The organism is Providencia rettgeri (genome assembly GCF_041075285.1).
Lineage (GTDB): Bacteria > Pseudomonadota > Gammaproteobacteria > Enterobacterales > Enterobacteriaceae > Providencia > Providencia rettgeri_G.
In genome coordinates, this window is sequence record NZ_CP163512.1 from 4,265,637 (window position 1) to 4,323,307 (window position 57,671).

The following is a 57,671-nucleotide window of genomic DNA, read 5'->3' on the forward strand; positions in this document are numbered from 1 at the left end:
ATGCGTTAGATAAAAAAACACAAAAACCTGATTATGTTACAGATTCAGCGGCATCAGCCACAGCATGGTCCTCTGGTGTGAAAACCTACAATGGGGCGTTAGGGGTTGATGTGTTTGGTAAAGATCACGAAACCTTAATTGAAATCGCCAAACGTAATGGTAAAGCAACCGGTAACGTCACAACTTCTGAAATTCAAGATGCAACGCCAGCGGCGCAATTCGCTCATGTGACCGCACGTAAATGTTACGGTCCGGAAGAAACGTCAGAAAAATGTGCAACCAATGCTCTTGAAAATGGCGGTCGAGGTTCAATTTCAGAGCAGCTATTAGTGACCCGCGCCGATGTGACATTAGGAGGGGGCGCGAAGAGCTTCAAACAAACAGCAAAAGCGGGCGACTATAAAGGTAAAACGCTTGAGCAACAAGCGATTGAGCGTGGTTACACTATCGTGCGTGATGCACAGTCGTTGAACGATGTTAAAGTGGCGAACCAAGACAAACCTGTGCTTGGCTTATTCCATGATGGCAATATGGCGGTAGCTTGGGAAGGTCCGAAGGCAGTGCATTATGGTAATATCAACAATGCACCACTGGAATGTAAACCAAACTCGAAATTAGATCCAAACGCACCAACATTAGCGCAAATGACGCAAAAAGCGATTGATCTGCTAGCGGTCAATCCAAATGGTTTCTTCTTACAAGTTGAAAGTGCATCCATCGATAAACAAGACCATAAAGCTAACCCATGTGGCCAAATTGGTGAAACAGTTGCCCTTGATGAAGCAGTACAAGTAGGCTTAGATTTTGCGAAAAAACATGGTGACACATTAGTCATCGTGACTGCTGACCATTCACATTCAAGCCAAATTATTCCTGAGGGCACGAAATCAACCGGTTTAACTCAAGCGTTGATTACGAAAGATGGTTCTGTGATGGTGGTGAATTACGGTAACTCTGAAGAAGATGACTCACAAGAGCATACTGGTGCTCAGCTGCGTGTTGCAGCCTATGGTCCACACGCTGCGAACGTGATGGGGCTGACTGACCAAACCGATTTGTTCTTTACCATGCGTGACGCAATGGGACTGAAGCAATAAACCAACCCTGTAGTGTAAATTCTCCACAATACGGATATTGTGGGGAATTTTTATTTTATCGCCCCTATCTTTATTCGGTTTTCCTACCTTTATTTCAACCTTGTCTTAGGGGCTGTTTATCTTTACTGCTGATTTTTACCGCTAAAAAAGGTTAAGAAACAACTAAAAAATGGGTAAATGTATCCGTCGTGCTAACTGATAACGATTTGAATCAACTATTGCTCCTAAACGCTGCCCTACGGGGTTGATTAAAGCACGTTTCACTCATTTAATGCTGCGTTGAGAAGCTCTTGTCTTGTTCACCCGGCGGCGAACCTCTTCCCTTGCCTCAAATGGCTTTAATTCGAATAAAAATTGATCATCAAAGATAAACAGCCTCTAACAGCTTACTGAAATGGTTGAACTTGTTTTTTTATCCGTTATCTTGGAAAACAAATTCACTTGATAATAATAAGGCGCGTTTGTATTGGCGCGGGTAATGAGATTAAGGTCATGAGAGAAGTACGCAAGCTACAACGAGATGAAATCCCTTCGGTCTGGTCGATTGATCGTACTGAATTAATTGAGCATCTTTATTTGCATCAAGATGGTAAATTGGTGCTTTCTAAACAGCGTTTTGATATGAAAGGTTGGCCAGAAGGGGAGCCAGAAGCCTATACCCCGCACCTATTAGACAGCTATGATCAAGGCGCTATTTTTTTGGGTGTTTTTGAACAAGGGAAAATTATTGCTGCTGCGAGCGTGGATAATATTTGGCGAGGAGAGCAAAAAAACTTACTGCAACTGTCCTTTTTGCATGTGAGCCATGCATATCGCGGTAAGGGGCTTGCGGGGATGTTATTTCAACAATGTGTGGAAATAGCAACTGAAAAAGGGGCAAAAGGCTTGTATATCTCTGCAACGCCGTCTGAAAACACCGTGCATTTTTATCAGCATATGGGATGTAGCTTAATTGAAACCCCGGACCCAGAACTATTTGCTCTTGAGCCGGAAGATATTCATTTTGTTTATTGGTTCTCTTAAGTTGTCTTTTTTGTAAAAACCATGTTAATTTAAGGTTGTTTGTTCATAAAAACGATTGAAATTTATTAAAAATAAGATAATATTGATAATTATTATCATTTAAGTTGTTGAGGTCACTATGCCAACTAGCATATCAAAAACCGCAGGTTTACGGCGTATAGGCGCTGGCCTATGGGGGGTCTTTGCTGTGATATTGCTGAGCATTGCTTATGTCCTTAGCAATATGGGGTTTGATAGCCTAAAAGTGGTGATGATCACCATGATGATCGCAACGGCGGGGATGTTATTTAATCGTGGTTCTCGCCGTTTATTAATTATTCCAGCGGTTGTTTCTTTAGTGTGTTTTTTGATGGCTTTTGTTTTACAAAGGTAGCTTAGGTTTAATAATACCAAAATACCATTATTGAAAGGATACAAGGGGAAAAGGTTTAAGGATATAAAGGATTAAGCACTAAGCGGGGAAGCGCTGATATTTATTGACCAGTGGTGCGAAAGGGGGGACTTGAACCCCCACGTCCAAAGGACACTAACACCTGAAGCTAGCGCGTCTACCAATTCCGCCACCCTCGCAATACTGTTTGCCAATATCGAATTACCCTGTGTTACCTTAAAGCTAGTGGTGCGAAAGGGGGGACTTGAACCCCCACGTCCGAAGGACACTAACACCTGAAGCTAGCGCGTCTACCAATTCCGCCACCCTCGCAATGCCAAATCTAACTTTATTACAGCAGTGATAATACGCAGCGGATTTTAGGCTAATTTCAGCGGACGTCAATATTTTTTTAAGCGTCACTTTTTGTTTGATTAAAAAACGCCCAGCGTATCAGACTGGCCGTTTTACTGCGTGATAACACGATAAATCCTTAGCGCTTTGTTGCTTGGTACACCTTGAATTTGCCGGTTTTTGCTAGGACTTCATGTCTACCAAATGCTTTATCTAACAAGTCTGGGTAAGGTAAGAATGCATTGGCTACAATACGCAAGCGCCCCCCTTTTTTCAGGAACTTAGGTGCTTGGTAAATCATATTTTCAACGGCATTGTAGCTGGTGTTTAGCCCATCATGAAAAGGTGGGTTAGAGATAATCCAATCGAATTTGTCGTGAATATCTGAGTAAGCGTCGCTTGCAACCACCGTCCCAGTGAGGTTGTTTGCTTCAAGTGTTGAGGCCGCCGAATCGAGTGCTAGGGCACTGACATCGCTTAACGTTAGCTTAACGTCTGGATTTTGTGCCCCAATCACTGTCGCAAGTACGCCGTTACCGCAAGCGAGATCGAGAACATCCCCCTCCATTGGCTCTGTTAGCGTTGAAAGTAATAGATCGCTGCCGATATCCAGCTCATTATGACTAAATACGCCGGGAAGTGCATTGATTCTTACCGTATCAAGATCATAGTGTCGCCACCAGCGCGCAATATCAAAAGTGGTAGGTTGTTCTAATTCACCGTAATACAAGCCACAACGGCGAGCAGAGTCAATTTTTTGTAAGGTTGCAATACCTTCCATAATTGATTCTGCGCTTTTGACGCCGCTGCGGTTTTCACCGACAACAAAAATTTGGCTACCTTTAGCAAGGTGAGTACATAGGTCATCAAGTTGAAAACAAGCTTCTTGCTTATTTTTGGGCCAGAAGTAGATCAATGTGTCGCAGGGTTGGATAAATTCAGCAGGTGTCGTCGTTGAAAATAAAACCATTTCCCCCATGAATGGGTGTAAGTTTTTCCAACGATGGTATTGATTGGTTATCACCCGAACGCTTGCTGCTTCGAGAGTGGCAGCCAATTCATCCTGAATGTCACCAGCCAAAATGACATGACGATCCGTAAAATGCTCAAGATGGCGCTGAATAACTTCACTGGCCGGTGTCAGTAATGACATATTCTGTCAATCTCCTAAAATGATAAAAACTGCAACACCATACCAGAAATACGAGAAATCGCATTGCTCTGTTGGCGCTATTAATCCCCTTTGATAAGATGGGGTTGTAAAATTGCGACGGGAAAATGAAATGACACGACGTGACAGGTTTTTAGAACAAATGGGGATCACTCAATGGATTGTGAGAAATCCGGCTGTGTTACGTGGTGAACGTGGTGTCAGGATCCCAGCGTCGACTAAGCTTATTATTATTACTGATGAGAACCTTGATTTAAATAGCCAGCTGTTAAAAGATATTTTTCTCGCGATGCAAATTATGCAAGATGATGTAGTTTGCATTAATACAGAGCAGCTGAATTTAATCCCAACGCCAATAACAATTCCTTGTTGGGTTCTTGGGGGCGAAATCCACCCAGAGGGTTCTAAAATGACGTTTTTTTCACCTGTTCTGTCTGAGCTTATGACGAGTGTCAGCGCTAAACAGGCACTATGGAAACAAATTTATCAATATGATGAAAATTTCAACACTAAAGCAATCTGATCTTGCGACAGCCTTCTTAATTGAGAAACTAAGCCATGATTTTCCATGGACTGAGCGAGTTTTTTATGGAAATCAAGGGGAAAAGTACCATAACCTTAAAATTTCCATTAATAATCAAATTGTTGGGTATGCGATAACCCAATGTGTTCTTGATGAGGCAACGTTATTTAATATTGCTATCCATCCTGATTACCAAGGTAAGGGATATGGGCGTCTATTGCTAGAGCAGTTGATTAATGAGCTGATTAATAAAGGGATCATCACCCTTTGGTTGGAAGTTAGAGAATCAAATGCATCAGCATTGAAATTGTATGAAAAGCTCGGATTTCATGAAGTCACTGTACGAAAAGATTATTACCCTGCCAAAAATGGTCGGGAAGATGCATTAGTCTTAGCACTCACACTGTTTGGTAATTAACCGTTAGCATTAAAAGAATATAAAACCCCAGCATAGGGCAAATATGTGAATAGCACCCCAAAAGTTGGACTCTTTCAGTCTGAATTGAAGGGTGCTTTTTTATGTTAAACCATACGCTAGAGTTTAAACTTGAAATTATTCAGGCTTACCTAAATGATGAGGGGGGGCCATAAATCCATTTTGCAAATGGGTCGCAAGGTACTGCTCAAGATTTTCAATGAAAACTCTAAGATTAGCACTTGTTCGAATACTTCTCGAATAAACGGCATAAACATCTGCGGTTTGGTGCCATTCTGGGAGAACACGTACTAATTGCCCAGACGTTAATTCCGGTAATACACTCCATAAAGAACGCAACAGAATGCCTTCACCACTTAAACACCACTGCTTAGCAACCTCGCCATTATTCACCGTAAGTTTACTGTTAGGAGTGACAGTCATACTTTCTTGATTATGGGCTAATTTCCACACCGCAGGCGCTTGGTTGCGTTCTTTAATGGCAATACAAGCATATTTTTGTTCAAGTTCTTGTGGGTATTTGGGGTAGCCATTTTTTTCTAAATAGTGAGGGGAAGCACAAAGTATGCGTTGATTGGCGGCAATGCGCCTTGCAATAAATTGGCTGGGGATATTGCCGCCGATGCAAATATCCACATCAATATTTTCGTTGATAATATCAACGGATTTATCCGTTAACGTGAGGTCAATAGCTAATAGAGGGTATTGAGCACGTAACGAGAGGATAAATGGATTGAGATAGGTGCTGCCAAATCCGGTACTGCAACTAATACGCAGTGTACCACGGATCTCTTCGCGACAGGCATTGAGCGCTTCTTGCATCTGTTCAAGCTCTGCTAACATGATTTCGCTGCTACGTAGAATAATTAACCCTTCATGGGTGAGTTTAATCGACCGTGCGCTGCGAAAAAACAGTGTTTGCCCGAGGTTTTCTTCTAACAATTTGATCCGTTTAGAAATATAAGCAGGAGAAACCAATAGTTGCGCTGCCGCTTGAGAGAAACTCATTAAGCGGGCGACGGTGACAAAAACACGAATGTCCTCTAACGCAGGGAGCTTGTTCATAGTTTGTAAACTTAAGGATTACAGTTCATGCCTATACTTTATCATAGCTATCCCTAAACTGGAGAAAAACACACCTAATTCATTTATCAGAGGTTTTCACCATGTCACAATTCAACATAGCCGTTATCCCTGGGGATGGTATTGGTACAGAAGTGATCCCCGAGGGATTAAAAGTTTTAGAAGCGGCGGCAAGTAAGCACAATGTGAAGCTAAACTTTACCCATTTTGATTGGTCATGTGAAACCTATCACCGCACGGGTCGCATGATGCCAGAAGATGGCTTAGAACAACTGAAAAAATTTGATGCGATTTTTCTTGGCGCGGTAGGTTTTCCTGGTGTACCTGATCACATTTCGCTATGGGGGTTATTATTACCCATCCGTCGTGCATTTAACCAATATGTAAACCTGCGCCCTGTCCGTTTATTTGATGGAATTAAATGCCCACTAGCAGATAAAAAGCCTGGGGATATTGATTTTTATGTGGTGCGTGAAAATGTGGAAGGGGAATATTCAGCTATTGGGGGGATCCAATATGAAGGTTCTGATGATGAAATGGTGCTGCAACAAAGTATTTTTACCCGTAAAGGGACTGATCGTATTTTAAAATATGCATTTGAATTAGCTCAATCTCGCGAGAAAAAACACGTAAGTTCTGCGACCAAATCCAATGGGTTATTTCACTCAATGCCGTATTGGGATAGTCGAGTTGCTGAGATGGCAAAGCACTACCCCGAGGTTAAAGTCGATCAATTTCATATTGATATTTTTGCTGCAAACTTAGTGCGTATGCCTGAATTTTACGATGTAATTGTGGGGTCAAATTTATTTGGCGATATTTTGTCTGATTTAGGTCCTGCCTGTACCGGGACGATTGCGATTGCTCCTTCTGCGAATATCAATCCAGAAAAACAATTCCCATCGATGTTTGAGCCTGTGCATGGCTCTGCGCCAGATATTGCCGGACAAAATATTGCTAATCCAATTGGCACGATTTGGGCGGCAGCGATGATGATGCAACACTTAGGTTGCCCTGAAATGCACGACAGTATTATGGTCGCGGTGGAAACGGCAATTAAAGAGCGCCGCCATTTGACCCGTGATATGGGCGGAAATGCGAGTACTCAAGCATTAGGCGATGAAATCACGCAATTAATTTTGGCGTAATTTGTTGGTTATTTAAGCAGTATCGAGGTATTGTTTTTACTGTACCTCGATGCTTTGATTGTTAATACCCCCAAGATCTGCGAAAATATCTGCCAACTATGTTTAACAAGACGGATTTGCACTGCTAAAAGCCACATTGAGCCAAATTGCGTGCCACGATAAATCTGTATTCAGACGAAAAGAACGGTTAAATGACAGATCAGAATTTTCTCCATGAAGTTAGCATGCGTAGAACGTTTGCTATCATCTCTCACCCCGATGCGGGTAAAACTACGATTACAGAAAAAGTATTGCTATTTGGTCACGCGATCCAGCGCGCGGGTACTGTAAAAGGCCGTGGCTCAAATCAGCATGCAAAATCTGACTGGATGGAAATGGAAAAACAACGTGGTATTTCTATCACCACATCTGTGATGCAGTTTCCGTACAATAATTGCTTAGTTAACTTACTTGATACCCCAGGGCACGAAGACTTCTCGGAAGATACTTATCGTACATTAACCGCTGTTGACTGTTGCTTGATGGTCATTGACTCGGGTAAGGGGGTTGAGGATCGTACGCGTAAACTGATGGAAGTTACCCGTCTGCGTGATACGCCAATCCTGACTTTCATGAATAAACTTGACCGTGATATTCGTGACCCAATGGAATTGCTGGATGAAGTAGAAAATGAGCTAAAAATAGCTTGTTGCCCAATTACTTGGCCTATTGGTTGCGGTAAGTTATTCAAAGGCGTTTATCATTTGCTACGTGACGAGACCATTCTTTATCAAACAGGTCAAGGTCATACCATCCAAGAAGTGCGTATTATTAAAGGGTTAAATAATCCTGAGCTGGATGCCGCGGTTGGTGATGAGTTGGCAGCACAATTGCGTGATGAATTGGAGCTGGTTCAAGGTGCTTCCCACGAATTTGACCATGATGCCTTCTTAGAAGGTGAATTAACTCCTGTTTTCTTCGGAACTGCGTTAGGGAACTTTGGCGTAGACCATATGCTAGATGGTTTAGTCGAGTGGGCACCAGCACCACAAGCTCGACAAACTGATGTGCGTGAAGTTGAAGCCACAGAAGAAAAATTCACGGGTTTCGTCTTTAAAATTCAAGCCAATATGGACCCAAAACACCGTGACCGTGTTGCATTTATGCGTATTGTTTCAGGTACTTATGAAAAAGGCATGAAACTACGCCAAGTGCGCACTAAAAAAGATGTGGTGATTTCCGATGCATTAACCTTTATGGCCGGTGACCGTTCGCAGGTCGAAAACGCCTATGCAGGGGATATCATTGGGCTGCATAACCACGGTACTATTCAGATTGGTGATACTTTCACTCAAGGTGAAGAACTGAAATTTACCGGTATCCCGAACTTTGCCCCAGAGCTGTTCCGTCGTATTCGTTTACGTGACCCTCTCAAGCAAAAACAGTTGCTTAAAGGATTGGTTCAATTATCTGAAGAAGGTGCGGTGCAGGTGTTCCGTCCATTAACCAATAACGATTTAATCGTAGGTGCCGTGGGGGTTCTGCAGTTTGACGTAGTGGTTTCGCGTTTGAAGAGCGAATATAACGTTGAAGCGATTTATGAAGCGGTCAATGTCTCTACAGCGCGTTGGGTTGAATGCGATGACGCGAAGAAATTCGAAGAATTTAAGCGAAAAAATGAGCAAAATTTAGCCCTTGATGGAGGCGATAACTTATCTTACATCGCGCCAACCATGGTGAACCTCAACCTGACCAGCGAACGTTACCCAGACGTTCGGTTCCGTAAAACGCGCGAACACTAATTGTGCTTTTAGCCCGCTATTTCATCAGCAAATAGCGGGTTGTCTCTTTCTAATGCTCTTTTTAAGAGCCTTGCCCTATCTTTTAAACTATTTTATCAAGAATATTCTGTCTTTCCCCTTGAAACACTTTATTTTTCCTGTTTTTTTACTTAGGCTAGTTATGTTGACTCGTCCTCCACAGTGAAAGGAAGGTTCTTATGAAAAAGGCAATACTATTAAGTAGTTTAACTGCTATTGGACTGAGCTTTGCACTCACTGCTTGCAGCTCATCGTCAGACAGCGCGCTGAAAAAACAAGCTTCTGAAACGTGGGATAGCGCGGCAAAAACCGTTGAAATGGCGGGTAAAGACACGGGAAATGCCATTGCTAGCGGTGCGAAAAATACGGGTGAATATATTGATGATTCGGCCATTACTGCGGACGTGAAAGGTAAATTACTTGGCACCAAGGGGATCTCCAGTAATAGTGTATCTGTGAAAACCATTAATGGAGTGGTCTACCTTTCAGGTTTTGTTAAGTCCGCCGACCAAATTGATAAAATTACGCAGGTTGCTTCTCGCGTTAATGGCGTGAAATCCGTGCAAAATGGATTGGTGCTTGCAAATTAATCTGTAAATAAATGTCTCAATAGCCCAAATTGTTGAACGTTTATTGTACAATGTCGATAGAATGAGCTTTCAAGGGGAAGCTCATTCTGTTTTTCAGTCAATTAAACGGATTTCAGTTATCAGGGGTCTTATGGGAAAACACGTTTCAGTCACATTAGGCACAATTGAGCCGCTCGCATTTTTAGATAATATCAACTCGGGCAAAACCGCACTGATTTGTGAAGGTGGCGGGCAGCGAGGGATTTTTACTGCGGGTGTACTGGACGAATTTTTGATTGCTGATTTTAATCCGTTTGATTTGATGATTGGTACTTCCGCAGGAGCGCAAAACTTATCTGCATATATTTGCGGGCAGGCGGGGTACGCACGTCGTGTTATCACCCGCTATACCACTAATTCCGCTTTTTTCAATCCATTGCGTTTTATTCGCGGTGGTCACCTTATTGATCTTGATTGGCTGATAGAGATCACGACAAAAGAGTTCCCTTTGCGAATAGAAGCGGGGCTTGATTTATTAAACTCCGGTCGTGAATTTTTTATGGGCGCTAGTCGTAGCGATGATTTTTCTGCTGAATTTTTACAGCCAAATGCAGACACTTGGCTGGATATTATTCGTGCGTCGAGTGCTATCCCTGGCTTCTATCGTGAGGGCGTTGAGTTTGATGGTACCCGATATCATGATGGTGGGATCAGCGCGGCTGTTCCTGTTGAAGAGGCCTATCGACGTGGAGCCGAAACGATTGTGGTGATCCGTACAGTACCGTCTCAAATGTATTTTACCCCTGAATGGGTAAAAAGAATGACGCGCTGGTTAGAAGGGGACAACAATGGGTTACAGCGGATGGCCGCGATGTTAAAGGTGCATCTGAAAAGCTACCGCAAAACGCAAGAATTTATTGAAAATCCCCCTAAAAATGTGCAGGTTTTTGAAATTTACCCTCCTGTACCGTTAAAAAGTAGTGCGCTGGGCAGTAAAGTCTCTTCCTTAAATGAGGATTATCATACAGGGCGGCGTTGTGGGCGTTACTTTATTGCCGCCCTTGGAGCCGGGTTTTATCAGAGGCAAGAGCGTTTTAACCAAACGTTGGAACAGAAAATGGAACTTAGCTCTCTTGAGATTGATATTGCGCCTTCTGCACAAAATGAGCCAGTACCGGAAGCGTTGGTGCCAGAACTTGCGACCGAGTCTTCAATCATAATGCCAGTTAATGAAAGTCGTAATGGGTAAAACACAATTTATAGACACACATTGCCATTTTGATTTCCCGCCGTTCAGTGATTCTTTTACTGATAGCCTACAACGTGCCAAAAAAAGCGGTGTCGAACAGATTGTTATCCCAACCGTGAGCTTGGATAACTTTGCTCGAGTGTGGCAATTGGCACAACAATATCCCCAATTGTATGCCGCTATGGGGTTTCACCCGCTGTATATCAAGCAGTATCAAGATGCACATTTTGATGTGTTAGTGGATTACCTTCGGCAGAAAAATAAAAAGTGTGTGGCGATAGGGGAAATAGGGCTCGATTTATACATGCAAACCCCTCAATTTGAGCGCCAACAGCAACTGTTAATGGCTCAACTTAAACTGGCTAAACAGTTTGATTTACCTGTTATTTTGCATTCTCGTAAAACCCATGATCCGCTTGCGGCGATGCTGCGTCGTATTGATGTGCCTGCTCGTGGGGTAGTGCATGGCTTTGCGGGGAGCTTATCCCAAGCACAAGCCTTTGTTAAGTTGGGATATTATATTGGTGTAGGGGGAACGATAACTTATGAACGCGCCAATAAAACCCGTCATGTGATGTCCCAGTTACCATTAACGTCTCTGTTATTCGAAACTGATGCACCTGATATGCCTGTTTCCGGTTTTCAAGGCGAACCAAATCGCCCGGAACGCCTTGAATGGATTTTCCGTTCGTTTTGTGAGCTTCGCCACGAAACGCCAGAAGAAATCGCTCAACAACTTTACAACAATAGTCTGTCATTATTTAATCTGACAAAGTAAAAACACTCAAAACAATAAATATTATTTATATAAATTCATTTCCTATCTGATCTAACCCATTCTGCTTTTACGATGTTCAATTACTGCTTTAGTGCCTTTCCAGATAAAACTGATCTTATTTTGTGATTGTTATCACATTATTTGAATTTTTAGTGCTTCTTGCACTTCGTATTTGTGATGAATATTGCGAGTTATTCATGATGACTAGGTATAATCATCACACAAAGAGTCAAGGAGACTTACACGTTTCCTTATATATCAACCTAGAATCAAGTGAACAGGGATCCTTCCATGCAACTCATTATGAGTATTATAGGAATGGCGGTACTTATCGCGATAGCTATCCTATTTTCTAGCAATCGCCGCGCGATAAGACTTCGCACCGTGGGTGGTGCATTTATTATCCAGTTGGCAATTGGCGCATTAGTTTTATATGTACCTGCTGGGCGCAGCGTGCTGCAAGGGATGTCTGATGGTGTTTCCAAAGTCATCGGATATGGTCAAGATGGCATGAGCTTTATTTTTGGCGGCTTAGTGTCCGACAAAATGTTCGAATTATTTGGCGGTGGTGGCTTTATTTTTGCCTTCCGCGTACTGCCTATCATCGTCTTCTTTTCATCGTTAATCGCTGTGCTTTATTACTTAGGTATTATGCAGTTAGTCATAAAAGTACTGGGTGGCGGTTTACAAAAAGTATTGGGCACATCAAGAACCGAATCTCTCTCTGCGACAGCCAATATCTTCGTTGGGCAAACAGAAGCGCCGTTGGTTGTGCGTCCTTATATTGCAACAATGACAACCTCTGAACTGTTCGCCATTATGTGTGGCGGATTAGCATCAGTGGCCGGCTCTGTATTAGCGGGTTATGCACAAATGGGCGTACCCATGGAATACCTGATTGCGGCATCATTTATGGCAGCTCCGGGGGGGTTGTTATTCGCAAAACTAATGGTGCCTGAAACGGAAGATGTGCGTGACAGAGTTGATGCGGTCGATTTAGTCGCGGAAGACGAACGTCCTGCTAATATTATTGATGCTGCCGCAGCGGGAGCATCATCAGGGATGCAATTAGCCCTGAACGTGGGGGCAATGTTATTGGCATTTATTGCATTAATTGCCTTAATCAACGGTATTTTAGGTGGTATTGGTGGCTGGTTTGATTATCCACAATTATCTCTTGAATTGTTATTAGGTTGGTTATTTGCGCCTATCGCCTATTTAATTGGTGTGCCATGGAGTGAAGCAACGATTGCGGGCTCTTTCATTGGTCAAAAAATTGTCGTGAATGAGTTTGTTGCCTTTATGAACTTCGGTGAATATATGAAGGCGGATGCGGAAGTTATTGCGGCAGGTAAGCAAGTGTTGTCTGACCATACAAAAGCGATTATCTCATTTGCATTATGTGGTTTCGCCAACTTGTCATCGGTAGCGATCTTATTAGGTGGTTTGGGGGGAATGGCGCCAAATCGCCGTGGAGATGTTGCTCGTCTCGGTATGAAAGCGGTGATGGCGGGGACGCTATCTAACTTAATGAGTGCAACCATTGCTGGCTTCTTCTTGACCTTGGGTGCAATTGCCGTAGCATAAAAAACGCTATTGAGTTTCAGGCAGTTTTATCGAATCTGTTCATTATAAAAGCGAAAGGGAGTCTCTTTCGCTTTTATTTTTATCGATTATATTCTTTTGCGATCTTTTATATTCAACGGCAAAATTTCAACTATTCTTAACTTAGTCAATTAATGATTGTCTGGGGTTAAAAAGCCATTTGAGTGAATAAATTAACCGCCAGATCGGGTATAATGAGATCTGACTCACATTTATATCTTTAATAATGTAACTTTCAGTCGATTAATGTGATTTGTAGCACATAAAATGACGCGGTTCCATGGTCAAATAGACACTAGTAAGCTGCTAATGGAACTGCTAGTTCTCAGAGTCCACTGACTCTAGGGCATCGTGCGGTGAGAAGGAACTCAGCTGCTCAGTTCGGAAGCATCCGGCTGGCATCTTTAAGGAACCAAGCCCGCTCGCCAACAAAGAACGTGTCGTTCTGAAGAATTAATAACGTTGGAGAGTTATATGACTGATTTAAAAGCAGCCGCACAACGCGCGCTGACCCTGATGGATTTAACCACATTAAATGATGATGACACTGATGCAAAAGTAATCGCATTATGCCATCAAGCCAAAAGCCCTGCGGGCAATACCGCGGCAATTTGTATCTACCCTCGTTTTATTCCGATTGCACGCAAAACCCTGCGTGAGCAAGGTACCCCTGATATTCGTATTGCGACAGTAACCAACTTCCCACACGGTAATGATGACATTGAAATCGCATTAGCAGAAACCAAAGCGGCTATCGCTTATGGTGCGGACGAAGTTGACGTTGTATTCCCATACCGCGCGCTCATTGCAGGTAATGAACAAATCGGTTTTGATTTAGTGAAAGCATGTAAAGATGCTTGTGCAACTGCGAATGTCTTACTGAAGGTGATCATTGAAACAGGCGAATTAAAAGATGCGGCGTTAATTCGTAAAGCGTCAGAAATTTCAATTAAAGCAGGTGCTGATTTTATCAAAACCTCGACAGGTAAAGTCCCCGTTAATGCAACCTTAGAAAGCGCAGAAATCATGATGCAAGTTATCAGTGATATGGGTGTTGCAAAAACAGTTGGTTTTAAACCCGCAGGTGGTGTCCGTACTGCTGAAGAAGCGGCTGATTACTTAGCTTTAGCTGGTCGAATTTTAGGTGACAATTGGGTTGATAGCCGCCACTTCCGTTTTGGCGCATCAAGCTTGTTAGCAAATTTATTAAACACGCTGGGTTACGACGTTAAAAAATCAAGCGGTAGTTATTAATTTTCGCATTATTGTTAGCCGATAAATTCGACTTTAAAGGAGTATATCGTGTTTCTGGCACAAGAGATTATTCGTAAAAAGCGCGATGGCAAACCATTAAGTGAAGAGGAAATTCGCTTTTTTATCAATGGTGTTCGTGATAATTCTGTTTCGGAAGGCCAAATTGCTGCGCTGGCAATGACCATCTATTTTAACGATATGACGATGCCTGAGCGTGTGGCTTTGACACTGGCAATGCGTGATTCAGGCACCGTTCTGAATTGGAAATCGCTCAATCTTAATGGCCCATTAGTGGATAAACATTCTACAGGCGGTGTCGGCGATGTTACCTCCCTGATGCTCGGCCCAATGGTCGCGGCATGTGGCGGTTATGTTCCAATGATTTCAGGTCGTGGTTTGGGTCATACCGGTGGTACGCTGGATAAACTAGAAGCCATTCCTAATTTCGACATTTTCCCTGATGATGCTCGTTTTCGTGACATTATTAAAGATGTGGGGGTGGCGATTATTGGGCAAACTAATTCATTAGCACCAGCAGATAAACGTTTTTACGCAACCCGTGATATTACTGCGACGGTTGACTCGATCCCGCTGATCACCGCATCTATCTTAGGAAAAAAACTGGCTGAAGGCCTTGATGCCTTAGTGATGGACGTGAAAGTTGGCTCTGGCGCATTTATGCCAACCTATGAGAAATCAGAAGAGCTGGCGGAGTCTATCGTTAAAGTCGCAAACGGCGCAGGTTGCAAAACCACGGCATTATTAACCGATATGAACGAAGTACTGGCCTCCAGTGCGGGTAATGCGGTTGAAGTACGTGAAGCCGTGCAATTCTTGACGGGTGAATACCGTAATCCGCGCCTATATGAAGTCACGATGGCACTTTGTGTGGAAATGTTGGTTTCTGGCTCACTAGCAGCTACCCGTGAGGAAGCACGACAAAAACTGCAAGCGGTACTGGATAACGGTAAAGCCGCTGACGTGTTTGGTCGTATGGTTGCAGCGCAAAAAGGTCCCGTTGACTTTGTTGAAAATTATGACAAATACCTGCCAACTGCCGTGTTGAGTAAAGCTGTTTATGCACCGCAAGACGGTATTATCACGCAAATGGATACACGGGCATTGGGCATGTCCGTTGTGACTTTAGGTGGTGGTCGTCGCAAAGCTACAGACCCAATTGACTACAGTGTTGGTCTGAGCGATATCGCCGCGTTAGGCTCGAAAGTGGATACAAAAACACCATTGGCAATCATCCATGCAAACAGTGAAAAAGCATGGGAAGAGGCGGCAAAAGAAGTGCGCGCAGCGATGGTGATTGGTGAAAACTCCCCTGAGCAAACGCCGATGGTTTATCGCCAAATCAGCGAGTAATACAAATAGATTTTAGTGGTATATCGTTCTAAAAATACCGCAGGAGAAAAAAAATGAAACGCACATTTATTATGGTTTTGGATTCCTTTGGGATCGGTGCTGCACACGATGCACATAAATTTGGTGATGAAGGCTCAAATACATTGGGTCACATTGCAGATGCTTGCGCACGCGGCGAAGCGGATATTGGTCGTAAAGGGCCTCTGCATTTACCAAATTTAACCAAATTAGGTTTAGGTAAAGCAGGTGAAGAATCAAGCGGTTCATTCCCTGCGGGGCTTGATCCTAATGCTGAAATTATCGGTGCCTACGGTTATGCGAGTGAAATTTCTTCCGGTAAAGATACGCCATCAGGTCACTGGGAAATCGCAGGGGTGCCAGTATTATTTGACTGGGGATATTTCTCTGATGAAGAAAATAGCTTTCCACAAGAATTGTTGGATACCTTAGTTAAAAAAGCGAACTTGCCAGGTTATTTAGGTAACTGTCACTCATCGGGGACGGTTATCCTTGACCAACTGGGTGAAGAGCACATGAAAACGGGTAAACCCATTTTCTATACCTCCGCAGACTCTGTCTTCCAAATTGCTTGCCATGAAGAAACTTACGGTTTAGACAAACTGTATGAGTTATGTGAAATCGCTCGTGAAGAGTTAACCAAAGGTGGTTATAACATTGGCCGTGTTATTGCACGTCCATTTGTTGGTGACAAAGCGGGTAATTTCACCCGTACAGGTAACCGCCACGACTTAGCGGTTGAACCACCTGCACCAACAGTGCTGAAAAAATTAGTGGACGAAAAACAAGGTGAAGTCGTTTCTATCGGTAAAATCGCTGATATTTACGCCCATGTTGGGATCACGAAGAAAGTCAAAGCAACAGGCATTGATGCTCTGTTTGATGCAACAGTGGAAGAAATGAAGCAGGCGGGTGATAACACCATTGTGTTCACTAACTTTGTTGACTTTGACTCAGCATACGGTCACCGCCGGGATGTTGCAGGTTATGCAGCCGCGCTTGAGTTATTTGACCGTCGTTTACCAGAGTTAATGAAACTGGTGAAAGAGGATGACATTCTGATTTTAACCGCTGACCACGGTTGTGACCCAACTTGGCCAGGTACAGACCATACACGTGAGCACATTCCTGTTCTAATCTATGGTCCAAAAGTTAAACCAGGTTCATTAGGTCACCGCGAAACTTTTGCCGATATTGGTCAGACAGTGGCGAAGTACTTTGATTTGTCGCCAATGGATTATGGTAAGCCAATGCTCTAATACCCATTACCCGTCATACTTTGCGCTGTCGCGGTGTTGGCTGCACAAAATCCCCCTAATCACATACTGATGTATGCTCATAGGGATGATTTTCTTTGCCGCCTAGCGACAACGCAAATTATTTAGGTTAATAATCAATTAGTTAGGGTAATGATTAACTATCTAGGGTAATGATCAATTATTTAGGGTAATGATTGACTATCTAATAGGTAAGCTCTGTGGTCATACTTTGCGCTGTCGCGGTGTTGGCTGCACAAAATCCCCCTAATCACATACTGATGTATGCTCATAGGGATCATTTTTTTTGCCGCCTAGCGACAACGCAAATTATTTAGGTTAATAATCAATTGGTTAGAGTGATGATTGACTATCTAGGGTAATGTTCAATTATTTAGGGTAATGATTAACTATCTAGGGTAATGATCAATTATCTAGGGTAATGAGATTCTAATTTTAGTAATAAGGCGGGGAACCACCTTATTTATTTTGAAAAAATTTTATTGTTTAGAGGGAAATAAGAATGGCAACTCCACATATTAATGCAGAAATGGGTGATTTCGCTGATGTTGTTCTGATGCCAGGCGACCCATTACGTGCAAAATATATCGCAGAAACCTTCCTGCAAGATGTCCGCCAAGTGAACAATGTTCGTGGTATGTTAGGTTTTACAGGAACTTATAAAGGCCGTAAAATATCTGTTATGGGCCACGGTATGGGGATCCCTTCCTGCTCAATCTACGCAAAAGAGTTGATCACGGATTTTGGTGTGAAAGTGATTATTCGTGTAGGTTCATGTGGTGCCGTAATGGATGACGTTAAACTGCGTGATGTGGTTATCGGCATGGGCGCTTGTACAGATTCTAAAGTGAATCGCCTTCGCTTCAAAGACCACGATTTTGCTGCGATTGCAGACTATGAACTTGTTCATAATGCAGTTGAAGCGGCAAAAGCAAGAAACGTGAATGTCCGTGTGGGGAACCTGTTCTCTGCTGACCTATTCTATACGCCAGATCCCGACATGTTTAAAGTGATGGAAAAATACGGCATCCTTGGTGTTGAAATGGAAGCGGCAGGTATCTATGGTGTCGCTGCGGAGTACGGTGCGCGCGCACTGGCAATTTGTACCGTCTCTGACCATATCAAAACGGGTGAGCAAACTACCTCGGATGAGCGTCAAACAACCTTTAATGAAATGATTGAAATCGCACTGGATTCTGTTTTGTTAGGCGACAAATAATCGTTTGATTTAATAAAAGTTTTCTCTAAATGCCACGTATTGCGTGGCATTTTTTTTAGTTATTGTATTTTTTTATTCGGCTCATCATTACTGCATCAACATATTGCCCGTCACGAAACGCATAATCTCGCATCCGCCCCTCCTGCACAAAGCCAAATTTCTCATACAGCCGGACTCCGTTACCATTTGCGGCAAATACTTCGAGTTCAATGCGATGGATATTAAGCCAGTTATCACAATAATCTACCATCACTTGCATCAATTTCGAGCCAATACCCTTGCCTTGATGTGCTTCACTGACAGTAATACCAAAAGTGGCGACATGGCGGCGGCGAATTTGGTTAGGCTGACTAATAACAAGTAATCCAACGACTTCTTGCTCAAGTACGGCAACGAACTGCGTCACGAGGGGCTCATTCGCCCCAAGACGCGCTTCCCACGTTTTTTCTGTTGGATAGGGGAGCTGCAATGTATTGGCGTAAGCCGAATAGTTAGCGTGAATTTGGGTAATCGCAGGGATATCAGCCATTGTTGCCCTGCGTATGGTAATCTCACTCATAATTTTCTCTTATTATCCTTTGTTGGGTGAATATTAGTTGCATTAAATATATTTTATGTCAATGAAATTAACGACTAAATTAATGCTGGGGAAAAATATAAATATTATGGTTTTTTTATAATCGCTATTTGATATGAAAGCCAAATAGAAACTTATAGTATTATGAGTAGTTCATTTTAAAATAATTTAGAATAATAACTGAGTGTGTTTTTTCACATTTAATACTCAAGTTTCACATTTTGAATTTATTTAATATGATTGGATGCTGAATAAAAATAATATAATGGCACAATTATCTGATCAGCGATGCATAGTAATGATCGAGATAAGTGGTACATGCTATCTATCTAAAATTATTTTGTTAATTATTAATTAGGAATGTAACATGCGAACTGAAAATAACTGCTCTAGTAAAATTGACTACTCTCACAAGGGAATTGATTTAACTAATAAAATAATTGATTATTGTTCTAGAAATCAATTGATAGGTAATGCCAATGTAATATTAGAAAGTATTCCTCTTAAGAATTTTTCAAAAATGACGATGCAGGTTGCTGGTAAAGAATATTACAAATTAATAGGTAATATAAATAAATCCCTTCATAGTGACACCATTAAGTCTCAAGAGTTTTGTAATAGCATACGAAAGATTATCATTGAGCAGGCAAGAAATTTAAGGTCAGATGACAATAAGGATTATTCAAGCTTAATTAAAAATTCAAAATCTATTGATGCTAAAAATGATTCATTATGTGAAGCTATTTCACTTAAAGTGAAAAATAAGTCTATTGATGAAAAATCAATTAAAAAGATTGATGAAATAATCAAAAATGCAAAAAAGACAATGTCGAATGAGGAGTTTAAATCAACGCTACTTGAAGCTCAGGTTTTGGTATTAAGCTGTAGAAATAAAACGGTTTATGAAAAGATAAACAAAGTGTTAGTTCCATATATCGAAACTAAAGATCAATATCCACAGTCAGTGGACTTTGAAAAAAAGAATATTGACTCAAATAGTCAGTTAGTTCATAAGAATGCAGACGTTTCTCTACTCGATAAAAAAAATCTCTTTGTGGGTAAAGAAACAAAAAATACAATACTAGAAGAAAGCCCATCGATAATACCAGAAGAAAAAGCGATACAGCATAAGGTGAGTGACAAAACTCCTGATGTATCGTTTAGCAATACGTTTTATGCTTCCACACAATATAACGCTCAGCTAGAAAAAAATAATATTAAGTTAAAAAATGATGAATTCATAGAAAGGATGAGTCGTAGTAAAGTTGAGCCGACTAAACAGAAGAATAGAGCATTTTTTGAGAAAATAAATGAGCAACTCAATGGACTTTTAACTAAGAAAAATAAATTAAAACAATTGAATTCAAGTGAACAAGAACCCGAATTTCAAAAAATTCTTGCTAGTCATACGATAGAGGAAGCGATTAAAATTAAACTGGTTTTTAACAAAATCTCTGATCGATCATTAAATTTGATTGAGGGTAAAATTAAGAAAAAGTTTAAAGAATTAACGTTAAGTAAAAATCCCGAACTATTTGAAGAGGAAATGATAAATGCACAAAAAACACTAAAAAAATACGATAATGAATTGGTGTGTAATAAATTAAATGTAATTATTAATAAGTACTTAGATAAATATGATTCATATATTAGAGAAAGTAAATCCCCAATGGCTAGAATTTATTTCGCCATAAATTCAGTTTCTAACTTGCAAGATATTACGTCACGTAAGTTCAATGAGTTTAAAATGGCAATTATAGATGGGTTTAAAAGAGAGCCAATTGAAAATATTGAGAAATATTCATCTGATTTAATGAGGAAAATATCAAATGGTACTCATCAAAATATTGCTAAGAAGATTAATGATTTTATCGAGATTCATTCAATGGATAGAATTAATGAGTTGAAGGGAGATAAAAAAATCAGTGTTGAAAGCACACCAGAATTATTAGAACCCCAAAAAAACATAGATACAGAGGAGTTAATGAAGGAAATAAGCTTAAAGAAAATAATTTCACATGTATTCAATCGAATAATTAATAATATACGAACACTGTTTTCCCGAAATTAATGATGATTTTTATTTACTTAAGAATATGATAAAAAATAGGCAAATTAGCCCGTTGTATTTACGGGCTAATTTTTATTTATCTTAAGGCGTCATCATAAACACTTTGCTATTTTGCCCTAAATATTGGTGAGCTAAACGATTTATATCTTCAACCGTTAATTGGTGAATAATGGCTTGCTCTTGGCTTAAGCGTTGGTATTGCCCATCATCTGCGGCAATTTGTGTCAGAGCTTCAGTCCAATAGCTTGAACTATCGGTGACTTGCGCATTTTCTGTTAGCCAAATATTTTTCGCTTCAGCCAACGCTTTTTCACTCACACCCGATTGGCGGATCTGAGCAATGGTTTTTTGTGCGATATCTGTCATTTCTTGTGCTCGTTCAGGGGAAGTCGTGAAATTCAAACGGGCAAGGTAATAAGATTGCGGTTTTTTCGCGAGCATCTGCGAGAAGCCCAGTGCATAAATTCCGCTCGCTTTTTCACGCAACTCTCCCCGTAAACCTTGGCTCACTATGGTGTCTATCAGTTGTAGGGCGAGCTGGTCTTGTTGTGACCAAACCGCAGGGGCGGCATATTGAATGCTGACCATGCTTTTATCACTGCTACTGATTGGGTAAGTTTTATTGAAACTCGCCATTTTGGGCATAATACCCTGATCGCGAGATAACAACTTCTGGTCGTTGTATGGCAGTGAAGCAACCCATTTTTCCAATAGTGGTTTTAGTTCTCGGCTATTCATTGCCCCCGTAATCACTAATGTCATATTTGTGGTTGAGGTGAGCAATTGGCGGTTGGCTTGTTGCAATTGCTGTGCTGTGAACTGCCGCCAGCCACCTTGTGGATTGATGACTAAAAGTTCACCGTGGGTATAGCTTTCTTGATTGATATTATCGAGAAATGTGCGTTCCACTGGGGTTTTCGATAAATTTAACGCGAAAGCGTGTTTCTGTTGCTCAAGTTTTTCCCCACTAAATTGTGGCGCAGTCAGTTTTAAATTTAGCAGCTGTAATGCTGTTTCAAGGTTATCAACAGGGGCTTTACCGCGAAAACCGTGAGTCAGTAACTCACTATAAGGACGCAGAGTGATTTGGTTCTGTTTCGCGAGTAGTGCTAAATCACGCGCGCTGTAATGAGCATAACCACTGCTTTCAGGCAGTTTCAGCGCCCAGTCAGTCAAGCCTGCGGTTTGTGGGGTTTCCAAAGAGCGTCCACCCGGTAATTGAAGGTTAAATTGAATATCATCTTTAAGATTTTTATCCGTTTTAACAATCACTTTGACACCATTACTTAATGTCCATTGTTCGGTTTTATCAATGGGCAATTTGATTTGCTCGACGATAGTACCTTTTGCCATTTCAGGTAGTTGTAAGGAAATGGCTGTCGAACGCATAGTGAAAGGTCCTGGTGAACTTTGGCGGATTTTCAGCCATTGTGCGTTAAAGACGGATTTATCCACTGTTGGCGCATCAGTATCTGGACCAATTAAGGCTAAACGCGGGGAAGCCACTTGCAGGAATTTTGCCACGTGTTGTTGTAGCCCTTGCGGTTTGATTTCATTAATCAATTGATAGCTACCATCCAATTGCTGGCGTTTATTCCACATTGGCATGTCATATTCAAGGGCAGTCGTCAGTTGCCCTGCCAGATAATCATTACTGTAACGCTGTTCAGATGCAGCTTGTAAACTGAGTTTTTTGAATATCGCTTGTTTTGCGCTATCGAGTTCTTCTTGAGTCACGGGTTCAGTGGCTAAACGCTGTAACTCTGTAAACAAAATTTGTGTTGCACCGACATAATCATTATCTTTGGGGTGGATGATCATTAACTGCTGCAAACGTCGGTTATCCAACATCGCACCTTGCTCATTGATACTGATTGACGGCAGGACGCCGTTATCCACCATCACTGAAAAACGTTGGTTTAAAATAGCAAGCCATAAGCTGTCTAATAAGTCTTCTTGTTGCCCTAAGCGAGTATTCAGCGGAGCGCTAATATCTTTTTGTAAAGCAAATTGCACATAGCGAGCCCCTTGTTCTTTATCAAAGACCCCTTGGACTAACATATTGGTGGAATGCGCGAATTGTTTCCATTGAGGGTTATCTTCTGCCACTTTTTCAGGCCTTGGTAAGGCAAATAGCGTATTCACCTGATTGCGAACTGAAGCGCGATTAAAATCACCAATCACTAACAGCGTCATGCGCTGTGGCTGGTACCATGTTTGATAGTAGTTTTTAGCCTGTTCAATTGGTGCTTGGCGTACAATATCCAGTGAGCCAATCGGGTTACGTTCTGCGTAACGGCTGCCGTGGTAACGCAGTTTTTCAAGGCTATCATTAATGCGATAGCCCATTCCTTGGCGTAAACGCCACTCTTCAACAATGACAGGGCGTTCTTTTTCAAACGCTTCTTGGTCAAAGGTCATATTCGAAGCCCAATCCGCCATCACTTGCAAGCCAGTCTCTACCTGTTTTGCGGTTGCATCGGGGAGCGATAACTTATAAAGGGTGGAATTTAAACTGGTGATTGCATTGACATGACTACCTAGTTTCAGACCCTGCTGTTCTAGCTGTTTAAAGCCAGTGGTACCGGGAAAATGTTGGGTACCTTTAAACGCCATATGTTCGGTAAAGTGAGCAAGACCAAGTTGTTGCTCATTCTCTTGCAATGAGCCGCTATTGACCAGTAAACGCAGTTCAACACCGGGTTGGTTGCGGGGTAAAAGGTAAACTTGCAAGCCGTTGTCTAGTTGATAATGCTGTAGATCGTTACGTACAGGTAGCAATGCGTTTGCACTTTGGCTAGGGGCGACACCGCCCGCACAGCCGCCTAGCAGTAAACTGATGCAAGTAGCAAAGGTGATGTTACGAAACATATTCAGGTGTTCCTGTCATTAAAGAGTCCACTCGTACAGACTCTGAAAGGTGAATTTTTTGTTCGGCAAATTGCGCGACAAACGTTTGGTGACTCACGAGTACAATGGCGCTATCGTGTAGCTCGGCTTTTAGCAGTGCGAGTAATTCCAATGCACTGTTTTCATCCAGAGCCGATGTCGTTTCATCAAGTAACAACAGTTTAGGGCGGTTAAGTAGCAGCCTTGCAAACATGATGCGTTGCTGTTCGCCACCTGATAAGCGGTTGCTCCAGTCTGTTTCTAGCGCTAATTGGAAATGCAGTTTTTCTAATCCCACCAGGGTCAGTGCATACTGAAAATCCTGTTGGCTAAACTGGCTAGCAGCTTGTGGGTAAGCCAATAAATTATCCAGACGGCTTACGGGCAAATACAGGCGCTGTGGGATCCATATAACATGTTCCGTTCGTGAAATAGACCCGCTGAAAAACGGCCAGTGCCCGCTGAGTGTCCGCAGTAAGGTAGATTTACCGATACCCGATCGCCCTGAAATTAACGTCAGTTCCCCTTGTTTGGCAGTGAAATCGACACCTTCAACTAATAGGCGGTTATCCGCAGTAGAGACGGTGATCTTGGCAGTCAAAGGCGCATGTTGCTCATCAATGGTAACTTGCGCTTTCTTGTCATTTTCCAGTAACACCACAAAGTTATATAAACGGGATACCGTGGCTTGCCATGCTGCAATTTCTTTATAAGCGAAAATAAACCAGCCGAGAGAGGTGGCAACACTGGTAAAGGCTTGGCGTAATTGCATTAATCCGCCTAACATAATTTCTCCGGCAAGAAATTTAGGCAAGGCTAATAAAACAGGGGCTAATGCGGTCACTTGCTGATAACCCACGGTATAAAATGATAGATTCCGTTCGCAGCGGATCAATCGGTTCCAGTTACTGATGATTTCACCAAATCGACCCATTAATTCTGTTCTGTCTTGGTTTTCACCGCGTTGCCCTGCGATGGCATCACCGTGTTGGCGGCAGTTAATGAGTGAACTACGGTAATCTGCCTCACGGCGCTGTTTGTCCATGTGTAAGCGGCGCAGTGGAAAACCAATCCACTGGGTGAGGGCGATACCAATCAGGGTGTAAATGAGACAAGCCCAGAACATATAACCAGGGATGGTCCAATCGCTATCGGCGACATTAAATGATAGGCTGCCAGAAAGCGTCCACAAAATTGCCGCAAATGAAATTAGCGTTAACATTGAATGGAGGAATGTCACCACCAAATTTAAAGTGGATTCAATCAGTAAGCGAATATCTTCTGCGATACGTTGGTCTGGGTTATCAGGCTCTTGAGCCGTCAGCCTTAATAAGTAATGTTTGCTATTAGGGGATAGCCAACGGCTGAGCACTTGCTCAGTCATACCTTTACGCCAACGTATAATCAGCATTTGTTTGAAGTAATTCCCCATGACGACCACAAATATCAACCCGCTAACTAAGATGACAAAGTACTGCAATAACCCATACAGCGCTTGACCATCGAGTTTTTGCAGCGCGTTATAAAAGTCACCGTTCCACATGTTCATTTTGACGTTGAACCACACGGATGATAGCGTTAACCCCAGCGAGGCAAATAGCAGGATCCAGCACAAAAGGGCAGCACGCCGCCCCCAAAAAGGTTTCACTAAATAGAAAAATTGTTTCAGTGTCTTCATGACGTTTTATTCATTTGTTGTTTTAATTGCATAACGAGTTTCATTGCTCACATTGCTATTGAATTACAGGTCGTAATTGACTTGTAGCCAGAATTGACGACCCGGATCGTAGGATTTCAATACGCGATCCTCGAACACGAAACGGTCGGCCACATTTTTATTGTTGAGAATATTGTTCACTTCCACAGAGAAACCAAAGCCATGGGCGAACTCTGGTTTCCAACCAAGGCGAGTATCCCATGTGTATTTGCTGGCAAAGTGCTGTTTAGTGTATTTACGTAATTGACCATATTCAGGATCGGCCGCGTAGGCATTGTCGTAGCGAACTGCTTGGCTGCGCGCTCCCCACCACTGAAGGCGGTTATACCAAGTCACGTCGTATTCATCCCAAACACTGGTGAGTTCAAGATTGAGCTTAATCGGTGAATTGAAGCTGGTGGACGGTAGTTTCGATGCATCAATGACTTTGCCGTCATACCAGACTTTGTTTAGGTTGACTTTATTGGCAGGATCGTAAGCGCTGTAGCCTGAGTCTTTTGGTGTATTACTCTCACTTTGTTGCCATGTAAAAGAGGCATTCATAACATGGGAGGCGTCTGCCCATTCCCACGGTTGGCTATTTCTTACCGATAAAGTAACGGTATCGTGGGAGCTGCGCCCGCCGTTATCAAAGGTACGAATACTACGTGTATTTGGATCGCGTGGGTTATCGTATTTAGTGCGGTTTCTCACCTCATCATAACCTTCACGATGCACATATTGCAGGCGCCATGTGGTAGAAAGAATATCTTGTTGCAAAGCAACGGTAAGCTCATCGTTATACGGGGTTTTAAGCGACTCTAATCCTTCATAGTCTTTTTGATTATCCCAATTGTTGTTTTCTAATATAAGGGAGCAAGGATCCCACTCGCTACCATTACAGTTTTGCATCCCACCATTTTGTGCGCCATATAATGCATAGGTAAGCATTGAGCGGCCATAATAACGGTTAGCGCCTGCAATTAGCTGAGTTTTTCCATCACCAAAGACATCATAAGTTCCACTTAAACGGGGGGCAATATTGGTACGATTGACAAAGTCATCGCGATCTAGGCGAACACCAGGACGTAAACTCAATTTGCCATATTGGATATTATCATCTAGAAAAACTGCATAGTTAGTGTAGTCGGCAGAGTATGATCCCTTTTTAAATCGGTTAATATTTGTTAGTTGGCCAGTATAATCATCACCAACAACATTCCCTGAATACGTATATCGAAGGTAATCATTATCACGAACGTAGGTGCCTTTGGTGTAATTTATTTCGGCACCAAGGGTTGGCTGATGTACGAAACCAAGGCCATCTTCGTGTGAATTAAAGCGCATCACGGTTTTTAGTCCATGCGTTTTTTGTTTGGACTCTAAATCGCCAAGACCCCCACTATTACGCTCAGACATGCCGAGGTAATTAAAGTCTTCATCAAATTTTATTGCTCTGACGGTGAGCGAGTATTTTTGATCATTTTTTCGATCATCTTTTAAATCTTGGGTATTCGCCGTGACTTCTAACCGGCCTAAATCAAGCTGATGTTTGAATACAGCGGTAAAACCGAGTCCATTATGGGTTGAGTTATAACCTGAATTGCTGACAGAAGAAGAAAAAAGCCGGCTATCGTAATTGGCGTAGTTAGCCGATAAATCTAACGAACTCTTATCAGATAAATCCAAAGAATATTTTAAAAAGTAATTATCAGATGTACGGCGCTGATTTTTTTTACCAGAAGCAGAGGTGATCGGCTCGATTTGGTTATTTTCCAGCACAAAGGCTTCTCCCCCCGTTACCGTCATCGGAATAGTTGAACTGCGGCGTGAGGCAGAGAAGACAATCCCTGAATTTTCGCTGACGCCTAATTCAAACCAACCACCAAAGTCACTTTTATCGTAGCGGTTTTGGAAACGAGCTGGGTTAGCCGTATCATTTTTAGTAGTATCAATGCCTTGTGATGAATCGTGGAACAAATTATTCCAACCGGAACGGGTTAAGCGATAATACGCATGAGCACTATTTTCCCCTTGCCAGCGGCGACTATTGACTTCTACCGTCCCCCCCGTAAAACCACCAAATTCGACGGGGATATTGTTGTCATACACCGTCATACTGTCGATAAGACGGCTGTCGATGTAAATCCCTTGGTCGCTGCTGCTAAGTCGGGTAGAGGTTTCGCCGAGGCCATTGTCCGCAGGGTCAAAATCATTATTAAAGCTCACGCCATCAAGACGATAAGCATTTTGATAACTGCTTGAACCGTGGATAGAAATACGTGAAGGTTTAATTTCCCCTTGGTTCATGGAATTGCTGTCATTATTGGCAAATTGCACCGCAGGATTGGTTTTCATCAGGTCAGTAATATTGCCATCGCCCGTATTTTTCTGGCTAATTTCTTCAGCGGTGACATATTGTGGTGCTGACATAACATCTGTCGAGGGGTGATCCTGAACAACGCCAGATACTTGAGTTTCCGGTAATACCAATGTGCCTTGGCTTATATTTTGCTGACGAATAACGAATACTCCGTTTTCGCTAACGAGTTCTAACCCGCTACCGATCAGTATTTTTTGTAATGCGGTTTGGGCGGAGTAGCTACCCGATAATGCAGGGGCTCGCAGGCCATTGAGTTGGCTTTTATCGTAAAGCAGTTGTATTTGGCTCTGACGGCTAATTTCGGCAACGGATTTATCCAGTGATTGTTCTGGTAGTGAAAATGTGAGTTCTTGTGCTAATGCACTCTGACAAACAATGGCGCTGCTCACCGCAATAGCAAGGGCGAGCGGCCTTAATCGGCTTTGCGTAAACTGAATAGACATGGATATCCCTTATTCTTAAGCTGCACAAAAAGTGTGCGAAAAATGGTCAGTAAAAGAATGACTATTTAAGAAGAGGGTGAAATGAGAATTATCCTCACCTGCAAATAAAAATATTTTTCATTTATTTTTTTTATTTTGAATAATCAAGACGTTATTTTTATCTTGATAGACCACTTGCACTGGTAATAGTGAGGGAAGGGCTTGAAAGAATGCATCGGGCTGCCGCAGATTGAGGCGACCTGAGATTTTACTATTGGCTAGGCTAATAGGTGACAGCTCAACATTGAGGGAAGAATAGCTTTTCAGTTCGTTAAGCACTTCAGAAAGGGGTTTATCAACAAACACCAGCTCGCCAAAACGCCAACGGGCGACGTCTAATGCATCAATGTGTTGGCGGGTAATTTGGCTGTTAGGGCTTTGGCTGACCGCGCTATCCCCTGCCAGAAGAAAAACCGGATGGTCATTTTCAAGGCTTTGGAAGCTGACAATCCCTTGGCTTACATTAACTGAAACCTGTTGCGCCACTTTGTTCACTTCAAACTCTGTGCCAACCACTTGAATACGTCTTTTATCGGCTTGAATGATAAATGGGCGATAAGGGTTAGACTTCACTTTGAAATAGGCGTTACCGCTTTCTAGGTAAACATTACGCACTGGGGTCTCATAGGCCACGTGAATACGTGTATTGCGGTTAAGAAACAATTGAGAACCATCTGGCAAAGTCACTTCTTTTGGAAAGTCCGTGGCGACCAAGGTCATATTATTGAGCAACATGGATGGCAGGTGGCTATAAGGTAGAAATAAGATTGCCGCGATAAAAAATGCTGCTAACGTATTTCCCAGTGGACGCCATAAGCGAAAAAAAGGGCGTTTTTCACTGTCCTCTTTTAGGGCACTGGCAGGACGTGGGAGCGCATCAAAGTCACGCCATACTTCAGCTATTGCCTCATAGGCTTTTGCATGTTCAGAGGATGCCGTAAGCCATTGTTTAAATTGCTCGGCTTCCTGTTCGCTGATGCGTTGGCTGTGCATTCGGGTAAACCAAAGTGCAGCCTCTTCATCGATACGCTCTCTATCCTCTGAACCGTGCAAAGGGTTGTGTGTCATGATGATCCGTTGCCCTGATTATCAAGGTGTTTTTTACAATGAACTAATGCTGCCGCAATGTGTTTTTCTACCATGCTAATTGAAATTTCCATCCGTTCAGCGATTTCGCTTTGCGATAACCCATCAAAACGATACAGCAAAAAAGCTTCTCGTCGGCGAGGCGGCAACGTTTCAAGGGCTTCACTTAACCGTTGAATACGCTGCTGGTACTCGACTATTTCACTGGGATCGGCTTCCCGTTGTTCAAAGTTGTGTTCATGTACTACCTCATCAATGGAGGTTTCTGATTTTGTTTGGCGTTGGTTGCGTCGCCAGTGGTCAATTAGTACATGATTGGCAATTTTAAACAGATAAGCACGGCTCTCTTTTACTGGCGTTTGTTCCTTGCGATTAAGCCATAGTGTAAACACATCCTGTGATAAATCATCAGCATCGTTGCTGTTGTCTAGCCGATTGCGGAAAAACCGCACAAGTTGGCAATAAGTCGACTGATACGCACCGCTAATTTTGCGGGTAAGGGATTTATCGATGGTCATTTTGCTGGTGTCAATGTTATCAAAGTGCGCAAATAACAGGATGGGACCCCTGAATACGCTGATGAATAATCTGCTCAGATTACTTTTTTATATAAATCAATCTATTATTTTAATTATTGTCTTTTTATTAATAATAATGAATATCATTTTTGTTTGTATTATGCCTATAATCTGCAAAAAATAAAGTCGTGAGGCAGAATATGAGCAGTATCACGGGCAAGTTAGAACGCCCGATTTTCCGTCCACTGGGCGGTTTGGCGTTGAGTTGTCTTTTCCACGGAACATTAGCAATTATTTTTATTGGATGGTTTACCTCTTCCATACCTAAGACGGGGGTATTACCGCCCGCCATTTCGTTGCAACTTGGTGTTTATCAATTAGAACAGCAGGTAGAACCTGAAGTAAATCATGCGCCAAAACAGCAAATGGCGACTCGTGAAGAGACGCTACCTGAAGTGGTCGAAAAGGTTGAGAAATTGCCTGAGACGGTAATGGTGGATAATGGTACCTTGACGAAAGTATCTGAGAAAAAACGTCCGCCAAAGAAAAAACAACCTCAAGAGAAACAGGTAGTTGAAGACGCACCTGTTTCAACTCAACAATCTGCCGTAACGTCAGCACCCGCTTCAGGTAGCGAGGCAAACAGTAGCGCGAACTTTTCCAGCAATGCTTCCGCGGCAGTGAGCGGTCATCAAGGCTGGCAAAGTGAAGTGCTTCAACGCATTGCAAAATCAAAACGTTACCCACGTGCCGCCCTACGTTTTCGTTCAACAGGGGTGTCTCAGGTAAAAGTGACCTTGGACAGCAAAGGTGAGGTCATTACTGTCAGCTTATTGAATTCATCAGGCACAAAGATCTTGGATAAAGAAGCCTTAGCGACGATTTCCCGGGCCGCGCCTTTCCCGGTACCGCCAGAAACATTACTGGTGGATGGGCGAGTGGAATTCATCGCTCCTATCGTATTTGACACCACATCAATTTAATTTATGGATGTTACTTATCAGACTGAGTTGGCTTACTTTGCGGAGTAGGCCGCTTTGGTCGATAAGGACGAGGTGCTTTTTTGCGTCGTAACCTAACGGGTTTTGCGCGAATAGCGGGCTCATAACTTGGATTATCTAATTCATTTTCTTCGCTACTTTCTTCCGTGTTTACCACTAATGGCGGCGGCTGTTTGTGGCCTTTCTTTTTCTTCAATTTCAGTAAGGTATTGGCTAAAACAAAGCCAATACACAGGGCGAATAAAATAAAAAACCGCAACACATTGGTGCTGTTATCTGCTTGCTGAATTTCTGCTGCCAGTAATTCGGTATCAATCGTTAAGCGCAAGTAGCCTTTAGGTTCTTTTGCACCTTGAATTGGAACAACTAATTGATATTGAAAGTTTTGTAACGAAGAGTTGTCATCAATAGCGAGACGCTCTTTGACGGAGGTTGGCTCACCGACTTGGGTGATCAATGTACCACTTGCGGTATAGATACTGGCATCCAAAATATAGCGATCTTTTGCCACATTATTTAAATTGGCATTAATTCGTTCTAAATTAAAATCTTTGCTGCCGGGAACAATATAATCAGATAAGCTGAAGGCAACTTGTTCGGCAAGCACATAAGTCAATTGTTTGAATTGCTCAATGCGGCTCTGATTTTGGCTATAGCCCAAATAGGAAATGCCGTGCATCAGTAAAGTTACCAGTGCAATACAGATAACAATAATGACGGTTTTATGTAGCCTGAAGGTGCGTTTCATTGCTTTATTGGTGCTCTCGACTTATGTTGAGTATAAAGGTCGCGTTATACTTCAAGTAATTGGGGGCTATATTCCGTTTTCGCGGTAAAAACTTAAGGTTATAAAGCCTTAAAGTTTAGTATAGTGGCTTCGTTCAGCTACTCGCAACTCATCATTATAAAAAAGTTATTTCGATTACAGGAGCTAATTTTCATGTCAACGAGTTTGACCTATTGTTACTTACCCGACGAGATCCAAAAATGGCCGGGCCTGCCCCTTTCTTTAAGCGGGGAAGAAGTAATGCCCCTTGACTATCGTGCAGGTGACAGTGGGTGGCTACTCTATGGTCGCGGTTTAGATAAAGGGCGGATCAGTAATTTCCAACAACGTTTGGGGATTGCAATTGTGATTGTGTCTTCATGGCGCATTGATGATTACCAAGTCGTCAGGATCGCCGGCAGCATCACGCCAAGAATTAAAAAACTCGCTGATGAATGTTTATTAGACGTGGTGCCATTAGGTCAAATCCCGCGCCTGCGTTCGCCAGGGATCTTATTAATGGACATGGATTCCACCGCGATCCAAATTGAATGTATTGATGAAATTGCCCGCCTAGCAGGGGTTGGCGAACAAGTGGCAGAGGTCACTGAGCGTGCAATGCAAGGGGAGTTGGATTTTACCGAAAGCCTGCGTGCTCGAGTCACATTACTGGAAGGTGCAGATGCCACCATCTTAGATAACGTCTTAGAAAACCTGCCGTTAATGCCAGGATTAACGAACCTTGTTCGCAAACTGCAAGCGATGAACTGGCACATTGCCATCGCTTCAGGCGGATTTACGTTTTTTGCTGATAACCTAAAGCAAAAACTAAAATTGGTTGCGGCAGTGGCTAACCAACTAGAAGTGAAAAACGGTAAGCTAACTGGGAAAGTTAAAGGGCCAATTGTTGATGCGAAATATAAAGCACAAACCTTGGTAAAACTGGCGGAAAAATTAGAAATCCCGATAGAGCAAACGGTGGCAATTGGTGATGGTGCCAATGATCTAAAAATGATCCGTAAAGCGGGGCTGGGGATCGCATATCATGCGAAACCAAAGGTATACGCTAGGGCTAAGGTGGCTATCCGTCATGCGGATCTCATGGGGGTGATGTGTGTGTTAAGTGGTGGCTTGAAGCACGAAGAACGCTAATATTCTTCATATTTCACGCTGTGGCGGTGTTGGCTTCGCTCGGCTGCTTGGGTCACATACTTGTGTATGCTCCCCAAGACATCCTCCCTTGCCGCCTTGCCACAACGCGAACTATTTTGAATATTAATTAAAATTAAAATTAAAATTAAAATTAAAATTAAAATTAAAATTTAAGGTTTCAAGAACATTCAGAATATTGTAGTTAGTCGGTTGTAAAACAGAATAATTTTAACGAGGAGTTTGGTGTGGCGAAAGGGGTAAAAAGGGCGTTTGTCTGTAATGAATGCGGGGCGGATTATCCGCGCTGGCAGGGGCAATGCAGTGCTTGCCACGCATGGAATACCATTACGGAAGTGCGTCTCGCCTCAGCAAGCTCGACCTCTCGTAATGACCGTTTAACGGGGTATGCAGGAAATGCGGCGGGGGTGAGTAAGGTTCAGAAACTCTCTGATATTAGCCTTGAAGAGCTGCCTCGCTTTACCACCGGCTTTAAAGAATTTGATCGTGTATTGGGGGGTGGGGTTGTACCGGGAAGCGCCATTCTTATTGGGGGGAATCCGGGGGCGGGTAAAAGTACCTTATTGCTGCAAACCATGTGCTTGTTATCTCGTGAAATGAAAACCTTGTATGTCACAGGGGAAGAATCACTGCAACAAGTTGCGATGCGTGCCCATCGACTCGGGTTACCAACAGACTCGCTCAATATGCTCTCTGAAACCAGCATCGAGCAAATCTGCTTAACTGCTGAGCAAGAACAACCGAAATTAATGGTCATCGACTCCATCCAAGTTATGCATATGGCAGATATCCAATCTTCACCGGGGAGCGTCGCACAAGTACGTGAAACGGCAGCTTATTTGACGCGGTTTGCTAAAACTCGTGGTGTCGCCATCATTATGGTGGGCCATGTGACAAAAGACGGTTCATTGGCAGGGCCTAAAGTCCTCGAACACTGTATTGACTGCTCGATTATGTTAGATGGCGATGCAGATAACCGCTTTCGCACTCTGCGCAGCCACAAAAACCGTTTTGGGGCAGTAAATGAATTAGGGGTTTTTGCGATGACAGAGCAAGGCCTCAAAGAAGTGAGCAATCCCTCCGCAATTTTCTTAAGTCGCGGTGATGAAATTACCTCGGGAAGCTCTGTGATGGTGGTGTGGGAAGGTACGCGCCCCTTGCTGGTGGAAATTCAAGCATTAGTTGATCACTCAATGATGTCGAATCCACGTCGTGTTGCCGTCGGTTTAGAACAAAACCGTTTGGCGATTTTATTGGCGGTGCTGCATCGTCACGGTGGCTTACAAATGTCGGATCAGGATGTGTTCGTGAATGTCGTTGGGGGCGTAAAAGTCACTGAAACCAGTGCTGATCTTGCTTTATTGCTCTCCCTAGTGTCCAGTTTTCGTGATCGCCCATTACCACGCGACCTTGTCGTCTTTGGTGAGGTCGGGCTGGCAGGGGAAATTCGGCCAGTACCGAGTGGGCAGGAGCGTATTTCTGAGGCGGCAAAACATGGTTTTAAACGGGCAATTGTCCCCTATGCTAATATGCCCAAAAAATCTCCGCCTGATATGAAAGTGTATGGAGTGAAGAAATTAGCGGATGCATTAAGTATTTTGGATGAGCTATAACAACTTGAATCAAAAGGAAAAATTATGGCTGAATTTGAATATCTAAAAAACGCGATCAAACGAGCGGGCTATACGCTTCAACAGGTTGCGGATGCGACAGATATGACCAAAGGCTATCTCAGCCAGTTGATTAATGACAAAATTAAAAGCCCAAGCGCCCAAAAGATTGCAGCGCTCCACCGCTTTCTTGGGTTGGAATTTCCCAACCAACCAAAAACTATCGGGGTGGTTTTTGGTAAGTTTTATCCATTACATACAGGGCATATCTACCTGATCCAGCGGGCATGTAGCCAAGTAGACGAACTGCACGTAATTTTGTGCCATGACGAGCCACGGGATAAAGAACTGTTCGTTAACAGCTCTATGTCTCAGCAACCGACGGTGAGCGACCGATTACGTTGGTTGCTGCAAACCTTTAAATACCAAAAAAATATTCATATTCACTCATTTGATGAGAAAGGCATTGAGCCTTATCCACACGGTTGGCAAGTGTGGAGTGATGGGATGAAAGGCTTTTTGAAAAAGCACAACATTAATCCAAGTTTTATCTATTCAGGGGAAGCGAACGATGCCCCGCGCTACAAAAAATATTTGGGTATTGAAACGATCCTTATTGATCCTGAGCGCACATTTATGAATATCAGTGGTAACCAGATCCGCCAAGCGCCATTTCGTTACTGGGAATATATCCCGACGGAAGTGAAGCCATTTTTCGTGCGAAAAGTGGCGATTTTAGGTGGTGAATCCAGCGGTAAGTCCACACTAGTCAATAAGTTAGCCAATATTTTTAACACCTCCAGTGCATGGGAATATGGTCGAGACTATGTTTTCAGCCATTTAGGGGGTGACGAAATGGCACTGCAATATTCTGACTATGACAAAATCGCTTTAGGCCATGCACAATATATTGATTTTGCAGTTAAATATGCAAATAAAGTAGCGTTTATTGATACGGACTTCGTGACCACTCAGGCCTTCTGCTTACGTTATGAAGGCAAGGAGCATCCATTCGTTCAGGCACTGATTGATGAGTATCGATTTGATTTGGTGATAGTGCTTGAGAATAATACGCCATGGGTTGCCGATGGCTTGAGAAGCTTAGGCAGTGATAAAGACCGAAAAGCGTTCCAGAACCTACTCATTGAAATGCTTAAGAAAAATAATATTGAGTTTGTTCGAGTGGAGTCATCGGACTACGATACCCGTTTCTTAGAATGTGTCACCCTTGTTCAGCAGCTATTAATGTTGGATGACTTATAACAGTACACAATAAAAAACGGCATCTGATGATGCCGTTCAGACTGCTGACAAACATAACATGTTTGGCGGCAGGTTGGATAGGTTTTGAAAAAACAAGGAAAATCAATATATTGATTTTCGCCTGATAACACAAAGTGGGAAAAACCACGCTTTTATCCCACTTTGTCAACAACCTCAACGGCATCTGATGATGCCGTTCTGAGCATATTTTACTTCGTCATTCTTTTGTACTTCATTCGATGCGGCTGAAGGGCTTCCGCGCCTAAAGTACGTTTCTTATAATCTTCATATTCAGAGAAGTTACCTTCGAAGAACGTGATGTTACCTTCATCTTGGTAATCAATGATATGGGTTGCGATACGGTCAAGGAACCAACGGTCATGGGAGATAACCATTGCACAGCCCGGGAACTCTAACAGCGCGTTTTCTAACGCACGTAAGGTTTCTACGTCTAGGTCGTTGGTTGGTTCATCGAGTAACAGCACGTTTCCGCCCACTTGCAACAGTTTTGCTAAGTGTAAGCGGCCTCGTTCACCACCGGATAACTCACCAACGCGTTTACCTTGGTCAACGCCTTTAAAGTTAAAGCGGCCAACGTAAGCGCGGCTTGGGATCTCAAAGTTACCGATACGCATGATGTCTTGCCCGTTGGAAATCTCTTCCCACACGGTTTTGCTGTCATCCATTGAATCACGGAATTGGTCAACCGAGGCAATTTTTACTGTTTCACCCACGGTGATTGTTCCTGAATCAGGTTGCTCTTGACCTGAAATCATACGGAATAGGGTTGATTTACCCGCACCATTTGGACCAATGATCCCGACAATTGCCCCTTTAGGAATGGAGAAACTTAGGTTATCAATTAATACGCGGTCACCATAAGATTTACTTAGGTTTTCCACCTCGATCACTTTATCACCTAAACGCGGTCCAGGTGGGATAAAGAGTTCGCTAGTTTCATTACGTTTTTGGTATTCAACGCTATTAAGTTCTTCAAAGCGAGCCAGACGAGCCTTTCCTTTCGATTGACGGCCTTTAGGATTTTGGCGGATCCACTCAAGCTCTTTCTCGATAGACTTACGGCGAGCCGCTTCGGTTGATGCTTCTTGCGCCAGACGCTGATCTTTTTGCTCAAGCCATGAAGAGTAGTTGCCTTCCCATGGAATACCTTCACCACGGTCAAGTTCGAGGATCCAACCTGCAACGTTATCTAAGAAGTAACGGTCGTGCGTGATAGCCACAACAGTACCTTCGTAGTCATGTAAGAAGCGCTCTAACCAAGCAACGGATTCCGCATCCAAGTGGTTGGTTGGCTCATCAAGTAACAACATATCGGGTTTTTCTAGCAACAGACGGCAGATAGCCACACGGCGGCGTTCCCCCCCTGAGAGGTTTTCGATTTTTGCATCCCAAGGTGGCAGACGCAGGGCATCAGCAGCACGTTCCAGTTGGTTATCTAAATTGTGACCATCATGCGCAGAAATAATCGCTTCTAACTCGCCCTGTTCTTTGGCCAACTTATCGAAATCGGCCCCTTCTTCTGCATAGGCTGCGTAAACTTCGTCTAAACGTGTTAATGCACGTTTAACTTCACCAACCGCTTCTTCAACCGCTTCGCGCACAGTGTGCTCAAGGTTCAGTTTCGGCTCCTGGGGGAGATAGCCAATTTTTAAGCCCGGTTGTGGGCGAGCTTCACCTTCGATATCGGTATCAATACCCGCCATAATGCGCAGTAATGTTGATTTACCTGCGCCGTTGAGACCTAAAACACCGATCTTAGCCCCCGGGAAGAAGCTCAGAGAGATATTTTTTAAAATATGACGTTTCGGTGGAACAATTTTTCCAACCCGATACATACTATAAACGAATTGAGCCAAGTTATTTACCTTTTGTTTTATAAAGGGAATTTTAATTTTATGCAGTTTTCTGTGTTTTAGGGGGAAATTCACCAAAAGACAGAGGAAAACGGCGATAAATTGTTTGTCCTGAACTATACCTGATTGCACATGGGATGGTCTAGGCTATCGACGCTAAGAAGGAAGTAAAAGCACAGTTAATCTAAAGTAAAAGACTGTAAAATAGGTAAATTCAAGAACTCTCCGCTATTGCTCGATAAAAACTTTCGGTAGCATTAACATTATTGATATATGTTTAATGTATAGGTTAAGGTTTTGCCTATATTTTGACTTTAGTTTAGCGATGGAGCGAGTGGATATGAAACGTTGGTTAGCAGCAGTTCCAGTGACTATGATGCTGGTTTCTAGCACCGTGTGGGCGGATTCTCTTCAGTCACAACGGGAACGGTATCAGGCGATTAAAACCGCTTGGGATGCAAATAAAATGGATGAAGTGGAGCGCTTATTACCGACGTTACATGATTATCCTCTTTACCCTTATTTGGCTTACCGTGAGTTGACGCAAGATCTTGATATTATTTCACCTCGTCAAGTTCAGGAGTTTATTAACGCTTATCCAACGCTACCTGTTGCCAAGAATTTAAAAACACGTTTTGTGAATGAACTTGCTCGCCGCCAAGAGTGGAAATCACTGCTTGAATTTAGTCCTGAGGTGCCAAAACCCGCTGAAGCCCAATGTAATTTCTACTTCGCAAACTGGGCGGTTGGAAATAAACAAGTGGCTTGGCAAGGTGCAGAAAAAGCTTGGTTAAATGGTCATTCAATGCCAGCTGCTTGTGATAAATTATTTAACGAATGGGAAAAAGCGGGCTATTTAAGTGCAGAAATGGTGCTTGAGCGTATCAACCTTGCCATTAAAGAAGGCAACCCATCGATTGCGAGTTATTTAGCAAAACGTTTACCACCAAGCTATAAAACCATTGGAGATGCACTGGTTAAATTGCAAAACGACCCAGCTTCTGTTGTTTCATTTGCTAAAACAGTGACCCCAACTGACTTCACTCGCCAAGCGACCATCGCCGCATTTAACCGCTATGCACGCCAATCACCAGATGCCGCACGTGCCGTATTAAGTCGCGTTAGTTCAGTACAAAAAATGAATATGGCAGAAAGCCAACTGCTAAAAGACAGCATTGCATGGCAGTATATGGGAGACGTGACTCCTGAGCAGGCGCAATGGCGCGATGAAACTATTCAGGAAAGTCATTCTGCCTCTTTGAAAGAGCGCCGTGTTCGTCTAGCTTTAGGGGCAGGGGACAAAAGAGGTGTTGCATCATGGTTGAAACAGTTGCCAGCGGAAGTGAAGAATAAAGAAGAATGGCAATATTGGCAGGCTATCACATTAATTGACGCAGGGAAAAAAGCGGAAGGTGAAACGCTACTTCGTCAATTAACTGAAAAGCGTGGTTTTTACCCAATGGTTGCTGCGCAAGTGTTAGAGATTGACTACCCTGTTTTAGTGAAAAGTGCAGTTAAACCTGATGCGAGTATCAGCCAACTGCCTGAAGTTCAGCGTGTACGTGAATTAATGTATTGGGAAATGGATAACCTCGCCCGTTCTGAATGGGTGAGTCTAGTGGCCTCACTACCTGCCAACCAGCAAGAGCAATTAGCTCGTTATGCGTTTGATAACCAATGGGCAGATCTTAGTGTGCAAGCGACAATCACCGCAAAACTGTGGGATCATCTGGAAGAACGCTTCCCATTAGCATGGGATAAAGAGTTTAGTTTGTATACCAAATCAAAGGATATACAAAAAAGTTATGCCATGGCGATCGCCCGTCAAGAAAGTGCATGGAATCCGCAAGCGCGCTCACCAGTGGGGGCAACAGGTTTGATGCAGTTAATGCCGGCAACCGCAAAACATACAGCACAGAAGCAGGGTATTAATTATGTGAATACCAGTCAGTTAACCAATCCAATAATGAATATTGAACTGGGAACTGCTTATCTGGAAGATGTATACCAGCAATTTGGCAATAACCGGATTTTAGCCAGCGCTGCCTACAATGCGGGACCGTCCCGTGTGACACGTTGGCTAGGAAACAGTGGCGGTCGTATTGATGCCGTGGCATTTGTAGAAAGTATTCCGTTCTCAGAAACCCGTGGCTACGTGAAAAACGTGTTGTCATATGACTTATTCTATCGACACTTTATGGGGCAGAAAAACAACAAGGTGCTTCTCCCGAACGAATGGAATATGAAGTACTAATACGCGTCATATTTTGGGGTGTGGCGTTGTTGACTGCACTTAGCGACTCGGGGCACAGACTTTTTTGTATGCCCCGAGCTATCCTCGCTGGTCGCTTAGTCACAACTCAAACTATTTAGTGTTAACGTATTAATATAGTAACTAAATGGATTTTTTTTGTTTTGTGTTTGGTTGATGATTTTTAGTTATAGTGTGTTATTATTTGTACTAGTTAAATAGTATGGGTGGATAAACGATGACGGCAAATCAACAACACGACCCAGCGCTGACAGCCGATGAAAACGCTGACTGGCTGCGCTTTGTGAATTTATTACAATTGGCATTCGAACAAGATATTCATCTGCCAGTTCTTCAGTTATTGCTAACCCCTGATGAACGCACAGCATTGGCGACCCGAGTTAAAATCGTGCAAGAACTAATGCGCGGCGAAATGAGCCAAAGAGAGCTGAAAAATGAGCTGGGAGTGGGGATCGCGACGATTACGCGAGGGTCAAATAGTTTGAAGTCAGCGCCTATTCCGGTGAAGGAGTGGCTTGAGTCTCAGCTTCTCTAAAATACTCTTCATATTTCGAATTGTAGGGGTGTTGGCTGCGTTTGCTAACCCTAGTCACATACTAGTGTATGCTCCTAGGGCTTAGCGTCACTTGCCGCCTACCTACAATCCGAACTATTTTGAGTATTTATATTTTCGTACTATCCTCGTTAGTCGCCTAGTCACAGCACGAATTATTTAGAATATTAATACTCTTCATATTTCGAATTGTAGGGGTGAATACCTACAATCCGAACTATTTTGAGTATTTATATTTTCGTACTATCCTCGCTGGTCGCCTAGCCACAGTACGAATTATTTAGAATATTAATATTTTTTATATTTTCGTACTATCCTCGCTGGTCGCCTAGTCACAGTACGAATTATTTAGAATATTAATGCTTTTTATATTTCGAATTGCAGGGGGGAATGCCTACAATCCGAACTATTTTGAGTATTTATATTTTCGTACTATCCTCGTTGGTCACCTAGTCACAGTACGAATTATTTAGAATAGTAATACTCTTCATATTTCGAATTGTAGGGGGGAATACCTACAACCCGAACTATATTGAGTATTCGTATTGTTAGGCTGCCAGTAGGCATAAAAAAAGTATGGTTTCCCATACTTTAGTGTGAAAAGAGGTTGCACTTTATCCTGCATGCAATTTTAATTATTTTGAGTATAATTAGTCTTCGACTTGGTTTAGCTCTTTATAAATTTCATGCTTAATGGGAACCAAAGCCAGTATTAAGGCTTGTTGGTAAACGCTGGTACGGGTTAACACACCGTCAGTGAAAAAGCCAATGGCTCCGCCTTGTTGTTTGATATTATCAATACCAGTCAAAAAGGCCATTTCATCGCCGAGTTCACGACCTTCACGAATACCTGCCAGAATTTTTTCTGGGATCATAATACTTGCAGAGCGAGATTCCCCGCGAATTTGCTTGTGCTCAATGACAATCCAAGCGAAAGTCATGTCCTCATCAATACCCGCTTCAATACCGACCCAAAAGTCTGCTTCTGGGCGAACTTGTCTTGAAGCCATCACGCGTTGTCTAGCGCCTGTACGGGTTTCATTATTACCGATAGGTTGCTGTGGAACACTGCTATCGACATTAATATCTTCAATTTGATAACTGCCTGGCCCAAATACAGCATCGAAAGCGAGACGGATCGCATTAATCTTGGCAGGGTTAGTCGTTGCAGCTATAACTTGGTACATTCACTATTTTCCTTTGAACACATACTTCGAAAAGTAATAACGGAACACATCTATGTTACAGGTTTATCTTGTTCGCCATGGCGAAACTGAATGGAATTTGGCTCGTCGCATCCAGGGACAATCTGATAGCCCTCTGACAGCCACAGGACGATTACAAGCAAGGCAGGTGGCTGAAAGGATAAAATCAGAAGGTATTACCCATATTATCACTAGTGATATGGGGCGCACACTAGAAACTGCACAAATCATTGCAAGTGTATGCGGATGTGAAATTATCACAGAACCGCGCTTACGTGAACTAAATATGGGTGTGTTAGAGCAAAGAGCGATCGACTCATTGACGGAAGAAGAAGAACAGTGGCGCAAAAGTTTGATTGATGGTACCCGCGGAGGGCGTATACCCAATGGTGAATCTATGGAAGAGCTCTATACACGCATGTTTGCGGCGCTCAATAGCTGCTTAGATTTACCCGAAGGAAGCCGCCCATTATTAGTCAGCCACGGTATTGCGTTGAGCTTACTCATTAGCCGTATTATGGGTGTTCCCGCTTATTCAGAGCGCCGTTTACGTTTACGTAACTGCTCTTTATCCCGTGTGGATTACCAAAATAGCCCTTGGCTAGCGAATGGTTGGATTGTTGAAACCGCAGGGGAAGTTGCCCATTTAACGCAACCAGCATTGGATGAACAGCAGGGGTAATGGTGAAAAAGGCGTTTCGAGCTAGGGGTTGTTTATCTTTGATGGTCAATTTTCATTCGAATTAAAGCCATTTAAGCCAAGGCGAGAGGTTCGCCGCCGAGTGAACTCGGCAAGCACCTCTCAACGCAGCATTAAATGAGAGAAAAGTGCTTTTATCGAACCCGTAGGGCGGCGCTTAGGGACAATAGTTGATTCAAATCGTCGTCAGTTAGCACGACGGAGACATCGATCCATTTTTTTTGTTATTTCTTAACCTTTTTTAGCGGTAATAATCAGCAGAAAAGATAAACAACCCCTAGAAACGCCTTTCCACTAAGCTGCAACCACGACATCCGTTTTGATAGGGCCATAATAATCAAACGTATCAATATGAGTCTTCGGATCATCACTGTCAGGTGTGATCTTATGTAAGTCAATACGTTTTAATCGATAATGTTCAATGTCATACCCTGGACGACGGGTTAAATTGAGCTTTGGCAAATAGACACCGTAGATCTGGTATAAAAACTCTTGCAGAGCATCACGGGTTGGCATGCCGTTAAATGAAAATTTGACATAATTTCCACTTGGTAGCGTGATACTTGTGTATTGATCCGTATTGAAACTCGCATCTTCAGGTTTCACTGCCGTGGTATAAAATACGGTTTGTTCATCTTCTTTTTCTGGATTATGGATCGCATGATGCAAACCGAAGACTTCAGAAGCGATAGTCGTAGTGTTATCCAGATAATAGTGCCAAAACGTTTGGCGCATTTTTGAACAAGCGGTTGACCACTCTTCGAGCGCATATGAGCAGCTTTGCTCTAAGCCAACCAGTGATAGCTCAGGCATTTGCACAAACTCATGATCAATAATGACATGATTATCTAAAATAATCGGCGGGCAGATACCCGCAGCGCACCACTCTTCACTGCGCCGATAAAAAGCGGGAGTCAAATTGAACTGCTTTTTAAAGGCGCGGGTAAAGGTTTGTTGTGAGTCAAAGCGATATTGCAGGGCAATATCTAAAATTGGGCGGCTGGTTAAGCGTAACGCTACTGCCGCACGAGAAAGCCTTCTCGCTCGAATATAAGCCCCAATTGCTTGGTCTGTGACCTCTTTGAACATTCGTTGTAAATGCCACTTTGAGTAACCGGCTTTTGCGGCGACATTGTCCAGCGAAAGCGGTTTATCGAGGTTATCATCTATCCAGCGAAGCAAGTCGCGAATAATATTAGTTTGATCCATGTATATCCCCAGCCAATGCGACTTATAGAACAGATATAATCTATCAATGAATTGCTATTCTATATCAACTTATCTTTTTCGTTTATAGTAAATGAGCTGTATTTGAGAATTAGTTAGAAAAGTGAATAATTAACACTGTCATGGTGTTTGTTGGTTTAAACTAAATAGGAAACCCAGTATGCGTTTTTCCACATTAAAAAAAATCGTATTTGCGTCGTTGTTAGCGGTGACGGCTGGTTCAGCGCTCGCTGAAGAAATTGGTTCAGTGGATACTGTGTTTAAAATTTTTGGACCAGACCATAAAATTGTCGTTGAAGCTTTTGATGATCCTGACGTTGAAAATGTCACATGTTATTTGAGCCGCTCAAAAACAGGTGGGATAAAAGGGGGATTAGGGCTCGCGGAAGACACCTCAGATGCGGCAATTTCCTGCCAACAAGTTGGTCCTATTGAACTTAGCGATCGCGTAAAACGTAAACCAACAAAGGGGCAAGTTGTTTTCCAGAAAAGAACTTCGTTAGTCTTTAAGAAACTGCAAGTTGTGCGTTTTTACGATCCCAAGCGTAATGCGCTGATTTATTTAACCTATTCAGACAAAATGATCGATGGTTCTCCGAAAAACGCCTTAAGTGCCGTGCCGATTATGCCTTGGTAATATAGAGCTAGAGGTAAACGCAAAGGCGGAGGTTGTTGACAAAGCGGGAAAAAGCGTGGTTTTTCCCACTTTGTGTTATCAGGCGAAAATCAATGTATTGATTTTCCTTATTTATTTTCAAAACCTATCCAACCTGCCGCCAAACATGTTATGTTTGGCAGCCGTCTGAAAGCACCTAAAAAGGTGCTTTTTTGTGTTGAAATATTAGATAACTAATAATTCTTATTCGTCTAAATCACCACAGAAGCGATAGCCTTCACCGTGAATTGTCGCGATGATTTCTGGCGTGTCTGGTGTCGATTCAAAGTGTTTACGAATACGACGGATTGTGACGTCAACTGTTCTGTCATGTGGTTTTAATTCACGGCCCGTCATTTTCTTCAGTAAGTCAGCACGGGTCTGAATTTTGCCAGGGTTCTCACAGAAATGCAGCATCGCGCGGAACTCACTACGTGGTAATTTATAGTGCTCGCCAGCAGGGCTGACTAATGAGCGACTATTAATATCCAGTTCCCAACCATTGAACTTATAGCTTTCAACGAGGCGACGTTCTTCAGAGCCACCTGCTAAATTCATGGTACGAGACAACAGGTTACGTGCACGAATAGTCAGTTCACGTGGGTTAAATGGTTTAGTGATATAGTCGTCAGCGCCGATTTCGAGGCCAAGGATTTTATCCACTTCATTATCACGACCTGTTAGGAACATTAAAGCGATGCTTTCTTGTTCACGTAACTCACGTGCGAGTAATAAACCGTTTTTACCTGGTAAGTTAATATCCATGATGACTAAATTGATGTCATGCTCAGAGAGGATATTATTCATCTCTTCGCCATCAGTTGCCTCATGAACCACATAGCCTTCCGCCTCAAAGATACTTTTCAGCGTATTGCGTGTGACAATCTCATCTTCAACAATCAAAATGTGTGGGGTCTGCATAGTTGCTACCTAAGTATTAAAATAAAAATACTGAACTCATAAGCCGTTTCCAGTTAGGTGGTTATTGATATTGTTCTTCCGGAAAAACACGTTCATGAGTATAAATTTGTTTTGAAATTCAACAGTGACTTTATGTTGCCGTTTCTGGCAAAAGACGCCAAAAATGAATCCAAGTATAAGCACTTTCCCAATATTGGGCTGTTAACAGCAATATAACAGCTAATACTGCATTTACCACCTAAAAAACTAACTTTTGTTGATACATATCAAAATCAATTGTAGCACGTTAACAAAAATTGTTAGGGAGATAATTATATAAATTAACTTGGTGTTTAGATATTGGATAAGCACTTAAAAATACAGAAGGGAATGAGAGGAGTTCCTGTTTGGGTTTGATATAAAAGCATTAAGTTTCTAACAGGCTAAATATACCACTATTAATCCTGTTCAATTTGTGACCTAACTCGAATAACGAACGGGTGTTTGGATCGCCAGAAATCCTTTTGAGGGCTCCATATTGGTGAGAATGTGAAAAAAACACTAAAATTGGGTTTTTATGATATTTAATTAGGAAAACTACCTATTTTATTTTCATTCAATCGTTTTTTTTACAATTAAGAAACATATTGCTTTTCGTGATTTGATTTTTTGATATTTAATAAAATCATTAAACTAAGTATAAATAGCTAGCTTTATGATCGATTGGTTTGTTTAACGTTATAAAGACAAAATAACGATAAACTTTTTGTCTTTGGCGATGAGCATCGCTCTCAACCAGCGGAGGTCGCAAGGGTTTTTTGATTATTTAATGTTCTATTTTAAATAAAAATAGGCAAAAAAATATTTTTCTAATAATTTGGCAATGTGTGGTTTTTAAAGCTGACTTTTTTATGTTTAATCTGTTTTTATTCAAACTCTGGCGCTTTATGTAGATAATTTTTAATCAAAAAAAAGCCATTTTAGCGATGTGCTTTTGCAAATAAATTTGACAATTTATAGTAATTGCTTTAACCGTATAGGGAGAAATCAAATGGATCGAATGAGACAGACAGAATTTATGCGTAATATCAGCCTGACTATTATTATTACCACCACCACCGTAACCACAGGAAACGGGGCGGGCTGACGCATCCAAAAAATAAAAATGAAAAAGCCCGCATTCCTACCAGATGCGGGCTTTTTTTTGGTGTTAATTCAGGAGAGAAATACCATGCGTGTGCTTAAATTTGGCGGTACTTCCGTTGCGAACGATGAACGAGTACTGAATGTTGCTGACATCGCTGAAAGTAAATTAGCAGATGGACAGGTGGCTCTGGTGCTGTCCGCTCCAGCAAAAATCACTAACCATCTCGTTGCAATGATTGATAAAACGGTTGCAGGTCAGGATGTCATCACGCATGTGAATGATGCTGAAATGATTTTTGCGAACTTGCTAAAAGGATTAAAAGAGAAACAGCCCGGCTTTGAGTATGAAAGGCTGAAAAAACTCACTGAGCAAGAATTTGCGCAAATTAAGCAAGTACTGCATGGTATTACTCTTCTCGGTCAATGCCCTGATAGCATTAACGCATCAATCATTTGTCGTGGTGAAAAACTGTCGATTGCCATTATGGAATCCGTTCTAAAAGCGCGGGGTCATAGCGTAACAGTAATTAACCCAGTTGAAAGTTTATTGGCCAAAGGGCATTACCTCGAATCCACGGTTGATATCAACGAATCAACAAAACGTATTGCTGAACTGAATATCCCAAAAGACCATTTCGTGTTAATGGCGGGCTTTACAGCAGGTAATGAAAAAGGGGAGTTAGTCGTTTTAGGTCGTAACGGTTCTGACTATTCTGCCGCAGTATTAGCAGCGTGTTTACGTGCAGATTGTTGTGAGATCTGGACTGACGTCGATGGTGTCTATACTTGTGACCCGCGCCTAGTACCAGACGCCCGCTTGTTAAAAGGGATGTCATATCAAGAAGCCATGGAGCTTTCTTATTTTGGCGCTAAAGTTCTTCATCCTCGCACCATTGCCCCAATTGCTCAATTCCAAATCCCTTGCCTTATCAAAAATACCACGAATTTAAGTGCTCCCGGTACCTTAATTGGTGATGGTCAAACCGATGATAGCACCCCAGTGAAAGGGATTACTAACCTGAACAATATGGCGATGATCAACGTATCAGGACCGGGTATGAAAGGCATGGTGGGGATGGCGGCCCGTATTTTCTCCGTGATGTCCCGTAAAGGTATTTCAGTCGTATTAATTACCCAATCATCTTCTGAATACAGCATCAGTTTCTGTGTGCCACAAGGTGAGTTACAGCGTGCACGCGCTGCCCTTGAAGAAGAGTTCTATTTAGAACTTAAAGATGGCGTGTTAGACCCGCTAGATGTCATGGAGCAACTGGCGATCATCTCAGTCGTTGGTGATGGCATGCGTACATTAAAAGGTATCTCTGCGCGTTTCTTCTCCGCATTGACTCGCGGTAATATCAATATTGTGGCGATTGCCCAAGGTTCCTCTGAACGTTCTATTTCTGCGGTTATTGCGAATGAGTCAGCGACAACAGCGGTTCGTCTTTGTCATCAGATGCTGTTTAATGCAGAACAGGTGATTGAGGCCTTTATTGTCGGTGTTGGTGGAGTGGGTAATGCACTGATTGAGCAAATTCATCGTCAACAGCAATGGCTAAAGCAAAAGCATATCGATCTGCGTGTGTGCGGTATTGCCAATTCACGAGCAATGTTGACTAATATGCAGGGCATTGATCTGGATAATTGGAAAGCGGAATTAGCGCAAGCTAAAGAACCTTTTAGTTTAAGCCGTCTGATCCGTTTAGAGCGCGAATATCATTTCTTAAACCCCGTGATCATCGATTGTACCTCTAACCAAGAAATTGCTGAGCAATATGTGAATTTCTTAAAAGATGGTTTTAACGTGGTCACACCAAATAAGAAAGCAAACACATTATCTATGGATTATTACCATCAGTTACGTGTTGCAAGTGAAACATCAAAACGTAAGTTCTTATACGATACAAACGTCGGGGCGGGTCTGCCCGTTATCGAAAACCTGCAAAACCTATTGAATGCGGGTGATGAGCTGGTGCATTTTAGTGGTATTTTATCAGGCTCGTTGTCGTTTATTTTCGGTAAGTTAGATGAAGGGATGTCACTGTCTGAAGCGACAACACTCGCGAAAGAAAAAGGTTTCACGGAGCCAGATCCTCGTGATGACTTATCGGGAATGGATGTAGCGCGCAAATTATTAATTTTAGCCCGTGAAGCAGGGTATAACTTAGAACTACATGATATTGAAGTTGAACCTGTTCTTCCGACGGACTTTGACAGTTCAGGCACAGTTCCGGAATTTATGGCGCGTTTAGTGCAATTAGATGACCAATTTGCGGTGCGAATAAAAGCCGCAGAAGCAGAGCAAAAAGTGTTACGCTATGTTGGATTGATAGAAGAAGGGCGTTGCCAAGTTAAGATTGTTGCAGTAGATGGCAATGACCCACTCTTTAAAGTCAAAAATGGCGAAAACGCATTGGCTTTCTATACACGCTATTACCAACCAATTCCTTTAGTATTAAGAGGTTATGGTGCAGGTAATGATGTTACCGCAGCTGGTGTATTTGCAGATATGTTACGTACCCTGTCATGGAAATTGGGAGTTTAATAAGTGATCAAAGTTTATGCACCCGCTTCAATCGGTAATGTTAGTGTCGGGTTTGATGTGCTTGGGGCCGCTGTCTCACCTGCTGACGGCTCATTATTAGGCGATTGTGTCACTGTCGAGGAGGCAGAGACTTTTTCGTTAACAAACAAAGGCAAATTTGTTTCTAAGCTACCGAAAAAAATTGAACACAATATTGTTTATCAATGCTGGCAACTGTTTTGTGAACGTTTGGGGAAAACCTTAAATGTGGCAATGACACTTGAGAAAAACATGCCCATTGGTTCGGGATTAGGCTCCAGTGCATGTTCTGTTGTTGCAGCGCTGATGGCGTTGAATGAGTTTGCTGAAAAACCGTTTGATGATACGCAACTACTTGGCATGATGGGGGAACTTGAAGGGCGCATTTCGGGTAGCGTGCACTACGATAATGTCGCGCCGTGTTTCTTAGGTGGATTACAGCTGATTATCGAGCAAAATGGCATTATTTCCCAGCCTGTACCTGCATTCGAAAATTGGTATTGGGTCATGGCCTATCCGGGAATTAAAGTCTCAACGGCGGAAGCTCGCGCGATTTTGCCAGACAGCTATCCACGCCATGATATCGTCAATCATGGCCGCTATCTCTCAGGGTTTATTCACGCTTGCCATACTAACCAGTCATTATTGGCGGCAACCATGATCCAAGACGTGGTTGCAGAACCATACCGTACACAACTACTGCCCGGCTTTGCACAAGCTCGTCAAAATGCGAAAGAAATCGGCGCATTAGCTTGTGGAATTTCAGGCTCAGGGCCAACATTATTTGCCATTTGCGATGATAAACAGATTGCAGAGAAAATGGCTGCGTATTTGCAACAACATTATATTCAAAATGATGAAGGCTTTGTGCATATCTGCCGTTTGGATCTCGCCGGGGCAAGGACAATAGGGTAAACAATGAAACTGTATAATTTAAAAGATAACAACGAACAAGTCAGCTTCGCGCAAGCCGTTAAACAAGGTTTAGGTAAGCAGCAAGGTCTATTTTTCCCACAAGACTTGCCCGAGTTTAGTGCGGCAGAAATTGACGAATTATTAAAATTAGATTTCGTCACGCGTAGTAGCAAAATTTTGAGTGCATTTATTGGGGATGAAATTCCTGAGGCTGAGCTTGCCGCGCGCGTAAAAGCAGCATTTGCGTTTCCCGCGCCTGTTTCCAGAGTGGAAGATGATGTCGCGACTCTTGAGTTATACCACGGCCCAACACTGGCGTTTAAAGACTTCGGTGGGCGTTTTATGGCGCAGGCGCTAGGGCAAGTTGCCGGTGAGCTACCTGTTACAATTTTAACTGCAACTTCCGGTGATACGGGGGCTGCTGTTGCGCACGCATTTTATCGTTTGAATAATGTTCAAGTGGTGATCCTCTACCCAGAAGGGAAAATTAGCCCTCTGCAAGAGAAACTGTTTTGTACATTAGGTGAAAACATTCACACTGTGGCTATCAAAGACGATTTCGATGCATGCCAAGCATTAGTTAAGCAATCATTTGATGATGAGGAACTGAAAAAAGCGTTATTCTTAAATTCAGCTAACTCGATCAATATCAGCCGTTTATTAGCACAGGTCTGCTATTACTTTGAAGCCGTTGCGCAGATCCCTGCTGAAAAGCGCGACCATTTAGTGATCTCCGTACCTAGTGGTAATTTTGGGGATCTAACGGCAGGGTTACTGGCCAAATCGATGGGCTTACCCGTTAAGCGTTTTATTGCGGCAACTAACGTAAATGACACTGTTCCACGTTATTTAGTCGATGGTGAGTGGAGACCAAATCAAACGATTGCAACATTATCTAACGCGATGGATGTAAGCCAACCAAACAATTGGCCGCGTATTGAAGAACTGTTCCGTCGTAAAGGTTGGTCTTTGAAAGAATTAGGTTATGGCGCAGTTGATGATGAAGTGACAAAAGATACCGTGCGTGAATTAGATAAAAAAGGTTATTTATCTGAGCCCCATGCAGCGGTTGCCTATCGCGTATTACGAGATCAACTCCAAGAAGGCGAATATGGTCTATTTTTAGGGACCGCGCACCCAGCTAAATTCAAAGAAAGTGTGGAAGAGATCTTAAATAAACAGATCCCTTTACCGAAAGAATTAGCAGAACGTGCAGAGTTACCGCTGTTATCTCACGTCTTACCAGCTGATTTTGCGAAATTGCGTGAATTTTTGATGAAATTAGCGCCGAAGCAATAATCTGAAAGTTATATCAAAACGGAAGCTTAGCTTCCGTTTCAGGCTGATGACAAACATAACATGTTTGGCTGCAGGTTGAATAGATTTTGCAAATAGGCTAGAAAAATCAATATGTTGATTTTATGTTGCTAACACAAAGTGGGAAAAAACACGCTTTTATCCCACTTTGTCAACAACCTCAAACGGAAGCTTAGGCTTTCGTTTTTAGGTTACAGAAGTCGAAACAGACATTTTCATTGTTATGAATTAAATTAAAGTCGCTCCATCATCACCGTCTCGTCCTCCATCAGGTCCGCCGCGCCCACCTTTACCCGCTTTTCCTCCATTTGGTCCCGCATCACCGCCTTTTCCGCCGTCGCCGCTTCCAGAACCATCACCACCATTTCCGCCGTTCCCCCCATTCAGGCCACCGTTGCCACCATTGCCACCGTTACCATTGACGGAACCATTTCCTCCGTTACCCCCATTTCCTCTGCCATCACCATTTCCCCCATTGCCCCCATTACCACCATAAATACCGCCACTTCCGCCATTCCCCCCATTACCATTACTTCCCGGTGCGGCATGCCCACCATGGCTACCGTGACTCTGTGCTGATGAGTGACTTCCCCCGTTCCCTCCATTTCCACCGTGTTGTCCATCACCTCCGGAACCACCGTGATTGCCATTATTGCCATTCGTTCCATTTTGGTTACTGCTGTTGATCTCTTGGTGCACCAATTGAAATCGATGTTGTTTTTGATGCATTAACAGACAAGAGGATTGGAGCGTGGTTAACATTCGATTTTTATTTGATAAACAGTTAGTGGATAGATCAAATGTATTTGCCGCATGACCAGTAATCGAGATGCTGATTAATAAAAGAGAGCAGAAAGATAGGATTGATTGGTTATTCATAAGCGCCTCCAATTCCCCCTTTAGGCAAGGGGGAATTTATTGATTGGTATGATTTAATTAATGGCCATTCCCGCCATTCCCACCATTACCACCATTCCCGCCATTACCACCGCTGCCACCACTTCCTCCATGTCCACCGTTACCGCCATTCCCACCATTTCCACCATGATTTTGCCATAGTTCTGATGTGGCTAAAGGGGGAGGATCGAGTAAAGAGAGAAAGGTAGTTGCTGCCAAAGAAGAGATTGGAAATAATAAAGATATCATTAAAATTAATGTTTTATGCATATAAATTCCTTGTTTAAAGTGAATTAAATAAACTGCATAAAAAAGTCTAATTTATTATTTGTAGGATTCAATAGATTGACGATTTAATTGAATTATTAAATTTATTGGTTGTGACAGGTAAAATGATATTGGCGTTGAGTGGGGAAAATAAAAAGAAAAAAGTCATATTATTAGAGGGTGTATAATATGACTTTTATGAAAATTAATTAAGTGCGTTTAAATGCTTTTGTATTTCTCTTTGAATAGATGCAGATGAACTATTTTCATGTAATTGTAACATCACAATTGCTTTTTCATGTTCATTCATATCAGCAAATAAAGTGCCTGGTTTTACTTTATTCTTTTTATACCCTGATGACTTCTCAAGGTGTGACTGAATACTACTTTCTATTGTCGGGGCCGTATTGTTTTGTGTAAAACTTAGGGCGATAGCGGCTTTTTCATGGCTATCTAATTGAGAAAATGCAGAGCCTGAATGAATGTTTTCCTCAGGATTAATGCCCGCTTGACTTAAATGTTTTTTAATTGCTTGTTGGGTAGCTGGTGAGCTACTATTTTCAGTAAATGATAATGTAGTTGCTGTATTTTTATGAACATTTACATCTGAGTGCGCACTGGCGATATTCGTCGCCGAAACAATAAAACTTAATGCAATAATAACCTTTTTCATTACTTGTCCTTACTTGACTAAATATATTTCAATAAGGCTATAATAATATAAAGACACTGTCTTATAACTGACAGTTACATGACAATATTGTCATTTTATATTTTAACCCTATAGTCAAGTTTGGTTATCGGGTAAGAAAATAGTAAATCGTGTTGAGTATTCATCTGAAGCGACTGTGATTGTCCCTTTATGGGCGAATATAATTGACTTAACAATCGCAAGGCCAATACCGCTTCCTTCATTTTTTCGTTGACGTGATTTATCTACACGATAAAAGCGATCGAATAACTTTGGTAAGTGTTCCTCTGGAATTTTTTTACCAGGGTTGCTAACAATAATTTCGATACCATTTTTGACATTTGCTAGCTTTATACTGACCGCGTCACCTTTTGGCGTATAGCGAATTGCATTAGAAATTAAATTCGTTAGTGCCCTTCTTAGCATATCTTTATCGGCGAAAATGGGTTTTGCTTCCCCAACCATTTTTAGTTGAATGCCATTGTCTTCAGCCAAAAATTCAAAATAATCAAAAATAAGCGCAATTTCTGATTGAATATCGACCTGTTTTTTTTCAGGGATCAGCCGATTATCATCAGCCTGTGCCAAGAATAACATCTCTGAGATCATACGTGAAAGGCGCTTATATTCTTCTAAGTTTGAATAGAGAACTTCTTCAAGTTCTTCTTTTGTGCGGTTTTTATTTAAAGAGATCTGAGTTTCAGTCATGAGGTTCGTAATTGGCGTCCGCATCTCGTGAGCTATATCAGCAGAAAAATTAGTTTGTCGAGCAAACACATCCTCAATTTTGACTATCATCTGGTTAAATGACTCAGTGAGTTGTTTTAATTCTTTTGGTACGGATGATGGATCTAATCGGACACTTAAATTTTCTGAGGTAACATTTTTAATTTTGTCACTGACTTCCTTAAGGGGTTTTAGTCCTTTGATCACCAGAAAATAGACAATAAAGATAGTTACTACACATAGTAAAACGGCACTAATGATTAAGCTACTGATTAGTGAGCTGAGGTAGCTATGGTGAAAATTAAGAGAAAGCGCAGTGACTAATCGATACTGTTTTATATTATTAGGTTGCCCAACCTGAATAGTGTTTTCGGTAATACGATAATATTCGATGTATTGTTCGTGATTATCTTTTTCAGCACTGTAGTTTTTTAAACGCTCAATAATGTCTTTGCTTGTATTGGGAGAGACTAACGTATTGCCATAATTATCTGAAAGGTAAACGGCAATATCTTGATGTTCGTTTAAAATAGTTTTTATATGAGAAAATTGTTCATTTTGTTGTTCTGTATTTTCGCTTAATAAACTACGGATAGTTAAATTTATCTGACTTAAGGTGTATTCATCTTGTTGTTTAAAATGCAATACAACAGAATTGATCATGATCGAGCTAAACAATAATAAAGCCAGAGAGAGCGTTGCGCCGATCAAAATGACCAATCGAGTTGAAATGGCGATCGGCGTATTACATAATTTAATCATTTTCTGGGATCTCTAATAAATACCCCATTCCTCTAATGGTGTGGATCAGTTTAGGTTCATAGTTGTGATCAATCTTTGATCTTAGTCGTTTAATTGCCACATCAATGACATTGGTGTCACTGTCAAAATTCATGTCCCAAACTTTTGAAGCAATTAACGGGCGAGATAAAACTTCACCTTGGTGTAAAACAAAAAATTCAAGTAGTGAAAATTCTTTACTGGTTAAATTAATTTTATCGTTAGCACGGGTGACACGCCGTTTAATTAAATCGACATGAAGGTCTGCAATATGAAATTGCGTTTTTTGGATATTATTATTACCACGACGCAATAATGTACGAACCCGTGCAAGTAATTCAGAAAAATCAAAAGGCTTAACCAAATAATCATCAGCCCCCAACTCAAGCCCCTTCACTCGGTGCTCAACATTACCCAGTGCTGTTAACATTAATATTGGGGTATTTTTTCCAACCGTTCGTAAGTTTTTGGCAATTTCCCAACCATTAATATCTGGCAACATCACATCAAGAATAATTAAATCATACTCTTCCGTCGTCGCCATATGCAGTCCAGTGATCCCATTTTCTATTGCATCAACAACAAAGCCAGATTCAGTTAATCCTTTAGATAGATATTCTCTGGTCTTTCGTTCGTCTTCCACAATAAGTAATTTCACAGTCACCTCGACAACGTATTTACACCTATCCATTCTAAGCATTGAAATCAGTAAATGTAAAATGACAAATTTGTCATTTTCATGTCATGAATCTAACAGGCGGTTTTTTTTACTATAACGCCAAGTTAAATTACCAGAGGCATGGCTATACCATGTATTTTCCTAAAATATTTTTGATAGCAAATGCCCTAATTTTAAGTGGCTGCGTTTCATTAGCGCCTGACTATCAGCGCCCAAATTTAAATGTACCGAGTCAGCTAAGCAGTAATATCGGTACCTTAGTTGAACAATCGACATTTTCAGTGCCAAGTTGGCAGATGTTTATTCGAGACTCGCAAATGAAGGCGGTTATCCAGCGTGCGCTTGAAAAAAACAGTGATCTTTATTTAGCGGCATTGGATGTTGAGGAAGCTAGGGCTCGCTTTGGGCTGGCCAGTGCAGAAAAATACCCACAAATGAATACGTCATTGGGGGGCGAGTATAGCCAAGGGCTAAAACAGAGTTCTGCATTTGATAAAAAATACAGTGCAGGCATCGATATTAGCTATGAGCTGGACTTTTTTGGGCGAATTAAGAATTTAGCTGAGGCGGATAGAGCAAATTTTATTGCTTCAAAAGAGATGCTCCGCGCGACCCAAATTATCACGATTAAAACAGTTGCAGATGCTTATTTAGATGTAGTGTATAACCAACAATTATTATCAATTGCACAAGAGACGAAAGTCAGTTACCTGAATAGTCAATCGATAGTGGCGCAAAAAGTGGCAGCAGGCAAAGCAACACTAGCTGATTTAGAACAAGCACAAGGGCAAGTTCAGGCTATTGAAATTAATATCGAAAAAATTAACAGTGACATTGCCAGAAATGAAAATTTAGTTAACTTTTTAACTAATGATTATATTCAACAAATACAAAGCGCTTCAGGTCGTTTTGAGCCGGATTATCCGTTGATAACGACTCCTTTAACTTTGTCGTCTGATATTTTATTAAGTCGTCCTGATATTATGGCAGCAGAGCAAAAAATCATTTCTGAAAATGCCAATATTGGAGTAGCAAGGGCTGCATTTTTTCCTTCTATTTCTTTCAATACAGGTGTAGCTAACAATAACGATTCGTTGTCTGGTTTATTTGATTCCTCAAATGGTGTTTGGAATTTTATTCCAAAAATTACCTTGCCTATTTTCACAGGAGGAAAAAATAGCCGAAACCTAGAGTTAGCAAATATTCGTAAAAATAAAGCCATTGTGAATTATGAAAAAAGTATTCAAGTGGCCTTCCGTGAAGTGAAAGATGCGTTAGTGATTAAGTCTAGTTTGGAAAAACAATTAAGTGCTCAGGTGATATATGTCAATACATTGAAGAGCATCTTAGCACAGAAACAAACGAGTTACCGCTATGGTAGTACCAGCTACCTTGATGTTCTTGAAGCGCAAAGAAGTTTATTTACTGAACAGCAAAATTTACTGAATTTAAAAATTGAACAGCAGAAGAATGAAGTGACTTTATTCTCTGCTCTTGGTGGTGGACTAATTTAATTATGAGAACAAATATGAAAAAATTACATAGTATTGTTTTTGCCCTTTCTGTCGGAATATTTACTGCAACAGGTTATGCGAATGTGGATCATCATGCGGTTTTTTCTGAAAAGGTTGCAATACCAGTTATTAATACAGAAGGTAAATTAATTTCTATTGATAAAGAAAATAAGAAATTAACCATTAGTCACAAAGAAATTGAAAGCATTGGTTGGCCTCCAATGACGATGCGCTTCACCTATGAAGATGAAAATATAATTAAAGGCCTACAAGATAACGACGAATTAAAATTTTCCTTTGTACAAAAAGGTAATCTTTCAATATTGAAATCCGTCGAAAAAATAAACTAATTAGATAGAGAGATGTTATGTCATTAATTAACCTCACTAAATTGCTGTTGGTTATTATTATATCGAGCGTTATTTCAATCTTGTCTTATCGCTATTTTTTTGTTGAAGGAAATAATAGTCAACCGATTGAAAAACAAGAACGCACGGTATTGTATTGGTATGATCCGATGCACCCAAACACCAAGTTTGATCAAGCGGGTAAGTCGCCATTTATGGACATGGATCTTGTGCCTAAATATGCCGATGAAAACCAAGACTCGGTAGATAGTCAAGGGATCACCATTAACCCGACGCAAACCCAAAATCTAGGGTTAAAAACCGTTGAGGTTAAATGGGGACAGTTAAACTATGACCTAACATTTCCTGCCGAAATCGCTTTTAACGACCACCAATTTGCGATTGTACAAGCGAGGGAAAGTGGTTTTGTCGAAAAAGTATATCCATTTACGATTGGTGAGCGGATCCAAAAAGGTGTTCCTATTGCAGACTTGACGATCCCTGCTTGGGTGGAAGCGCAAAGTGAATATCTTGCACTAAAACAAATGGGGGCGAGTCAAACTGATCTTAATAGCGTGATCGAACGT

The 57,671-nt window shown here is 42.0% G+C and carries 49 protein-coding genes, 2 tRNA genes and 1 other annotated feature (2 of these 52 cut by a window edge); of the genes, 31 read left to right on the forward strand and 20 right to left on the reverse strand.

The annotated features are described in order from the left end of the window. From phoA to AB6N04_RS19455, 3 genes are all read left to right on the forward strand, one after another. Nucleotides 1-1,097, forward strand: partial view of an alkaline phosphatase gene (gene phoA / locus AB6N04_RS19445; RefSeq protein WP_369309860.1) — the 3' portion only. 343 nt of this gene lie to the left of the window's left edge; only the last 1,097 of its 1,440 coding nucleotides appear in the window; its start codon lies off the left edge, out of view; its stop codon occupies nt 1,095-1,097. A gap of 492 nt (nt 1,098-1,589) precedes the next feature. Next, nucleotides 1,590-2,120 (forward strand): GNAT family N-acetyltransferase, encoded by a 531-nt coding sequence (locus tag AB6N04_RS19450; protein ID WP_369309861.1) that lies wholly within the window; start codon nt 1,590-1,592, stop codon nt 2,118-2,120. 118 nt (nt 2,121-2,238) lie between these two features. Continuing rightward, a complete protein-coding gene (locus AB6N04_RS19455; RefSeq protein WP_369309862.1) occupies nt 2,239-2,493 on the forward strand; it encodes a DUF1435 family protein in 255 nt (84 codons plus the stop codon). A 111-nt stretch (nt 2,494-2,604) separates the two neighbouring features. Here AB6N04_RS19455 and AB6N04_RS19460 read toward each other — a convergent pair. From AB6N04_RS19460 to rsmC, 3 genes are all read right to left on the reverse strand, one after another. Next, nucleotides 2,605-2,690: transfer RNA gene (locus tag AB6N04_RS19460), tRNA-Leu, on the reverse strand. Between the two features lie 47 nt (nt 2,691-2,737). Continuing rightward, nucleotides 2,738-2,823: transfer RNA gene (locus tag AB6N04_RS19465), tRNA-Leu, on the reverse strand. Nucleotides 2,824-2,983: 160 nt separating this feature from the next. Next, nucleotides 2,984-3,997: a 16S rRNA (guanine(1207)-N(2))-methyltransferase RsmC gene (gene rsmC / locus AB6N04_RS19470; RefSeq protein WP_369309863.1), complete on the reverse strand. Its 1,014-nt coding sequence runs from the start codon at nt 3,995-3,997 to the stop codon at nt 2,984-2,986. Nucleotides 3,998-4,127: 130 nt separating this feature from the next. Between rsmC and AB6N04_RS19475 the strand changes: the two genes are divergently transcribed. Together AB6N04_RS19475 and rimI are read left to right on the forward strand one after the other, a co-directional pair. Next, nucleotides 4,128-4,538 (forward strand): DNA polymerase III subunit psi, encoded by a 411-nt coding sequence (locus tag AB6N04_RS19475; RefSeq protein ID WP_369309864.1) that lies wholly within the window; start codon nt 4,128-4,130, stop codon nt 4,536-4,538. Further along, on the forward strand, nt 4,507-4,956 hold the full coding sequence (rimI, locus tag AB6N04_RS19480; protein ID WP_369309865.1) for a ribosomal protein S18-alanine N-acetyltransferase: 450 nt from the start codon (nt 4,507-4,509) through the stop codon (nt 4,954-4,956). Before AB6N04_RS19475 ends, rimI begins: the two co-directional genes overlap by 32 nt. Nucleotides 4,957-5,091: 135 nt before the next feature. Here rimI and AB6N04_RS19485 read toward each other — a convergent pair whose 3' ends face one another. After that, on the reverse strand, nt 5,092-6,039 hold the full coding sequence (locus tag AB6N04_RS19485; RefSeq protein ID WP_369309866.1) for a LysR substrate-binding domain-containing protein: 948 nt from the start codon (nt 6,037-6,039) through the stop codon (nt 5,092-5,094). Nucleotides 6,040-6,140: 101 nt separating this feature from the next. Between AB6N04_RS19485 and AB6N04_RS19490 the strand changes: the two genes are divergently transcribed. From AB6N04_RS19490 to deoD, 10 genes are all read left to right on the forward strand, one after another. Further along, nucleotides 6,141-7,205 carry a tartrate dehydrogenase gene (locus tag AB6N04_RS19490; RefSeq protein ID WP_369309867.1) on the forward strand — a complete coding sequence of 355 codons (1,065 nt, stop codon included), beginning with the start codon at nt 6,141-6,143 and terminating at the stop codon, nt 7,203-7,205. A 191-nt stretch (nt 7,206-7,396) separates the two neighbouring features. Then, nucleotides 7,397-8,986, forward strand: a complete 1,590-nt coding sequence (prfC, locus tag AB6N04_RS19495; protein ID WP_369309868.1) for a peptide chain release factor 3 — start codon at nt 7,397-7,399, stop codon at nt 8,984-8,986. A 197-nt stretch (nt 8,987-9,183) separates the two neighbouring features. After that, entirely contained in the window at nt 9,184-9,594 is a 411-nt protein-coding gene (locus tag AB6N04_RS19500) for a BON domain-containing protein (RefSeq protein ID WP_369309869.1), read from the forward strand. A gap of 130 nt (nt 9,595-9,724) precedes the next feature. Beyond that, nucleotides 9,725-10,822, forward strand: a complete 1,098-nt coding sequence (locus AB6N04_RS19505) for a patatin family protein (RefSeq protein WP_369309870.1) — start codon at nt 9,725-9,727, stop codon at nt 10,820-10,822. Next, complete coding sequence (locus tag AB6N04_RS19510) at nt 10,815-11,600, forward strand: TatD family hydrolase (RefSeq protein ID WP_369309871.1); 786 nt, start codon at nt 10,815-10,817, stop codon at nt 11,598-11,600. The genes AB6N04_RS19505 and AB6N04_RS19510 overlap by 8 nt, the downstream gene beginning before the upstream one ends. 303 nt (nt 11,601-11,903) lie before the next feature. Further along, nucleotides 11,904-13,187: a NupC/NupG family nucleoside CNT transporter gene (locus AB6N04_RS19515; RefSeq protein ID WP_369312196.1), complete on the forward strand. Its 1,284-nt coding sequence runs from the start codon at nt 11,904-11,906 to the stop codon at nt 13,185-13,187. A gap of 492 nt (nt 13,188-13,679) precedes the next feature. Continuing rightward, nucleotides 13,680-14,459 (forward strand): deoxyribose-phosphate aldolase, encoded by a 780-nt coding sequence (gene deoC, locus AB6N04_RS19520; RefSeq protein ID WP_369309872.1) that lies wholly within the window; start codon nt 13,680-13,682, stop codon nt 14,457-14,459. A 48-nt stretch (nt 14,460-14,507) separates the two neighbouring features. Further along, nucleotides 14,508-15,830, forward strand: a complete 1,323-nt coding sequence (gene deoA / locus AB6N04_RS19525) for a thymidine phosphorylase (RefSeq protein WP_369309873.1) — start codon at nt 14,508-14,510, stop codon at nt 15,828-15,830. A gap of 53 nt (nt 15,831-15,883) precedes the next feature. Further along, nucleotides 15,884-17,107 carry a phosphopentomutase gene (deoB, locus tag AB6N04_RS19530; protein WP_369309874.1) on the forward strand — a complete coding sequence of 408 codons (1,224 nt, stop codon included), beginning with the start codon at nt 15,884-15,886 and terminating at the stop codon, nt 17,105-17,107. 520 nt (nt 17,108-17,627) lie between these two features. After that, the gene (gene deoD / locus AB6N04_RS19535; RefSeq protein ID WP_369309875.1) at nt 17,628-18,344 is read left to right on the forward strand and encodes a purine-nucleoside phosphorylase; all 717 of its coding nucleotides are present in this window, start codon (nt 17,628-17,630) and stop codon (nt 18,342-18,344) included. Between the two features lie 55 nt (nt 18,345-18,399). Here deoD and AB6N04_RS19540 read toward each other — a convergent pair whose 3' ends face one another. Next, nucleotides 18,400-18,903 carry a GNAT family N-acetyltransferase gene (locus tag AB6N04_RS19540; RefSeq protein ID WP_369309876.1) on the reverse strand — a complete coding sequence of 168 codons (504 nt, stop codon included), beginning with the start codon at nt 18,901-18,903 and terminating at the stop codon, nt 18,400-18,402. A 385-nt stretch (nt 18,904-19,288) separates the two neighbouring features. On the opposite strand from AB6N04_RS19540, the gene AB6N04_RS19545 reads away from it, so the two are divergent. Continuing rightward, a complete protein-coding gene (locus AB6N04_RS19545; RefSeq protein WP_369309877.1) occupies nt 19,289-20,992 on the forward strand; it encodes a hypothetical protein in 1,704 nt (567 codons plus the stop codon). Between the two features lie 81 nt (nt 20,993-21,073). On the opposite strand, the gene AB6N04_RS19550 is transcribed toward AB6N04_RS19545, so the two are convergent. The 5 genes from AB6N04_RS19550 to AB6N04_RS19570 all read right to left on the reverse strand — a co-directional run bounded on the left by AB6N04_RS19550 (nt 21,074) and on the right by AB6N04_RS19570 (nt 30,046). Continuing rightward, the gene (locus AB6N04_RS19550; protein WP_369309878.1) at nt 21,074-23,863 is read right to left on the reverse strand and encodes a M16 family metallopeptidase; all 2,790 of its coding nucleotides are present in this window, start codon (nt 23,861-23,863) and stop codon (nt 21,074-21,076) included. Then, nucleotides 23,853-25,559: an ABC transporter ATP-binding protein/permease gene (locus tag AB6N04_RS19555; protein ID WP_369309879.1), complete on the reverse strand. Its 1,707-nt coding sequence runs from the start codon at nt 25,557-25,559 to the stop codon at nt 23,853-23,855. Before AB6N04_RS19555 ends, AB6N04_RS19550 begins: the two co-directional genes overlap by 11 nt. A gap of 63 nt (nt 25,560-25,622) precedes the next feature. Then, a complete protein-coding gene (locus AB6N04_RS19560; protein ID WP_369309880.1) occupies nt 25,623-28,403 on the reverse strand; it encodes a secretin and TonB N-terminal domain-containing protein in 2,781 nt (926 codons plus the stop codon). Nucleotides 28,404-28,520: 117 nt separating this feature from the next. After that, a complete protein-coding gene (locus tag AB6N04_RS19565; RefSeq protein WP_369309881.1) occupies nt 28,521-29,510 on the reverse strand; it encodes a FecR domain-containing protein in 990 nt (329 codons plus the stop codon). Further along, nucleotides 29,507-30,046 (reverse strand): RNA polymerase sigma factor, encoded by a 540-nt coding sequence (locus AB6N04_RS19570; protein ID WP_369309882.1) that lies wholly within the window; start codon nt 30,044-30,046, stop codon nt 29,507-29,509. Before AB6N04_RS19570 ends, AB6N04_RS19565 begins: the two co-directional genes overlap by 4 nt. A 200-nt stretch (nt 30,047-30,246) precedes the next feature. Here AB6N04_RS19570 and AB6N04_RS19575 point away from each other — a divergent pair, with 200 nt between their 5' ends. Next, on the forward strand, nt 30,247-31,029 hold the full coding sequence (locus tag AB6N04_RS19575; protein ID WP_369309883.1) for an energy transducer TonB: 783 nt from the start codon (nt 30,247-30,249) through the stop codon (nt 31,027-31,029). A 10-nt stretch (nt 31,030-31,039) separates the two neighbouring features. Here the strand turns inward: AB6N04_RS19575 and AB6N04_RS19580 are convergent, their stop codons facing one another. After that, nucleotides 31,040-31,795 carry an AhpA/YtjB family protein gene (locus tag AB6N04_RS19580; RefSeq protein WP_369309884.1) on the reverse strand — a complete coding sequence of 252 codons (756 nt, stop codon included), beginning with the start codon at nt 31,793-31,795 and terminating at the stop codon, nt 31,040-31,042. A 192-nt stretch (nt 31,796-31,987) separates the two neighbouring features. On the opposite strand from AB6N04_RS19580, the gene serB reads away from it, so the two are divergent. From serB to nadR, 3 genes are all read left to right on the forward strand, one after another. Further along, nucleotides 31,988-32,965 carry a phosphoserine phosphatase gene (gene serB, locus AB6N04_RS19585; protein ID WP_369309885.1) on the forward strand — a complete coding sequence of 326 codons (978 nt, stop codon included), beginning with the start codon at nt 31,988-31,990 and terminating at the stop codon, nt 32,963-32,965. A gap of 245 nt (nt 32,966-33,210) precedes the next feature. Next, nucleotides 33,211-34,596 (forward strand): DNA repair protein RadA, encoded by a 1,386-nt coding sequence (gene radA / locus AB6N04_RS19590; protein ID WP_369309886.1) that lies wholly within the window; start codon nt 33,211-33,213, stop codon nt 34,594-34,596. Between the two features lie 24 nt (nt 34,597-34,620). Beyond that, complete coding sequence (gene nadR, locus AB6N04_RS19595) at nt 34,621-35,856, forward strand: multifunctional transcriptional regulator/nicotinamide-nucleotide adenylyltransferase/ribosylnicotinamide kinase NadR (protein ID WP_369309887.1); 1,236 nt, start codon at nt 34,621-34,623, stop codon at nt 35,854-35,856. Between the two features lie 209 nt (nt 35,857-36,065). Here the strand turns inward: nadR and ettA are convergent, their stop codons facing one another. Then, on the reverse strand, nt 36,066-37,733 hold the full coding sequence (ettA, locus tag AB6N04_RS19600; RefSeq protein ID WP_369309888.1) for an energy-dependent translational throttle protein EttA: 1,668 nt from the start codon (nt 37,731-37,733) through the stop codon (nt 36,066-36,068). 337 nt (nt 37,734-38,070) lie between these two features. On the opposite strand from ettA, the gene sltY reads away from it, so the two are divergent. Together sltY and trpR are read left to right on the forward strand one after the other, a co-directional pair. Then, entirely contained in the window at nt 38,071-39,984 is a 1,914-nt protein-coding gene (sltY, locus tag AB6N04_RS19605; protein WP_369309889.1) for a murein transglycosylase, read from the forward strand. Between the two features lie 235 nt (nt 39,985-40,219). Next, on the forward strand, nt 40,220-40,537 hold the full coding sequence (trpR, locus tag AB6N04_RS19610; protein ID WP_125891892.1) for a trp operon repressor: 318 nt from the start codon (nt 40,220-40,222) through the stop codon (nt 40,535-40,537). A gap of 668 nt (nt 40,538-41,205) precedes the next feature. On the opposite strand, the gene yjjX is transcribed toward trpR, so the two are convergent. Further along, entirely contained in the window at nt 41,206-41,742 is a 537-nt protein-coding gene (gene yjjX, locus AB6N04_RS19615; protein ID WP_369309890.1) for an inosine/xanthosine triphosphatase, read from the reverse strand. 52 nt (nt 41,743-41,794) lie between these two features. On the opposite strand from yjjX, the gene gpmB reads away from it, so the two are divergent. Further along, nucleotides 41,795-42,442 carry a 2,3-diphosphoglycerate-dependent phosphoglycerate mutase GpmB gene (gene gpmB, locus AB6N04_RS19620; RefSeq protein WP_369309891.1) on the forward strand — a complete coding sequence of 216 codons (648 nt, stop codon included), beginning with the start codon at nt 41,795-41,797 and terminating at the stop codon, nt 42,440-42,442. A gap of 312 nt (nt 42,443-42,754) precedes the next feature. Here the strand turns inward: gpmB and robA are convergent, their stop codons facing one another. Further along, nucleotides 42,755-43,669 (reverse strand): MDR efflux pump AcrAB transcriptional activator RobA, encoded by a 915-nt coding sequence (gene robA, locus AB6N04_RS19625; protein WP_369309892.1) that lies wholly within the window; start codon nt 43,667-43,669, stop codon nt 42,755-42,757. Between the two features lie 178 nt (nt 43,670-43,847). Between robA and creA the strand changes: the two genes are divergently transcribed. Further along, the gene (creA, locus tag AB6N04_RS19630) at nt 43,848-44,324 is read left to right on the forward strand and encodes a protein CreA (RefSeq protein WP_369309893.1); all 477 of its coding nucleotides are present in this window, start codon (nt 43,848-43,850) and stop codon (nt 44,322-44,324) included. Between the two features lie 222 nt (nt 44,325-44,546). Here the strand turns inward: creA and arcA are convergent, their stop codons facing one another. Continuing rightward, entirely contained in the window at nt 44,547-45,263 is a 717-nt protein-coding gene (gene arcA / locus AB6N04_RS19635; protein WP_225820241.1) for a two-component system response regulator ArcA, read from the reverse strand. 1,030 nt (nt 45,264-46,293) lie between these two features. Between arcA and thrL the strand changes: the two genes are divergently transcribed. The 4 genes from thrL to thrC all read left to right on the forward strand — a co-directional run bounded on the left by thrL (nt 46,294) and on the right by thrC (nt 51,165). Beyond that, nucleotides 46,294-46,389, forward strand: a complete 96-nt coding sequence (gene thrL / locus AB6N04_RS19640) for a thr operon leader peptide (protein ID WP_369309894.1) — start codon at nt 46,294-46,296, stop codon at nt 46,387-46,389. Then, nucleotides 46,328-46,449 (forward strand) — a sequence feature (Thr leader region). It overlaps the preceding gene by 62 nt. A 24-nt stretch (nt 46,450-46,473) precedes the next feature. Further along, a complete protein-coding gene (gene thrA, locus AB6N04_RS19645; protein WP_369309895.1) occupies nt 46,474-48,933 on the forward strand; it encodes a bifunctional aspartate kinase/homoserine dehydrogenase I in 2,460 nt (819 codons plus the stop codon). 3 nt (nt 48,934-48,936) lie between these two features. Beyond that, nucleotides 48,937-49,866 (forward strand): homoserine kinase, encoded by a 930-nt coding sequence (thrB, locus tag AB6N04_RS19650; protein WP_369309896.1) that lies wholly within the window; start codon nt 48,937-48,939, stop codon nt 49,864-49,866. Between the two features lie 3 nt (nt 49,867-49,869). Further along, complete coding sequence (gene thrC, locus AB6N04_RS19655) at nt 49,870-51,165, forward strand: threonine synthase (protein WP_369309897.1); 1,296 nt, start codon at nt 49,870-49,872, stop codon at nt 51,163-51,165. 246 nt (nt 51,166-51,411) lie between these two features. Here thrC and AB6N04_RS19660 read toward each other — a convergent pair whose 3' ends face one another. The 5 genes from AB6N04_RS19660 to AB6N04_RS19680 all read right to left on the reverse strand — a co-directional run bounded on the left by AB6N04_RS19660 (nt 51,412) and on the right by AB6N04_RS19680 (nt 55,202). After that, complete coding sequence (locus tag AB6N04_RS19660; protein WP_369309898.1) at nt 51,412-52,062, reverse strand: hypothetical protein; 651 nt, start codon at nt 52,060-52,062, stop codon at nt 51,412-51,414. A gap of 57 nt (nt 52,063-52,119) precedes the next feature. Beyond that, on the reverse strand, nt 52,120-52,350 hold the full coding sequence (locus tag AB6N04_RS19665) for a hypothetical protein (RefSeq protein WP_369309899.1): 231 nt from the start codon (nt 52,348-52,350) through the stop codon (nt 52,120-52,122). A 202-nt stretch (nt 52,351-52,552) separates the two neighbouring features. Beyond that, nucleotides 52,553-53,020: a hypothetical protein gene (locus AB6N04_RS19670; protein WP_369309900.1), complete on the reverse strand. Its 468-nt coding sequence runs from the start codon at nt 53,018-53,020 to the stop codon at nt 52,553-52,555. Between the two features lie 114 nt (nt 53,021-53,134). Further along, on the reverse strand, nt 53,135-54,526 hold the full coding sequence (locus tag AB6N04_RS19675) for a Cu(+)/Ag(+) sensor histidine kinase (protein WP_369309901.1): 1,392 nt from the start codon (nt 54,524-54,526) through the stop codon (nt 53,135-53,137). After that, nucleotides 54,519-55,202 (reverse strand): heavy metal response regulator transcription factor, encoded by a 684-nt coding sequence (locus AB6N04_RS19680; RefSeq protein WP_369309902.1) that lies wholly within the window; start codon nt 55,200-55,202, stop codon nt 54,519-54,521. Before AB6N04_RS19680 ends, AB6N04_RS19675 begins: the two co-directional genes overlap by 8 nt. A gap of 152 nt (nt 55,203-55,354) precedes the next feature. On the opposite strand from AB6N04_RS19680, the gene AB6N04_RS19685 reads away from it, so the two are divergent. The 3 genes in view from AB6N04_RS19685 to AB6N04_RS19695 are tightly spaced (at most 17 nt apart) and all read left to right on the forward strand, a layout consistent with a single transcriptional unit that may run on beyond the window. Then, the gene (locus tag AB6N04_RS19685; RefSeq protein ID WP_369309903.1) at nt 55,355-56,737 is read left to right on the forward strand and encodes an efflux transporter outer membrane subunit; all 1,383 of its coding nucleotides are present in this window, start codon (nt 55,355-55,357) and stop codon (nt 56,735-56,737) included. 14 nt (nt 56,738-56,751) lie between these two features. Further along, nucleotides 56,752-57,087 carry a copper-binding protein gene (locus tag AB6N04_RS19690; RefSeq protein ID WP_369309904.1) on the forward strand — a complete coding sequence of 112 codons (336 nt, stop codon included), beginning with the start codon at nt 56,752-56,754 and terminating at the stop codon, nt 57,085-57,087. 17 nt (nt 57,088-57,104) lie between these two features. After that, a protein-coding gene (locus AB6N04_RS19695) for an efflux RND transporter periplasmic adaptor subunit (protein WP_369309905.1) crosses the window boundary here: on the forward strand, nt 57,105-57,671 show its 5' portion. 702 nt of this gene lie beyond the right edge of the window; the window shows 567 of its 1,269 coding nt (coding positions 1-567); its start codon is at nt 57,105-57,107; its stop codon lies off the right edge, out of view.

What these genes read in the sequence shown, in the direction of transcription:
- AB6N04_RS19450 (WP_369309861.1), top strand. Translation starts at nt 1,590, where the DNA reads ATGAGAGAAGTACGCAAGCTACAACGAGATGAAATCCCTTCGGTCTGG.
- AB6N04_RS19455 (WP_369309862.1), top strand. Translation starts at nt 2,239, where the DNA reads ATGCCAACTAGCATATCAAAAACCGCAGGTTTACGGCGTATAGGCGCT.
- rsmC (WP_369309863.1), bottom strand. Translation starts at nt 3,997, where the DNA reads ATGTCATTACTGACACCGGCCAGTGAAGTTATTCAGCGCCATCTTGAG.
- AB6N04_RS19475 (WP_369309864.1), top strand. Translation starts at nt 4,128, where the DNA reads ATGACACGACGTGACAGGTTTTTAGAACAAATGGGGATCACTCAATGG.
- rimI (WP_369309865.1), top strand. Translation starts at nt 4,507, where the DNA reads ATGATGAAAATTTCAACACTAAAGCAATCTGATCTTGCGACAGCCTTC.
- AB6N04_RS19485 (WP_369309866.1), bottom strand. Translation starts at nt 6,039, where the DNA reads ATGAACAAGCTCCCTGCGTTAGAGGACATTCGTGTTTTTGTCACCGTC.
- AB6N04_RS19490 (WP_369309867.1), top strand. Translation starts at nt 6,141, where the DNA reads ATGTCACAATTCAACATAGCCGTTATCCCTGGGGATGGTATTGGTACA.
- prfC (WP_369309868.1), top strand. Translation starts at nt 7,397, where the DNA reads ATGACAGATCAGAATTTTCTCCATGAAGTTAGCATGCGTAGAACGTTT.
- AB6N04_RS19500 (WP_369309869.1), top strand. Translation starts at nt 9,184, where the DNA reads ATGAAAAAGGCAATACTATTAAGTAGTTTAACTGCTATTGGACTGAGC.
- AB6N04_RS19505 (WP_369309870.1), top strand. Translation starts at nt 9,725, where the DNA reads ATGGGAAAACACGTTTCAGTCACATTAGGCACAATTGAGCCGCTCGCA.
- AB6N04_RS19510 (WP_369309871.1), top strand. Translation starts at nt 10,815, where the DNA reads ATGGGTAAAACACAATTTATAGACACACATTGCCATTTTGATTTCCCG.
- AB6N04_RS19515 (WP_369312196.1), top strand. Translation starts at nt 11,904, where the DNA reads ATGAGTATTATAGGAATGGCGGTACTTATCGCGATAGCTATCCTATTT.
- deoC (WP_369309872.1), top strand. Translation starts at nt 13,680, where the DNA reads ATGACTGATTTAAAAGCAGCCGCACAACGCGCGCTGACCCTGATGGAT.
- deoB (WP_369309874.1), top strand. Translation starts at nt 15,884, where the DNA reads ATGAAACGCACATTTATTATGGTTTTGGATTCCTTTGGGATCGGTGCT.
- deoD (WP_369309875.1), top strand. Translation starts at nt 17,628, where the DNA reads ATGGCAACTCCACATATTAATGCAGAAATGGGTGATTTCGCTGATGTT.
- AB6N04_RS19540 (WP_369309876.1), bottom strand. Translation starts at nt 18,903, where the DNA reads ATGAGTGAGATTACCATACGCAGGGCAACAATGGCTGATATCCCTGCG.
- AB6N04_RS19545 (WP_369309877.1), top strand. Translation starts at nt 19,289, where the DNA reads ATGCGAACTGAAAATAACTGCTCTAGTAAAATTGACTACTCTCACAAG.
- AB6N04_RS19550 (WP_369309878.1), bottom strand. Translation starts at nt 23,863, where the DNA reads ATGTTTCGTAACATCACCTTTGCTACTTGCATCAGTTTACTGCTAGGC.
- AB6N04_RS19555 (WP_369309879.1), bottom strand. Translation starts at nt 25,559, where the DNA reads ATGAAGACACTGAAACAATTTTTCTATTTAGTGAAACCTTTTTGGGGG.
- AB6N04_RS19560 (WP_369309880.1), bottom strand. Translation starts at nt 28,403, where the DNA reads ATGTCTATTCAGTTTACGCAAAGCCGATTAAGGCCGCTCGCCCTTGCT.
- AB6N04_RS19565 (WP_369309881.1), bottom strand. Translation starts at nt 29,510, where the DNA reads ATGACACACAACCCTTTGCACGGTTCAGAGGATAGAGAGCGTATCGAT.
- AB6N04_RS19570 (WP_369309882.1), bottom strand. Translation starts at nt 30,046, where the DNA reads ATGACCATCGATAAATCCCTTACCCGCAAAATTAGCGGTGCGTATCAG.
- AB6N04_RS19575 (WP_369309883.1), top strand. Translation starts at nt 30,247, where the DNA reads ATGAGCAGTATCACGGGCAAGTTAGAACGCCCGATTTTCCGTCCACTG.
- AB6N04_RS19580 (WP_369309884.1), bottom strand. Translation starts at nt 31,795, where the DNA reads ATGAAACGCACCTTCAGGCTACATAAAACCGTCATTATTGTTATCTGT.
- serB (WP_369309885.1), top strand. Translation starts at nt 31,988, where the DNA reads ATGTCAACGAGTTTGACCTATTGTTACTTACCCGACGAGATCCAAAAA.
- nadR (WP_369309887.1), top strand. Translation starts at nt 34,621, where the DNA reads ATGGCTGAATTTGAATATCTAAAAAACGCGATCAAACGAGCGGGCTAT.
- sltY (WP_369309889.1), top strand. Translation starts at nt 38,071, where the DNA reads ATGAAACGTTGGTTAGCAGCAGTTCCAGTGACTATGATGCTGGTTTCT.
- trpR (WP_125891892.1), top strand. Translation starts at nt 40,220, where the DNA reads ATGACGGCAAATCAACAACACGACCCAGCGCTGACAGCCGATGAAAAC.
- yjjX (WP_369309890.1), bottom strand. Translation starts at nt 41,742, where the DNA reads ATGTACCAAGTTATAGCTGCAACGACTAACCCTGCCAAGATTAATGCG.
- gpmB (WP_369309891.1), top strand. Translation starts at nt 41,795, where the DNA reads ATGTTACAGGTTTATCTTGTTCGCCATGGCGAAACTGAATGGAATTTG.
- robA (WP_369309892.1), bottom strand. Translation starts at nt 43,669, where the DNA reads ATGGATCAAACTAATATTATTCGCGACTTGCTTCGCTGGATAGATGAT.
- creA (WP_369309893.1), top strand. Translation starts at nt 43,848, where the DNA reads ATGCGTTTTTCCACATTAAAAAAAATCGTATTTGCGTCGTTGTTAGCG.
- arcA (WP_225820241.1), bottom strand. Translation starts at nt 45,263, where the DNA reads ATGCAGACCCCACACATTTTGATTGTTGAAGATGAGATTGTCACACGC.
- thrL (WP_369309894.1), top strand. Translation starts at nt 46,294, where the DNA reads ATGGATCGAATGAGACAGACAGAATTTATGCGTAATATCAGCCTGACT.
- thrA (WP_369309895.1), top strand. Translation starts at nt 46,474, where the DNA reads ATGCGTGTGCTTAAATTTGGCGGTACTTCCGTTGCGAACGATGAACGA.
- thrC (WP_369309897.1), top strand. Translation starts at nt 49,870, where the DNA reads ATGAAACTGTATAATTTAAAAGATAACAACGAACAAGTCAGCTTCGCG.
- AB6N04_RS19660 (WP_369309898.1), bottom strand. Translation starts at nt 52,062, where the DNA reads ATGAATAACCAATCAATCCTATCTTTCTGCTCTCTTTTATTAATCAGC.
- AB6N04_RS19665 (WP_369309899.1), bottom strand. Translation starts at nt 52,350, where the DNA reads ATGCATAAAACATTAATTTTAATGATATCTTTATTATTTCCAATCTCT.
- AB6N04_RS19670 (WP_369309900.1), bottom strand. Translation starts at nt 53,020, where the DNA reads ATGAAAAAGGTTATTATTGCATTAAGTTTTATTGTTTCGGCGACGAAT.
- AB6N04_RS19675 (WP_369309901.1), bottom strand. Translation starts at nt 54,526, where the DNA reads ATGATTAAATTATGTAATACGCCGATCGCCATTTCAACTCGATTGGTC.
- AB6N04_RS19685 (WP_369309903.1), top strand. Translation starts at nt 55,355, where the DNA reads ATGTATTTTCCTAAAATATTTTTGATAGCAAATGCCCTAATTTTAAGT.
- AB6N04_RS19690 (WP_369309904.1), top strand. Translation starts at nt 56,752, where the DNA reads ATGAAAAAATTACATAGTATTGTTTTTGCCCTTTCTGTCGGAATATTT.